This window comes from Brevibacillus sp. FSL K6-0770 (assembly GCF_038000275.1).
In the GTDB taxonomy this organism is placed as follows: Bacteria; Bacillota; Bacilli; order Brevibacillales; family Brevibacillaceae; genus Brevibacillus; species Brevibacillus parabrevis.
The window spans coordinates 277,501-334,484 of the sequence record NZ_JBBOBQ010000001.1; the positions used below are offsets into that span (position 1 = coordinate 277,501).

Here is a 56,984-nt window from a genome sequence, read left to right on the forward strand (position 1 = left end):
CTCGCGTGATGGATGAAGCGATTGCCCATGTGTCCAAAAACACAGATGGCGTACACTTGAGTCTGGATTTGGATGGACTCGATCCGCATGATGCACCAGGGGTAGGAACGCCGGTGATTGGCGGCATTTCCTATCGTGAAGGCCATGTGTCCCTTGAGATGCTGGCTGATGCCGACATTCTGTGTTCCGCCGAGTTTGTGGAAGTAAATCCGATCCTTGATCGCGAAAACATGACGGCACGGGTTGCCGTTGCGTTGATGAGCTCTGTATTCGGAGATAAATTGCTGTAAAATGAAGGGGTAAAAAGCAAGAAGAGAGGCTGCAATCGCCTCTCTTTTTGCTTTTTACGCATCTTTACATTGGTGGAAGAAAGAAGTACATTCTAAGGATGGAGATGTAGTTCGTTTAATAGGTGATCAAGTTGCACGCTTAGGGCGACTAATTCAGGAGTGATGGATGCCTGCTTCTTGTACTGATCATTCAGTTCTTTGCGCAACTGCTCGATCTGGAGGAGAACGTCTTGTTTTGACATACGTCCCACTCTCCTTTCCATCGGAGGGATGAAAGAGTTATCATCACTAATATATAGAGGTAGGCAGTAGCCTTATTCCTCTAATTCCCAACAAATTACCTGCACAAACGCGTATTTGGAACGAAACCATTTGCAGTATCATCCGTATATAGGATTACGGTATTGTGGGGAGGATCGCATGGATTTTGTAGAGAAACGGTTGACTCAGCGGGCGAAGCGTGGAGACCGCGAAGCATTTGCGGAGTTGATCGAGATTTATAAAGACAAGATTTTTCAGCTTGCATATCGTATGGTAGGGAACCGTCAGGATGCGGAGGACATCGCGCAAGAAACCTTTTTGCGCGTGTATGCCAACCTGCATTCGTACGATGACAGCTACAAGTTCTCCACATGGATCTACCGGATCGCAACCAATCTATGTATCGACCGCGGCCGTAAAAAACGACCTGACTTTTCATTGGATGAAGAAACCGAACCAGGACAGGGAATGGACTGGTATTCGCGCCTGTCTTCTAGTGAAAAAACACCAGAAGACAAAGTCGTGACGCAGGAGTTGCAGGAGACAGTACAGGATGCCCTGTCTCATTTGCAGCCCAAATATCGCTCGATTATGATCTTGCGCTACATCGAGGACTTGTCGTTGCAAGAGATCAGCGATATCGTAAAACTTCCCATTACGACGATTAAAACGCGCATTCACCGAGGACGGGAAGCGTTGCGAAGCAAGTTGCGATTGATGTGAGAAAGGAGAAAATCACGATGGAATGCCGGGAAATGATAATTCTCATTCACGAATATTTGGATGGGGACACTGATGAATTAGCCAATCAGCATTTGCAAGCACATATAAGGTCATGTGCGAGCTGCCGCCAGCATATGCACGAGCTGCAGCGGGCCATCGCTTTTGTACAGAGCGCTTCACATATTCATGTTTCTCCTGATTTTACTGCACGCGTACTCGCGCAATTACCTGCGCCGACCAAAGCCAACCTTTTTTCCAGCTGGCTGCGCAATCACCCGTTTTTGACCGCGGCAGCAGTATTTCTGTTCCTCATGACGGGCAGCTTGTGCGCGAACTGGTTCGATCGGGACAACACGCTACAGGTATCCTCCGCGAACATGGATAAGTTGAAAATAGATCGGCAACGCAACGTCGTCGTGGTGCCGGCTGGAACGAGCATCGACGGTGATTTGGTCGTGCGCAACGGCAATGTAGACGTTCAAGGACACGTCAAAGGAAATGTCGTAGCCATCGAAGGCAAAGTGTTCGTGGCATCTACCGCTCAGGTGGTGGGAAACACTGAATCTATAGAAGCTATTTTCGATTGGATTTGGTATGAGGTGAAAAATATTGGAAATGACTTGCTTCCGATCTTGCCATAAGAGAAAATAGAGAGTACAGCTATCAACAGCACGGCAGTGGAGCCGTGCTTTTTCCGCAGGAGACAGGCTGACCTTATTTAGATGGAGCGAGATATGGGGGCTTCGTTATGATATCGATGGATTATGGGGATTTACTGCGGTATGGAACGGATATTTTACTCGTTACATACGTGATCTATAAAATCATTATGCTCATCCGCGGAACACGCGCGGTACAATTGCTGAAGGGGATCATGGTCATCGTCATCACCTGGCTTCTCAGCAAATACTTCCAGCTGACGACGCTTCACTGGCTGATGTCCCAGGCGTTTACTTTCGGGGTATTGGCTGTGGTCATTATCTTTCAGCCGGAACTGCGGCGTGCGCTGGAGCAGCTCGGGCGAGGCAAGCTCTTTTCGCGTTCGAGCAGCCTGCAAGATGACGACATGGTAAACCGCGTGGTGCAGGAAGTGTGCAAATCGGTTACCTACATGGCAAAACGGCGGATTGGGGCATTGATCGTCATTGAACGCGAGACAGGTCTGAACGACTATGTAGAGACGGGCATCGCCATCAACGGGCGGGTGAGCTCGGAGCTTTTGATCAATATTTTTATTCCGAATACGCCTTTGCATGACGGAGCCGTGATCATGCGCAAGGACGTCATTTTGGCTGCTGCCTGTTACCTTCCGTTGTCCGAGAACAACTCCATCTCCAAGGAGCTGGGGACTCGTCACCGCGCCGCAATCGGCGTGAGCGAGGTTTCGGATGGCATGTCCATTATCGTTTCGGAAGAGACGGGACAAGTGTCTTTTGCCGCGCATGGCGCGATGAACCGAAATCTGACGGAGGCGCAACTGGCAGAGATGCTGACCGAACAGCTCCAGCCTCTGTCAAAGGGCAAGTCCATTGGCAGTCGTTGGCAATGGAGGCGAAAACATGGATAAATGGTTGAACAGTCATTGGTTTGCACGGGCCGTAGCGCTGCTTTTGGCTGTCATGATGTGGATGGTCGTCAATCTGGAAACAGAGCAGACCCCGACTCCGGAAGCGAGCCAGCCCGTCTTTATTGACGGCGTGACCTTGCACGTCAAGTACGATACGGATCGTTTCCAGGTCGTCAAGCAGCAGCGAACGGTAAAAGTCGCTTTGGAAAGCAACAACCCGTTTTACCGCCATAACTTTTTCCCGGCTGATTCGATGGAAGTATACGTCGATGCGACCAATTTGGGAAAAGGGACTCACAGGGTTCCTGTCCAGTACAAAGGGTTTCCGGATGAAGTGAAAGTGGGCATCATTCCGAACATCGTGGAAATTACGCTGGAAGAGAAGAAGACAGTGGAACGGGAAGTTACCGTGGAAAAACTGGGACAAGTAGCTCCCGGCTATACCGCGGGTGAACCGATCGTCAAGCCGTTCAGGGCGCTTGTCAGAGTTCCGGAAAGCCAGGTAGACAAAGTGGCGGCAGTCAAGGCGTCCGTCGATCTGGAAGGGGCCACTTCCGCGATTAAGACTACAGTCCCACTGAAAGTCGTGGACAAGTCAGGAAATGTGATTCAAGGGGCGGATGTCATTCCGCTGACGGTTGAGGTAAACATCCCGGTCACCAGTCCTTTTGTGAAAGTGCCGATCAAATTAAACTTGACGAATGAAATGCCGAATGGCTATAGTTTGGCTAGTATGGATATGAATGTGGATGAAGTGACCGTTTTTGGTCCGAAAGAGGTCATCGACGCCATGAAGGCGAACACCTACTCAGGACCGGAAATCGATCTTAGCAACATTACATCAGATCGTCTTTTGGAGCTAAAGATACCGTTAGCGGATAACATCGTGAAGGTAGAGCCGGAGTATCTCAAGGTATCGTTGAAAGTAGTTCCGTCCACAACCAAGCGTTTGGAGAAAATCCCGATTCGCATCAGCGGGTTGTCAGAGACTATGCAAGCCAGGGTGTTGTCCACCGATGGTCAGGAGCTGTCTACAATTGACTTTGATGTAATAGGTGCAGCCCAAGTGCTGGATCAATTGAGACACGAAGACTTGCAGGTCGTGGCAGACGTCAGCAATATGCCGGCTGGTGTGTACGAGGTGCCTCTGAATTATATTTTCAATCAGCCGGATTATATCAAGACTTCTGCGAGCGCACCTAAAAAGGTCACAATCGAAATCACGAACAAACAAAGGTAGACATAAGCTGTTGTGTGCACAAGGAAGGAAATGAGGGACAAACATGGGGAAGTATTTCGGAACAGACGGTGTGCGTGGTGTAGCCAATACACAATTGACACCCGAACTGGCATTTAAAATCGGTCGCGTTGGCGGCTACGTTCTCACCAGACACAAGCAGGAAGGCAAACCAAAAGTGGTGATTGGGCGCGACACGCGCATTTCCGGACAAATGCTGGAAAACGCGCTTTTGGCTGGCTTGCTTTCGGTTGGAGCAGAAGTGGTCAGATTGGGTGTCATCTCCACCTCGGGTGTTGCGTATCTCACGCGTGCATTGGGTGCGGATGCGGGTGTCATGATTTCCGCCTCCCACAATCCGTTTCCGGATAACGGAATCAAGTTCTTCGGCAGCAACGGTTTCAAACTGTCCGACGACGTAGAAGCCGAAGTGGAACAGTATCTGGACGCCGCAGAGGACACTTTGCCAAGACCAGTAGGAGAACAGATCGGCACGGTATTGGAATTTCTTGAAGGTGGACAAAAGTATCTCTCTCACCTGAAAAGTACCGTATCCGAGCGTTTCGACGGTTTGAAGGTTGTTTTGGACTGTGCCAATGGAGCGGTGTCGTCGCTGGCAGCCCGTTTGTTTGCAGACGTGGACGCAGAAGTGATCACCATCGGGGCCAACCCGAACGGAGTCAATATCAACGAACAATGCGGCTCTACCCATCCTGAGCGACTTCAGGAGGAAGTGCTGAAGCATAAAGCTGACCTGGGACTTTCTTTTGACGGCGATGCGGACCGCTGTATCGCGGTCGACGAGACAGGCGAAATCATCGATGGCGATTACATCATGGCGGTTTGCGCACGTGCGTTGAAAGCAAAAGGAAAGCTCAATAACAATACCGTTGTAACAACCGTTATGGCCAACATGGGCTTTTTCAAAGGGATGGAGGAGTGCTCCATTCATACAACCAAAACGGCTGTAGGCGACCGCTACGTGGTGGAAGAGATGCTGCGCGGCGGCTACAACCTCGGTGGAGAACAGTCCGGCCACATCGTCTTCCTGGATTACAATACGACAGGTGACGGCCTTTTGACAGGCTTGCAGCTGTTGAACATCATCAAGGAATCGGGCAAGCCTTTGTCCGAGCTGAAACAGGTGATGGTCAAGTATCCGCAGCTTTTGATCAATGTCCGTGTAGAGGACAAGTCGAAGTTGAACGGCAACGTAGCGATCGAGCAGGCGATCCGCGAGGTGGAAGAAGAGCTGGCAGGCAACGGCCGTGTGCTGGTTCGTCCGTCCGGTACAGAGCCGATTGTACGCGTGATGGCAGAAGGCCCGGATGCTGCTCAGCTGGAAGGGCTTGTACATCGGATCGTAGACGTGGTCAAACAGGAACTGGTATAAAAAATGTTCGGAGGGAGTGGTGCGATGCCACTCCCTTTTGCATACATGTAAATGACGAAGATATTGTCGCTTCGTTCGATCTGTGGTACAGTGTTCATGTGCACCGGAGCACCAATTGCAAAAATTGGGAGGAGATTGAACAGACACATTTTTGAGGGAAAGCAAGAAACCAACAGTCGTAAAGCGCCAGCACTGTGGCTGCCCGACATGGAGCCCAGTGGACGAGGTGGAGGTTTATCGAAGATTTCGGCGGGTACCTCCCGGCAGCAGTATCACTGCCGCAGAACGCAAGGACAAAGCATCAGGGTGATCTGATGGACAAAACTTTGCGTGTGATACGTTTCAAGCCACGGATTAGTACAAAAATATAGATCATAAAACATGGAATGGCGGGGGCACTCCCCCGTACCATTGGTTTTGGGTTGTGTCCCCGTCAATTTTGGAAGGGGATCATACACTTATGTGCGGAATCGTAGGATATATTGGAGATAAACAAGCGCAAGAGATCGTTATCGGAGGTCTGCGCAAGCTGGAGTATCGCGGTTATGACTCTGCTGGCATCGCGGTAGTGAATGACAACGGCCTGGAATTGGAAAAGGCGCAGGGACGCCTTGCAGTGCTGGAAGATCGTTTGGAGTCGAAGCCGCTTTCCGGCTGCATGGGAATCGGGCATACACGTTGGGCGACGCACGGAAAACCGTCTGACGAAAACTCCCATCCGCATACTGACGCAAAAACGTCTTTTGCTGTCGTTCACAACGGGATCATCGAGAACTTCCTGCCGTTGAAGGAAGAGCTGCTTGCAAAAGGCTACACGTTCACTTCCGAGACAGATACCGAGGTCATCGCTCACTTGCTGGCTGACATGTACGACGGAGATATCGTGTCTACAGCGCGTCGAGCTGTGCAGCGTATGCGTGGTGCCTATGCGTTGGGAATCATGACCGAGCATGAGCCAGATAAGCTGGTAGCGATTCGTTTGGCTAGCCCGCTTGTGGTCGGCGTAGGTCAAGGCGAGAGCTTCATCGGCTCGGATATCCCGGCTATTTTGGAGCATACACGTGACGTATACATTTTGAACGAAGGCGAAATGGCTGTTTTGACTCGCGACGGCGTGGAACTGATGGACGCAGAGAGCGGAGAAAAAATCGAGCGGGATCTGTTCCATGTCGAGTGGGATTTGGTGCAAGCGGAAAAAGGCGGCTATGATTCTTTCATGCTGAAAGAAATTCACGAGCAGCCTCAAGCAGTCCGCGACACGATGGGCGCACGCATTGACCACGAGAACAAACGCGTCATTTTGCCTGAGCTGAAAATGAGCGATGCCGAGCTGGCAATGTACGACCGAATCTACATTGTCGCTTGCGGTACTTCCATGCACGCAGGTCTGGTCGGCAAAGACGTCATCGAAAAATGGACCCGTGTACCGGTAGAGGTAGCTGTAGCTTCCGAGTTCCGTTACCGCGCCCCGATCTATACGGACAAAACATTGATGATCGTCATCAGCCAATCCGGTGAGACAGCAGACACGCTGGCTGCGCTCCGCGAAGCGAAGAAGAGCAACGTGAAGGTCATGGCCATCACGAACGTAGTAGGCAGCTCTGTCGCGCGGGAGGCGGACGAAGTGATCTTCACCTGGGCTGGTCCTGAAGTAGCCGTAGCTTCTACCAAAGCGTACACTTCCCAAGTGGTAGCCCTGTACCTGTTCAGCCTGTATCTGGCGCAGGTAAAAGGCACGCTGGAAGCGGCCGAGGTAGCAAGCGTAGTGGAGCATCTGGAAACCATTCCTGGCAAAATCGCATCGATGCTCGAAGACGCTGAGCAAGTGCGCCATTTTGCAGAGAGCACAAAAGGGGTAAACAGCCTGTTCTTCATCGGCCGCAGCCTGGACTACGCGGTATCGCTGGAAGGCTCCCTGAAGCTCAAGGAAATCTCCTACATCCACTCCGAGGCGTACCCGGCTGGCGAACTGAAGCACGGTACTCTTGCGCTGATTGAAGATAACGTACCAGTCGTCGCATTGGCTACACAACCAGACATCTACGAAAAAATGGTGAGCAACATCGTGGAAGTCAAGGCGCGCGGCGCCCATGTCCTGGGCTTCGCAACCGAAGGCGACCAAGACCTGGCAAAGAGTGTGGACGAAGTCATCTACCTGCCAGCCACGCTGCCAATGCTCGCACCGATTCTGACCGTCATTCCATTGCAATTGCTCGCTTACTACGCTTCGATCTCTCGCGGCCTGGACGTGGATAAACCACGGAATTTGGCGAAGAGTGTTACGGTGGAGTAGGGGAGATAGGGCTAATATAGCAAGTGTTTGGTTATAAAAAAGTATGAAACTCCAAGAAAAGTCCCGATGATGCTTTGTTAGGTCATCGGGATTTTTATTTATAAAAAGGGCTGTTGTGCTTGTGCAGTGACAATCCAGTTTTAGACAGATGAATAAAGGAATAGACTGGATGATAAAGTTGTAACACTAAGCTCGCAATGCAAGCTTGCAGACTTTGGGACTGGCAGAATTTTTGGCAAAGGTGCGGAGCAGGTTGGATATATCTTTTGTACTTCCTGAATAACTGGACGTTCTGCGAAATTGCAAGGAAGCATATTCGCAGGGGGAGTTGGTAAGAAACGATTAAAAGAAAACTTTATCTGAAAAATATAAATAGCACAAAAGGCGGTAATGTATGAACACGCTAACCAAAGAAACGGTAGATGAATTGTTGGCAGCAATGGACGCTTATAAAGAAATTGCGCAAGAACTCATGGATAAATTAATATTGGAAACAAACCAGCCTGAAAAATCAGAGATAATAAAAGGAAGTTACTACTTAATTTCAAATGCGGAATTACTAAACGGTGAAGAACATTTAAGCGGTAATTGGTACTTTGATGTTCATGGAGAGCATTGCATGTTTGAAAACTTAGATACCGGACAAAAATTGGAAGTTTCCCTCGGGAATAAAGACGATATTGGAAATATTGATCCTTACTTTTTTTATGACTTCTTGAAAACAACTGAGGATTTTAAACACTTAATTCAATATTTTGCAAACCCGTTTGGTGATATGTTGAATTTTTTTGAGGCATTAGAAAAGCGAAAAATACTTGTACATATTCACGGTGTTGAATACAGAAAGATTCTTCAGAATGAAAAATAATTTTGTTCGTTGATGAGCGCTTCTACGGAGAGGCAAAAGAAATTCGGCGGGGGACGAAAAGGTTTTCACCGAACACGAAGGTATATTGTTTCCCGACGCAATGGGGGATGGGTGCAACCGGAGAAGCCATGAGAATGCTGCAGCAGTCACTAATTTATTAACCATGATGTAAGATTGTTCTCTATTTGGACTATGTAGAGGGGCTAGTCATCCGGTGAGTTGAATACCAGGAAGAAATCCGGCGAAGACTGATTATTCATCACATGAAAAAGAAGGATAAAAATCACAACGATTTTCATCCTTCTTTTTGCTATTTTAATGATTTTTAACGACTTCCTGCCCCCGCACATTCCACGTCAGCGCAAAAACAAGCGCAGCCACTACGCACGAAGCTGTCAGCAACATAAACCCTGCATCCCAGCCGGAGGCGTCAACGATAACCCCCATCAATGCATTTGCGGAGACCGTACCGCCAAGGTAACCAAACAGACCTGTCAGCCCTGCCGCGGTTCCGGCGGCCTTTTTCGGAACAAAATCAAGGGCTTGCAAACCAATCAGCATGACTGGACCGTAAATCAGGAACCCGATCGCGATCAGGCAAATCATATCGACTAAGGAATTTCCAGCTGGGTTGAACCAGTAGACCAGAACAGCGATCAATACGCCGAGCATAAAGACAAACCCCGCGGGTCCACGGCGGCCCTTGAACAATTTATCGGACAGCCAGCCGCACAGGAGCGTTCCCGGAATGCCTGCCCATTCGTATAGGAAGTAAGCAACGCTCGACTTGTTCATATCAAAGCCTTTTTCCTCGCTCAAATAGGTTGGCGCCCAGTCCAGAACGCCGTAACGGACGAAATAGACGAAGATGTTGGCAACTGCGATGGCCCAAACCCATTTGTTGTTCAACACATATTTGAAAAGGATTTCTTTTGTGGAAAATTCTGTTTCAAACGTTTTCTTCGTCTTGGTTGGATAGTCATTGCGATATTCTTCGATAGGCGGCAGGCCGACTGACTGCGGAGTATCGCGAATTAAGAAATACGTAATGAATGCAAAGACAATGGCAACCAGAGCAGGCAGGATAAATACGCCTTCATACCCGGAACCGATAGTACCCGAAAGTCCGGTGAACATCGCTGCACCTGCAACAGCAAGAGGGGCCATCAAGCCTCCGCCAACGTTATGGGCAACATTCCAAATCGCTGTTTTGCCTCCTCTTTCCCTTACACTAAACCAGTGTACGAGGACACGTCCAGATGGAGGCCAGCCCATTCCCTGGAACCAACCGTTCAGGAATAGCATTACAAACATAATCGTGACGGATGAGGTGAAGTAAGGGACAACGCCCATCAGCAAACTGATAAGTGCAGAAAGAATCAAACCGGCGGGTAAGAACATTCGCGGGTTGCTTCGGTCTGAAAAAATGGCCATTACAAACTTGCTGATCCCGTAGGAAATCGAAATGGCAGATAAGGCAAAACCAAGCTCTGATTTTGTAAATCCTTCTTCAATCAAATAAGGCATGGCGAGCGAGAAGTTTTTGCGGATGAGATAGTACGCCGCATAACCAATGAAGATTCCTAAAAACACCTGAAGCCTGAGCTTTTTATACTCAGAATCAATTTGTTCGTCAGGCAATCTGTCAATAGGCGGTGCAGGCCTAAACAGTTTGAGCATCGTATTCCTCCCCTAAAGTAATTTCTAACAAAGATGACGATACACGCAAAAAAACCCATACTTTAATGGCGCTTTCAAAAATGAAAGTGCCAGAAAGTATGAGTCTCCGAGTCTCCATCAAAGTTAACTTGTCATTAAATATATTCTATTATTCAGTGAAAACGTTGTCAATGAAGTTATTTTGGCGGGATTAGCTGTGCCGATTCCTAACCCGAAGAAGAGAGCGGGTAATCCTTCGCGGCGAAATCCCGTCTCCCTTGAATCTGCCATCAGGCTGCGTTTTTCAAACCAGATGTCCGTTTGTGAAGGCAGCTTGCAAAGAGCTGACTCCCGTTAAACAAGAAGCAGCTCCCAACCATTGTGTAGCCTGCCATTTATACGAAAGCGGAGAGCGTTAGCCTCGTTAGCCTACACAGCTAACGCTTTTCCGACTTTCTACGCGAAAATAAACCGAGCTGGCAGCAGAAGGGGGTGGCTCTCTCGATAACAAAAAAGTTGCCACTCCCCCTCAAAATTGATATTTTATATATGCATGCGCACGCAAATAAAATCAAACACGGATTCTATAAGGAGCCACCCCATGAACTACTTTCTCAATCAGCAAAAAATCAAACAAATATGCGGCGATATCTCGTTTAAAAAAGGGAAGAGGTACTTTGCAGAAAAGCGGGTAAAGCTCATCCATTACCATCCCGGCCAGTCGATTTTCCGGGCGACTGTAAATAGCGGAGCGCTGTTCGACGTCACGATTAAAAAGGACAATAACGGATACATCTACGCGGAGTGCACCTGCCCGAGACTCTCTTCTTACCACAAAAGCTGCCAGCACGTTGCGGCTGTTCTCCTCTGCTTGCACGATATACAGGTCAATGGCTTACCTACCCAGCAAGTTTCTCCGCGCCAGACTCCTTCGCCATTATCAGCTGCAAAAAGGATCGAGCACCCGGAACCTACGCCGGCACGCAGCTTGGCAGGGGATTTAGGCATCGACGACCTGGCAAAAGGAAAAGCAACGGCTCGTTTCAAAGGCAAGCTGTTTCTGGACAGAATCAAAAACAGGCTGCTGGCGGGTTTGGAGTTTCACTATGATGCGATCGTCATGAATCCATTGGAAGCCATGCATGACGACATCTCAACCGAAGCACGCCTCAGCCAACTGGGAGAGAAGGAGCAGGAAATTCTTCGGCTAATGAAAGAGAGCCTCGGTACGCGAACGGAGAGCGGCTATTATTGGAGCAACGATGAAGAGGAGTACCATTTTTTGGTCCACATGGTTCCGCAGCTGCAATCGCATGTAGAAATCCATGCCACAACAGCGGTGCGTGACCGCATATGTAAAGCAGATACGCGGCCAACGGTCAGGGTGGAGGTTGACGAGCGCACCGATTGGCTCATCTTTCAGTTTGATATGCGGGGAGTTCCGGAAGTAGAGATTCGCGAAGTATTGCTGAGCTTGAGTGAAAAAAGGAAGTTTTACCGACTGCGGGATGGCCGCTTGCTGTCTTTGGAGGCAAAGCAGTTTGCAGATGTGGGCATGTTGCTTGAACAGCTGAACAGGGGCAAAGCGCAGGTCGTGGAGGGCAAAATTCGTGTCCCGTTTGTTTTTGGTCTACAGCAAATGGCACAGACACCAGAGAGTATCCTGACGAAAGGAAGCTCTTTTCAACAGTGGGTGGAGGAACTGAAAAAACCGGGGAAGTCCGACTTTCCCCTTCCCCCGCAGCTTGCGCCCATTTTGAAAAGCTATCAACAAGAGGGGTTCCAATGGCTGAAGCGTTTAGCCCAAAATAACTGCGGGGGGATTCTTGCTGATGATATGGGGCTAGGGAAAACGCTGCAAAGCTTGGCCTTCATCGCCGCAGAGCTATCGGAGATCAGGGCGCAGGGCAAACCAGTTCTGGTCGTAGCGCCTTCCTCGCTTATGTACAATTGGCTGCACGAGTTTGCCAGGTTCACACCGGAAGTACGTGTTACGGTTGTGGATGGTCTTCATCAAGAAAGAAAAGCGGCGCTGGAGCGGGCCAGTGAGACAGACGTTTTCATCACGTCGTATCCGTTATTGCGAATGGACAGTCATTTCTATCAAAAAAGGGTGTTTCATACGCTGTTTCTCGATGAGGCACAAGCTTTTAAAAACGCCGATTCGCTGACGGCAAAGGCGCTCCAAAAACTCCAGGCTGCCAATCGCTTTGCGCTGACAGGCACGCCGATTGAAAATAACATCGAGGATGTCTGGGCGATTTTCCACGTTGTTTTTCCGGGGTTAATGCCGGATCGCCAAGTTTTTCATGAGCTTTCGCGCGAAAAAATAGCACAGCTGATCGCGCCGTTCATGCTTCGCCGGATGAAGGCAGAAGTGCTCAGAGAGCTGCCAAGCAAAATGGAAACCATACTGACCTCCGACTTGCTGCCTGAACAAAAAAAGCTGTACGCCGCTTACTTGGCGAGGCTCAAGCATGTTTCACTGAAGCATGTCGGCAAGGATACTTTTCAGGAAAATCAGATGAAAATCCTGGCTGGCTTGACGAGGTTGCGCCAGCTTTGCTGTCATCCGGGTTTGTTTTTGGAAGGGTATGCAGGAGGCTCGGCGAAGCTTGCGCAGCTCGGCAAACTGGTGGTGGAGTATCGGCAGCAAGGCAAGAGAATGCTCATCTTTTCGCAATTCACGGAGATGCTTGCGATCATCAGCAAGGAATTGAGTCAAAAGGAATGCAGCCACTTCTACCTGGACGGTAATACAGCCGCCAAGGAGCGGGTACAGCTTTGCGATCGGTTTAACAAGGGAGAGAGGGAAGTGTTTCTCATTTCGCTAAAAGCGGGAGGGACAGGCTTGAATCTCACAGGGGCAGACACGGTTATCCTGTACGACCTCTGGTGGAATCCGGCTGTGGAACAGCAGGCAGCCGATCGCGCGTATCGCTTGGGGCAAAAGAAAGACGTTCAAGTCATCAAGCTGATCGCGCAAGGAACGATTGAAGAGAGAATACATGAGTTGCAAACCAGTAAACAGAAGCTTTTTCAAGAAGTTATTCAACCGGGGGAAAATCAATCGTGGAAGCTTACGGAGGAGGGGATTCGAGACATTTTGGAGATAAGATAGAGGGAGCTGGCTTTTTGGAAGGCGGGGTAGACACGTCAAAAAACCTGTAACAGCGTTTTTTTGCTGTTGCAGGTTCTTGAGGTTTGACGGTCTATTTTCAAGCACGAGCGTGGAGGCGGAGGTTATTGAAAATAAGCTGCGCGCAAATCTTCGGCGACCAGCGCTGGCTCCTCCCATTCCAGGAAATGCCCTCCGCAATCAAGCTGGACCCAGCGTGCGATATTCGTGCTGCGGGCCGCCCATTCGCGTGGCATTAAAAACATGTCGGAGCCGGCCATCAGCATGCACGTAGGGACTTTTACATCCAGATGGAAGCTGTTGCTGCGCGTACACTCTGCATACAACCGGATCGAGGAAGCGATCGTCTGGGTCACCCAATACACTGTCAAATTCGTCAAAAGCCAATCCCGTCCATAGCGGTTGACGAAATCATCGGGGCGGTCTGTCCAGGCATGGAATTTTTCCAAAACCCAGGAAGCCAGACCTGCCGGAGAGTCGTTCAAGGACACGGCAACCGTTTGCGGCTTCGTCGCTTGCAGCAATGCGTACGCCCACTCTGATTTCATCCAGGCGGCGGAGTTGGCGATAAATTCTGCCTCGGCTGGCGTGATATCGTCAGGAACCTCCGCGACGAGGAGATTCGTACCCGAGAAGTGCAGGCCGATAAGCTGCTCTGGATATTTGTGAGCGAGGTGCATGAGCACACCTTGTCCCATGTCGCTACCTCTCCCGATATAGCGCTCGTAGCCCAACACTTTCGTCATCAGAGTGGAGAAAATGTCAGCCATGTAGGCGATATCCATGCCGGATTCACTTGGCCGACCAGAGAAGCCATAGCCAGGCAAGGAAGGGATGATGACATCAAAATCTTGATCTGCCTGTCCGCCATAAGCGGCCGGATCAGCCAGGAGCGGGGCAATCTCCATCATTTGCACAAACGAGCTGGGCCAGCCGTGGAGCATCAGGAGCGGCTTGGCCGAAGGACTTTTTCCGCGGAGGTGGATGAAGTGGATCTCGATACCGTCAATCGTTGTCGTATAGTGCGGCAGCTCATTCAAGGCTTGCTCCTGTTTGCGCCAGTCAAAGCCATCGCTCCAATAGGCGACGAGATCGCGCAAGACGACATCGTCAGTGCCGTAGCTCCATCCTGTATGTTCGATTCGGTCGGGCCAGCGTGTCTGTTTGAGCCGATCGGACAAATCATCGAGGATTTGCTGATCGACCGAGATTTGGAAAGGACGGGGAGCGGTAAAGGATAGAGGGCGACTGTTCATTGGTTTATTCTCCTTGTAGAAAAGCAAGATACAAGCTGCTCTTTTATTTGCGTGCGCACGCACATATAATATAACAAGTTGCTTTTTGTTCGTCAACGCTCATGAAAAAGCAGCATGTTCATGAAATCGTGATCGAGATGTTTTTCTTGTTCATTCCATTACGGATAATAGCGGTGATGTCCGGCAAGATTCCTTGATAATCGGCTCTTCCCTGGTCGGAGAGGCGAACCAATGAGCTGCGGCGATCGGTTTCATTTAAACGGCGTTCCACAGTATGGCAAGTTTCCAGGCGACTGACAAGACGGGAAACCGCGCTGTGGCTCAGATTGACCATTTTGCTCAGTTGGTCGATGGTAAGTCCCGCGCCAGTGTCGTCGTTGAGCACAGTGATGACCATAAACTCACTGACGGTTAAATCGTAGTTGGATTTAAGGAATTTTTCCAATTGCTGATTGAGGGTTACGTACAACTGATCGAGAGCCATCCACGTTTGCAAAGCATCTTCCATGTTCCAAAACCACCTTTTGCAGCCTAAAGATATATTGATTTTACTGTATCTCTCCTGCGCGTTCAAATTGTAAAAATATCTGCACTCGCTATGAACGAAAAAAGGATAGGTTTTTACATTTCTTTGACAAGAAAATACGAAGCTGCTGCCATAATGAATGAAGGAAAAAATGGGGGAGGAACGTATGGCTTATTCCATTTTGCTTGCAGAGGATGATCCGTCTATCGCCGAGCTGCTTCAGTTGGCGTTAACCGCTTCCGGCTATCACTGCAAAATCGCAGGGGATGGACACATCGCGAAGCAGTTGTTGGGAGATGGCGGCTACGATTTGGCATTGCTGGATATCATGCTGCCGGGACTGGATGGATACCAGTTGTTGGACATTTGCAAAGAGAAGCACGTACCCGTTATTTTTGTGACTGCCAAAGCGAGTGTGCTGGACAAGGTGCATGGATTGCGGTTGGGGACTGAGGATTATATTGCAAAGCCGTTTGAACTGTTGGAAGTATTGGCAAGAGTGGAAGTTGCGCTGAGAAGGCGGGTTCAAGAGACAGAAGAGATGCTGCTGATTGGCGACGTGAAAGTAGATTGTATTGGGCGCAAAGTGTACAAAGCGAACGAGCTTATTACTTTGACGCCGAAAGAGTATGAACTGCTGGCGTTTTTGCTGCAAAACCCGAACATTGCCTTTTCCCGTGAAAGCCTGCTCAGCCAGGTGTGGGGTTTTGACTTTTATGGAAGTACGCGAACGGTGGATACGCATATTTTGAACCTGCGGACAAAGCTCGGGCTGTCCAGCTACATTCAGACGGTGCACAAAGTTGGTTACCGATTGGAGCTGGCGTGATGTTGCGGACAGACGGACAAATGCCTCTTTGGATACGGATTTATTTGCTGGCATTTGGCTTGAGTGCGGTGATTATTTTGTTCTTTTGCTATCAAATCACGGCTGTCTCAAGTGAGCATAGCATGCAGAGAGAATATAGCCGCTCGCTGGACAGGCATGTGATGTTTGCGAGTGCGATGAAAATGTATGCAGCTTCCATCGAGAAAATGGCGTTCAATCCGGGGTTGCGGCAAGAGCTGTTGACGAGAGCGGCACAAAATTACGGGCGGTACTATACAGATGGCAAAAGCTATATCGCGATGACGAGTCTGGATGGAGAAAAGCTGTACAGCAGTTTTTCCCCAGCGGATGAAAAGATCATGGAACTGGACCCGCCAAAAGACGGCAGGCGGAGCTTCGTGATTCGTCAATCGGGTGAGCACAGCGTCCTGTTTGTATCAGGCTGGATGAGCATAGCAGGCCAGCTCTATCGTCTCGACTATGAAAACGATGTGACCGACATGGTAGCTGGTCAGCAGACTCTCGCTACACAAATCGCCCTGTGGTTTTCAGCGGGAATGATTTTGCTTGCGATCGGTTTGTATGTCCTCATCCGTCATGCGTTAAGGCCGCTCGCCCAGCTGGGTACGCAAGCAAAAGCACTCGCCAGGGGAAACTACGATCCGCGCATTGCAGTGGCTCGCCGGGACGAAATCGGGCAATTGGCGCTAGAGTTCAATCATATGGCCGATGCCGTTCAATCCCACATGGAGCTTCTGCGCAGAGAGGTAAAAGAGCGGGAAACCTTGATTGCCAGCCTTGCCCATGAATTGAAAACGCCGCTCACGTCGATTATGGGCTACGCCAGTTTGCTGGAAAACTATGAACTGGAGCAAGCCGAGAAACAAAAAGCGCTTCGCCTGATTCACTCGGAAAGCAAGCGGCTGGATGACATGTCCAAAAAACTGCTGAATCTGTTCCGGCTGGGCAATGGGCGAGTGGTGCGAAAAGAACAGGTCAGGGTCGCTCAGCTTTTGGAGCACCTCGACATGATCTCGAAGCTGTCGCTTGCGGGCAAAGGGCAGTCATTGGTGATGAAATCTGTCGTGGAGACTGCCTTGGTGGATGAGGAGCTGCTGTACGTTTTGCTGAATAATTTGGTGGAAAATGCCTCGAAAGCGTCGGGTTATCACGAGACGATTTTCCTCAGTGTTTATGCGGAAGGGGAGTTTGTTGTCTTCTGTGTAAGCGATAAGGGCTGCGGCATTCCGGCGGAACATGTAAGCGATGTGTTTCAGCCGTTTTTTGTGTTGGATACTGCCCGGAATCGAAAGTACAGCGGCCACGGATTAGGCTTGTCCCTTTGCAAGGCGATTGCGGAAGCGCACGGGGGGAGTATTTCCATCGTCAGCAGTTTGGGAAAAGGGACGAGTGTCTATATACGAGTGCCGAACGGACAAGTTTTGCAAAACGATGACAGAACGCAGATGGAAGGATGACATGCCGGTGATACGCTAACGGTGTCGAACATCCGGAGGTTCGGCCTCATTTCTTGCAGGGAGGGAATCGTATGGAAACCAGTAAAAAAACAACCAGGAAGTCTCGATTGCTGCTCGGCCTTGCCGCAATCGGCACGCTCGCTGTCGCATCCAGTTTTTCCGTGGCGACGTATGCGCAATCTGTGCTGGATGGCAAGATGAATGTGGTCATGACGGAAGCTGCACCACCGAAAGAGCTTGAGGGGAAAGAGACGGTTGCGGATGCTTCCAAACAGCCAAACGAACAAGCCGAGTCCCAAATGGTTTTTCCAACCGCCATGTCCAAAGAGCAAGCCGAGCCGTTTATCAAAGCGGCAACGGAAGCTTTCAAAGCGAGGAAGATCGAGCTGCCCCAGCATGGCTACTGGATTAGCAGCAAATATATCGACAACGAATCAAAAGACGTGCAAATTGACTGGTACCCAAACAGCTTTGACGGTATCGGGCCGATGAACGACATCGAGGGCAAGGTGTATTTCGTCTACTTTACAAAAGCCGATTTGCAAAAAGGGACGGGTGAAATCCAGACTGTGCGCGTGATTGAGCAAGGCGGGATGCCAACTGCCGCCAGTTCCGCAAATTAGCTTATGACAGTGAAGGAAAAGAGTCGCGTATGCGGCTCTTTTTCAGGTGACGCCTGCTCTGTGGAAAAAAGCGGCGTATGCTATACTGGCTGATACGAAAAAACTATTCGGGAGACAGGGTGAGCGCAATGGATGGAGCGATCAAGGAGTTTTTATCTAGCGGTGCAAAGCCGATTTTGTCCAGCGATGATCTGGGGTGGTCGAACATCATGCTTTCCCGGTGGGAGAACATACCGCCTGCCCACCTGTACGACGCTTCCCTCGCCAAAAGGCATGTCATGGCCATACATGGCACACAGGAGCCGCTGAACTTGCAGTTTTTTCAGCACGGCAATCGAACGGAAAAAAAGCTGGCGCCAGGCGATATTCAGTTGTTAGCAGCGGGCGAGAAGTGGTCCTGCCGCTGGACAAGAGCGATCTCTTTTGTGAAGCTTGCGATCGATCCGCTTTTTCTCGACCAGGTTGCCGAAGAGTCGGGGTTTGGGCATACAGACAAATGGCAGCTGGAACAAAAGCCCTTGGTCAGGGACGAAAAGCTGATCGTGCTCACCCGCTGGATGATGGAGGAAGTGCTCAACGGCGGGGCCAACGGAAAGTTGTACAGCCAATCGCTTGCGACGACGATGGCAATCCATTTGCTTCGGAACTATACCGCAAACGCCAGAAGTAGTGTGGCATCGTCTACAGCGACAAACGAGCAGGTGACGGCCGCAATCGAGTACATGCGCATGAATGTGGAACAGGACATTTCCTTGAAGGAGCTTGCGGTGGTTGCCAATATCAGCCTGTCACAGTTGGTGAGGTTGTTCAAACAGCATACGGGAGTGACACCGCATCAATATTTGATCCGGTTGAGAATGGAACGGGCCAAGCAGCTCATTCGCTGCGGCCACAAGAGTTTAAAGGAGGTTGCTGCCCAGAGCGGCTTCGCGGATCAGGCCCATTTTACCAGGCAGTTTAAAAAAGCGACGGGCTTGACCCCGTTGAAATACGCGTCCTCCCGTTGAAAGGAGCGCGATTTTTCACAAAAACTTGCGCATTCTGTTCAATATTTTGCGGCAAAGCTGGCGCTATACTTTGGGGGCAGGTTTGCCAAGAAATGAAAAGGAGTGGAGCAGGAATGAAAGCAGCGGAAATCGTGAGCGAGTTTTTTCAACGGGAGGCTAACCAGGATATACAGGGAATGGGGAGCTTGATGAGCAGCGACATCGTCTATGAGATGCCGTTCGGTCTGCAAGCGGGCCAGATTCAGGGCAAGGAAAAGCTGCTGCAATTGCTTGATCAGTTCATTGGAAAAGAGAACGGAATGTACGCGGCGTGGGAAATCAGCAACATCCGGGTGTACCCGGTTGGCGATGGGAAGACCGAGCTTGTTTTCGCAGAAATGGAGAGCAAAGGGACTGTGAAGCAAAGCGGGTTTGCGTATGCCCAATCGTACGTCAGTCTCGTGCAGGTAAGCGATGGACAAATTTGTTTGTGGAGAGAATATTTTAATCCGATTCCGTTGCAGCATGCCCTTGCCTCGATTGACGATCACAAGTAGTCGTCTAAACCCGCTGGCAGGAGCTTGGAGCGCGTTCCACTTTACCGTGATAGCAGCAGATGCTGGAACGGGAGTTGGGAGTTGACTTCTTCGCAAAACGATAGTAGTATTTAAAAACACCACTAAAAACAAACGGATAAGAAAGGAGGTAGAGCCATGATTGATGAGCTGCGAAAAATCGGATTATCCGATCTGGAAGCAAGATGCTATTTGGCGCTTCATGAGGACCCGAAGATTTCCGGTTATGAGGTTGCCAAAAAAGTATCCGTATCCCGCACGAATGTGTATGCGGCCCTGCGCTCTTTAACGGAAAAGGGCATATGCCGGGTGATCGAAAGCGAGCCTGTGCTCTATGATGCCGTCCCGATTGCACAGCTTGTTCGTCTGCTGAAAACGGAATTTGAACAAACAACGCGTGTGCTACAGGAGCAATTGAATGCTGTCCCCACCACGCCGCCGTCTTTTTACAGTTGGCAAGGTGACAAAACGATCGAGACGGTCATTCATCGCCTGATTGCGAATGCGGACAAAAGCATTGTCGTAGATATTTGGTCCGAAGATGTGAGCTGGGTGGAAGAGCCGCTTCTGGAAGCGGAAAAGCGCGGGGTTGCTGTTACGCTGATCTCGATCGGGGAATGCAACACGAGCGTAAAAAATGTGATCATTCACCAAAGAAGCGAAGAGTGGAGCTCGGTTCGCACGCGAAAATTTTCGATTTTGTGTGATGTTCATTCCGCTTTGCTTGGCAGCTTTGGGAAAGGCATCAAGCCCACCGCTCTGGAAACAAATCATCCTTCGCTCATTGAGCTGTTGCAAAACACGTTTTACCATGACCTCATCATGGAGCAAGTGGAGCGCGATTTTGGCAAAGAGCTGGAAGCGAAGTACGGGAAGCATTATGAGCGGATCATTGATGCGTACAAGGAATACTTGTAAAACAGTATTCCTCTATTTTTGACCCGCTAATAGTAGTATTTGAAAATACTCCTAAAATAACAGAAAAGGAAGTGCGACTCTGCATGAACACGGCTAATCCGGAGACCGCAAAGGCGATCGATCCAAAGCGCTGGTGGGCGCTGGCTGTTTTATTGCTTGGGACTTTTATGGTGTTGTTGGATTCGTTTATTGTAAACGTAGCGATTCCAACGATTGAAGAACAATTACACGCGAGTACCACACAAATTCAATTCATTGTGGCTGCCTATGTGCTTTCTTATGCTGTGTTGCTGATTACTAGCGCTCGTCTGGGGGATTGGCTGGGACGCAAAAAGCTGTTCATTGTCGGTATGATTATATTTACCGTGGCTTCTGCCTTATGTGGATTTTCGACAAGCGCAGGATTTCTGATTTTTTCACGTGTCATTCAAGGGGTTGGCGCCGCGCTTTTGATCCCCCAAGTGCTGGCTATTATTCAGGTGATCTTTCCGCCCGAGGAAAAAGGGAAGGCGATTGGTTTTTACGGTGCAGTCAGCGGGCTTGGCTTGATCGCGGGACAAATGATCGGTGGCGCACTGCTCCATTTTGATATCGGAGGACTCGGATGGAGTTCCGTGTTTTTTATTAACATTCCTTTTGGTATTTTGGCTGTTTTGCTCATCATTCCATTGATCAAGGAAACAAAATCGGCAGGAAAGCAAAAAATTGACGCGCTCGGCATCTTCATTTTGACGGGCAGCTTGCTGCTGTTGATCTATCCGCTGGTTGTCGGAAGAGAGGCAGGTTGGCCGCTGTGGGTATTCGCAAGCTTTGCGGGAGCGCTCGTTGCTTTCTTCCTGTTTCGCATACACGAAAAGAGAATGGTTGAGCGCGGGGAGAAGCCGTTGATTCCTGCAGCGATTTTTCACGAGCGTTCTTTTACTCTGGGTGTCCTTACCATTTTGGCTTATCAAATCGGCAATAGCGGGTTTTTTCTCGTTGTATCCATAACGCTACAGGACGCTTTGTCCCTTTCTGCCATGGATTCGGCGCTGGCGTTCACTCCGATCGGGCTTGGCTTTTTTATCGCATCGTTGCTTGGGCCGAAGTGGGCAAAGAAAAATGCCCATGTGCTGAAAGTGGGGGCAACGGTCTTGATCGCGGGCTATGCGGCAGTCATAGCGGCGTGTTATGCCTTTGCCGCTGAGCTGTACTGGCAGCAGCTCATTTTGCCATTCTTCCTGATCGGCTTGGGACAAGGTTTGGTTGGCGCCCCGCTGATGGGAACGATTATGTCAGGTGTCGGAAGGGAATATGTAGGAGCGGCGTCAGGCATATTGAGCACTTTCATGCAGACAGCCAATGCGCTTGGAGTCGCCGTAATCGGGACCGTATTTTTTGCAGCTCTCTCAGGGCAAGCAGCAGCTGATATACACCTGCAGCTAAACGCCTTCACCTTGGCGTTAGGATGCAGTATTTTCCTGGCTGTTGTAACGCTGATTCTGATTATTGGCTTGCAATGGAAAAAGTCCGTTCCGCAGCAAGGCGCTATGGCTAAAGCGGGAAAAGGGACGTAAATCTATACGCTGACAAAAACGCTGCATCCCTGTACTCATAGGGGTGCAGCGTCTTTTATTGTTCAGGCATGTGATGCATGCGTTTCCAGACCAAGCCTGGGATTACTTGCTGTTCATTTTTGCATTGCTCAATTTCTCTTGGATGAGTGCCATTGCCTTGCAAATCTCGTTCACGTCACGATCAGTCAGTCCATCCAACAATTGCTCGATTTGTTCGTCTGACTGGCTGTGAATGTTATCCAATATCTCTCTCCCTTTTTGTGTTAAAGAAAGGAACGTTTTTCTGCTATCGGTCAGTGGAGTTTTTTTCTCTATGAGTTCTTCTCTCTCAAATTTGCGTAAAATTCGACTCATGTAGCTTCTATCGATCCGAAGCTCTTGCACGAGGTTGTTGGCGATGCATTCCGTTCTCTCGCTGATCTCAAACAATACCCGCGCTTCCGTTAATGTATAATTGGTCTCTAAAATTTGATCATTAAATAAGCCCAGTATCTTCGTATAAAACCGATTGAATTGCCGAATGTCAGAGATGCTTTGCTTATTCATATAGGCTCCTTTTTTAGTTGACTTAGTCCACATTTAAGATTAGTATAATTGTACTTTTAAAATGTGGACTGAGTCAACTTTTGAAGGAGAGAAAGCATATGGTTATCCGCGAAATAAGCAAAGAAGACAATGCGCAAATCAAAAAGATCATTCAAGATTCATTAAAATCGCTTGGGCTAGACATCCCAGGGACAGCTTACTTTGATCCGCAGCTTGACGATCTTCACCAATATTACACTCGCTTGAAAAACAGCCAGTATTGGGTGGTTGAAATCAATGGCGAGGTTGCTGGCGGGATTGGCATAGCGCCGTTTGACGAGCGCGAGAAAATTTGCGAATTGCAAAAGCTATATTTAAGTCCCAAAACGCAAGGTCTGGGGTTTGGGAAACAGTTGATGGAAACAGCTTTGGCATTTGCCGCCGAGCATTATGAAAAATGCTACCTGGAAACACAGCACGAGCTGAAAGCTGCGTGCAGATTGTATGAGAAGTTTGGCTTTACCCTTTTACCTGAGCCGCTACCTGGCTCTGAGCATTCCGCAATGGATGCATGGTATATAAAAGATCTGAAACAAAGTTGAAGAAGCAAAGCTTGTCACCTAATGGGGGAAGCGAGCAAGGAACCGCCGCACGATGAAAAATCGATCGCGGTGGTTCTTTTTTTTCGCGCGTCTTCTGTGCCATCATTGTAGATGGGGGCGATGAAGGATGTTCCAGGATTTCAAGCTCGTCGATGACCGGCCGGTCGTGATCCAAGTAAAAGAATACCTTAAACGTTTGATGATAAAAGGGGCGCTGCAAGTGGATCAGAAGCTGCCGTCCACGCGAGAGATGAGCGGTCTTTTGAAAGTGAGCCGCAATACAGTGATCGCCGCCTATGAAGGCTTGGCGGATGACGGCTTTGCGTATGCAATCCCCGGCAAGGGCAGCTACGTGGCTGCTATAGTGGACCAGTCAGCCACAGATAGTGGAGGAACGGAAGGCCCCGCCAGCTGGCAAGTCGATTGGAAGGCGAAAATGAACGAGTATGCGGTAGCAGCTGTAGAGCTGGACATGATGAAGCAGGGCATACGCGCCCAAAAAGGGACGATCTCGTTTACGAGCATTGCGCCGGATGAGCATTTGTTCGATCTGGGGGATGTAAAGCGGGCGTTTATGGATCGCATGGCGATCGAGGGGCAGGTGCTGCTCAACTACGGCTATGCCAAAGGCTACAAGCCGCTGATGGAATACTTGATGCGCTATATGGAAAACAAAGGCGTGGATATAAGCGGCAAGGACATGTTGATCACAAGCGGGTTTACAGAAGGCTTTGACATGGTGCTGTCCGCTTTGCGGCCTTCCGGGCGTCGCGGTGCGGCCATTTGTGAAAATCCGACCCATCATACGGCGATCAAAAACTTGAAGCTGCACGGATTCGAGATAACTGGCATTCCGCTGGAACGTGACGGCATCGATGTGGAGCGGCTGGAGGCAGTGCTAAAAGCCAATCATTTCGATTTGGCCTACCTGATTCCTTCCTATCACAATCCGACTGGCATCGTCATGTCGCCAGCCAAGCGCAGCGCCGTCATGAATGTCATGAGCCGCTATCAAGTTCCGGTGATCGAGGATGGGTTCAATGAGGAGCTGCGCTACTCGGGAGCGCATGTGTCGCCTTTGATTGCCACAGTGGGAAAAGGGAACGGGGTCATCTACATCGGCAGCTTTTCCAAGGTGCTGTTCCCTGGCCTGCGAGTAGGCTGGGTGCTTGGAGACAGAGCGCTGATCGACACGCTGGAAAGCATCAAGCGCGCACGCACGATTCATACATCCACCATCGATCAAGCGATCTTGTACCAATATTTGCTGAACGGAAATTTTGATAAGTACGTCAAAAAAGCGCGGACGGAATACAAGCGCAAATACGAGCTGACAAAAGCATGCTGTGAAGCGCACCTTCCGGAAGCGCAGCTGTCTGGAGACGGGGGCCTGCACTTGTTTCTTGCTTTCCCGCCAGGCGTTAATACCCGTCAACTGCTGGCAGCTTGCACGGAGCAAGGCGTTATTTTTACGCCGGGAGACAAGTTTTTCATTGCTGAAGGCGAAGGCGTGCATACATTGCGGTTAGGCTTTTCACGGGTAACGGATGAAAATATCGAACGGGGCATTCGCATAATCGGCGAGCAGACGCGCAAATTTTTGCAAGGATAACGATAAAGGAGAGGTGTCACGATGAAAATTGGTGTCATTATGGGCGGGGTTTCCTCGGAGCGTCAGGTTTCTCTGCAAACAGGCCAAGAGATGATCAAACAGTTGGATCGCAGTCGCTACGAGGTCGTTCCCATCGTGATCGATCAGCGGCTGGATTTAATCAGGCAAGTTCAGCAGGCAGGAATTGATGTCGCTCTGTTGGCGCTGCACGGCGAGTATGGGGAGGACGGCACGGTGCAGGGCGCGTTGGAGACGCTGGGCATTCCCTATACAGGCAGCGGGGTCTTGGCTAGCAGTCTGTGCATGAATAAACAACTGAGCAAAATGCTGCTCAAAGCAGCGGGCGTGCACACGCCTGCGGGTCTTTGCTGGCAAGGAATGAACGATTATGACCCGCAGATGGTGGCGCAGCTAGGTTACCCGGTTATTGTGAAGCCGAATACGGGCGGATCGAGCATCGGTGTCCAGCTTGTGCAAAACGAGCAGGAGCTGTTGGCGGCTGTCCAGGGAGCTTGCAGCTTGGGCGAGACGATTTTGATTGAGCCGTATATAAAAGGGACAGAGCTGACCGTTGCGATCTTGGATGGCGAGGTTTTGCCGATTATCGGGATTCGCTCCGCCCATTCGGAGTGGTTCGACTACCAGGCAAAATACGAGGTCGGCGGCGCGGAGGAAAAGGTGATTCAGCTTCCCGCTGTTGTGGAGCAGCGCGTACATCATGCGGCACTGACCAGCTATCAGTTGATGCAATGCAAAGTGTACGCCAGGATCGACATGATTTTGTATCAGGATACACCGTATGTGCTGGAAGTGAATACGCTGCCGGGCATGACCGCCAACAGTCTGTTTCCAAAAAGCGCAGCGGCAGCAGGCATGACCTATACGCAGCTGCTGGATCGAATGATTGCCAGCTCCGTGCATGAGCGGAAACAGGAGTGGGGAAGGTAAGGTGGCAGTCGTACCGGGACGTGTGTTCGGAGCAGGCGGAGAGGGCTTTATTCGCTGCTCCCATGCAAGCTCGCGTGACGATTTGCAGCGGGCGCTGGAGCGAATGGGCAAGTTTAGGCAAGCGGCAGCCTGGCAGCCGCAGCAATCGCCCGGAACAGTCGGAGCATTGTGAAAAAAGGGCGTCTCGCAGTCGGAAAATCGACTTGGGAGACAGCCCTTTTTTGCGTCGAGTGTCCTTACAACCGCGATCCGCCACTGGCGTCGACCAGTTGTCCGGTTACCCACCGACTGTCAGGCGAGGCGAGGAAGGAAGCGATATCCGCCACGTCTTCTGGCTCGCCCCATCTGTTGAAAATGGACAGGCTTGCGGCGTATTTTTGTCCGTCTGGATTGTTTTGCAGGGTGCCAGCATTCATTTCGGTATTGATGATGCCCGGTTGAATGGCGTTTACCGTGATGTGGCGGCTGCCAAGCTGTTTCGCCAGCGCGAGCGTGAGGGTATCCATCGCTCCTTTGGACACACTGTAGGCAAAAACCGTTGGCGAAGCTACGCGCGTCACAAACGACGACAGATTGATGATCCGCCCGCCATCTTTCAGGCGAGACAAGGCTTGCTGGATGACAAAAAACGGACCTTTTACATTGATGCTCATGACTTCATCGAACGATTCTTCTGTCGCTTCTTCCAGAGACAAAATCTGACCGATCCCCGCGTTGTTCACCAAAATATCAAACTGACGCTCTCCGGTGCGAGCGATCAAGGCATCATCCAAAGCGGCAAACAAGTCGTGAATACCCGCGAGCGTGCGCAAGTCGGCACCGACGGCAAAGGCAGCACCGCCGTTTTTCTCGATCTCCTGCACGACTTCCTCGGCTTCCTTTTGTCTGCGGCCATAATGTACGGCGACCAATGCGCCATCTTGTGCGAGACGCAGTGCGATGCCGCGGCCAATACCGCGACTTGCTCCCGTTACCAAAGCGATTTTTCCATTCAACTTGCTCATGTCCTCATCTCCCTGTTTGAAAAGTCATGTTAGTTATATCACAGGGGGACATTTGAAATATTGCTCTCTCATTCCTCCGTCTAGGGTACAGATTGATTTCTTGACCATTGTCTCGATATCGGTACTCCGGAGCATGGCGACAAAAAAATATATTTGGAACACATTGACAATCACCAGAATTGTACCATATAGTTATCGGTATTAAAACGTAATGATTACGTTTTTCATTTAAACAACCCAAGATGCTTACGTTAATCATATGTGTAAAGGGTGGGGATCATGAGGCAAGAAGTCGATTTTATCAAGTTCAATCCCACGCAAAACATGACGATTCTGGTGAAAACGAAGCATCTGACGGAGCAGTATTCGCGCATTGCGTCCAGGCTGATGTCCTACGACAGCGTACATGCAGAGCAAGTCGGCTTTATTGAACAGGCGCAGCAGGATGGAGCGCGTGCTCATTTGCAAATGGCGGGAGGTGAATTTTGCGGAAATGCGTGCATGGCTCTGGCTGCTTGGCTCGCCTGGGAGAACGGTCTTGGCCCCAATGAGCGGACAGAAGTCCGGTTAGGGGTATCTGGAGCGGAAGGGCTTGTGAATTGCCGGGTCAACCGCCTCGCGGATGAATACTACTGCCAGCTTGATATGCCAGTGCCGCAGCGTTTGGAGCAGCGCACGATTTCGTACGAGGGCAGCGAATGGAACCTGGCGATGGTCAGATACCCGGACTTTTTGCACGTCGTGATTGAAGCCGAAGTCATTTGCGAGGATTTGCGGAAAAGGGCAGAGTCGCTGGCGAAGCTTCTTGGCTCGGTGTCGGAGTGGAGTATGGTCGGGATTTTGTTGTATCAGCCTGTCAGAAACGAGCTTGCGCCGCTCATTTACGTTCCCGAGCTGGACAGCTTGGTTTGGGAGCGCGGCTGCGGATCGGGAACCGCTTCGGTCGGTGCCTATCTCGCCTGGAAGCAGCAAAAAGATACGTCTGTTGAGATCAGACAGCCGGGAGGGACCATCCATGTGGATGCCACTTGGCGAGGGCAGGAAGTCGTTCGTTTGCAAATTGGCGGGTCTGTCGGCATTGTCGCACAAGGCAAAGCGTATATCGAAATAGGGAGCAACAATTGAAGAGGGTGAAGGTGGGAGTGGAGTGATCAAACCAGAACTGTTTCAGGAGTGTGTCCGGGATTTTTGCCAAAGATTTTCCGAATTGGCGAAGGTGTATGACGGTACGATCCAGCACAGCTTCGAGCTTGCCGCTGTGATCGATGAATACTCTGCTTTTGTGACGGCAGAAAGCAACAAGGAAGCCTGGGAATGGCTGGTGCAAAACGAGCCGAAACCATTTCAAGGGCTGATAGCGGATGTGAGGCAGGTGGCGTCGCGTTGCGTGGCGATCATGGAAAAATACCGGGCGTTGAAGCTGCTTGGCGGGCAAGCAGAAGGAGCGGACTACTTCAAAAATATCGAATCGTGCATCGAGGAGGAATTTGGGAGCTTTCAGGTAGGGGCAAATTCCAAAGTGCTGCTGGTCGGCTCAGGTTCCTATCCGATGACGCCTTTATTGATTGCGAAGCGCACTGGAGCGCCCGTCGTCGGGATCGATATAGACGAGGAGGCTATCCAGCTCGGGCAAAAAGTAGTCGATAGGCTTGGACCGGGGCTGCCGATTCAACTGGAGAGATCGTATGTCGAGCAGCTTCCTGTGACGAAGGAGGCGACCCATATCATCTTCAGTTCGACTGTCTCGAATAAATACGAGATTCTCGATCAGCTACACGCGCTGACAAAGGAAGACGTGGTCGTTGCCATGCGGTATGGCGATCACTTGAAGTCGCTGTTCAACTATCCGATGGAAGCGGTCGACGAGCAAAAGTGGAGGCTGGTCGAAACCGTCTTGCGTCCTGAGCATGTTTTTGACATCGCTTTGTATCGCAAAGCAGCAGTCATCCAATAGGGAGGTTGTGTATGAACGTCTTGCAACGAGTGTTGCTGCTGGGAACGGGTCCGGTAGCGGTTCAATTGGCTGTTTTGCTGAAAAACGAGTGGAACTGCCAGGTGGGAATGGTCGGGCGAAAATCGGTGCGCTCTGCGTCGTTCTTTTCGGCAGTCAAAGAAAGCGGCCAGCGCCTGATTGTCCATGTACAAAATGAGCAGCACCGCAGACTGGCTGGGGAATGCGTCCTCGATCACTTGTTTTGCGGGTATCAGACGGTTTATGGCGAGTGGGACACGATTGTTTTGTCTGTCACGGCCGATGCGTACATAGAAGTGTTGCAGCAACTGGATGAGTCGGTATGGCAACAGGTGCGAAGAGTTGTCCTGATTTCGCCGACATTCGGCTCCGGCGGCCTGGTCCGGCAATATTTGCAGGAGCGGCAATCGGACGCGGAAGTGATCAGCTTTTCCACGTATCTCGGCGACACACGCTGGTTGAATGGCGATCCGTCGCATGAAGTCGTGACGACAGGAGTGAAGAAAAAAGTCTTCATCGGCTCTACCAATCTGCTCTCTGCTTCTGTCAAAAGGCTGCGCGAGCTGTACGAGCGCATGGGAATTGCACTGGAAGCCAAGGATTCCCCGCTTGAGGCCGAGACGCGAAATATATCGCTGTACGTGCACCCGCCTTTATTCATGAACGAGTTTTCGCTGCGCGTCATTTTCGGAGAGGAAAAGGTGCCGAAGTACGTGTACAAAATGTTTCCGGAAGGCCCGATCACGCAGCACGTCATTTTCGATATGCTCGGGCTGTGGCAGGAAATCACGAATGTGGTAGAAAAGCTCGGCATGAAAGGCGTCAACCTTTTGCAGTTTATGACCGACGACAATTACCCGGTGCGTCTGGAGAGCCTGTCGCGCCGTGACATTGAGAACTTCCCGTTTTTCGAACCGATCCGTCAAGCGTATTTGCTGTATATCCGCTATACGTCTTTGCTGGTCGATCCGTACTCCGAACCGGATCAAAACGGCAGGTATTTCGACTTTTCCGCCGTTCCGATACGCACGATGTTCGTCAACAGCGAAGGCAGCTGGGATATGCCGCGCATGCCGAAAGAGGATTACTACCGGATCAAAATGATTCGCGGAATTGCCGCGTATGTGGGCGCTCTTTGCCCGACGATGGACAAGCTTATCGCTACGTATGAAAAGAAACTGGAGGAAGCCGCTGCCGCGCTTGCAGGCGAGTCACTATCAGAGGCGTTTCGCGTGCAAAGCTTCGAGAGCGACGTGCAGCTGGTTTGCCGCGAGCTGGGAAAAGTGCATCACTAGACAGACAAAATGAACAGGAAACGCAGGAGGATCGAGCATGAAAAAAGCACAAGCAGGATGGCTATGGGGAGCAATCGTTTCGCTGCTGGTATTGGCGGGATGCGGAAATGAAAACGCAGCGCCGAGCGAACCGGAGAAGCAAGCCCGGGAACTTGTCATGGCTGTATCCAAAGATATAAAAGATATGAACCCTCATCTGTACACAGGCTCCATGTTCGCGCAGGGCATGCTGTATGAGTCGCTGGTGGAAAATACCGAAGCGGGAATCAAACCGCTGTTGGCTGAATCTTGGGAGATTTCTGGAGACGGCAAGGTTTACACGTTTCATCTGCGAAAAAATGTGACGTTTCACGACGGAGCGCCCTTCAACGCAGACGCTGTAAAGAAAAATATCGAGGCGGTCCAGCACAATGCCGCCAAGCATTCCTGGATCAAGCTGTCGACCAAGATCGCAAGCTGCAACGTGGTGGACGAGCATACTGTCGAGCTGGTGTTGACCGAGCCTTATTATCCGACTCTAGTGGAGTTGTCGATGACGCGCCCGTATGTGTTTGTCTCCCCGAAAAATTTTATCGAGGGTGAAACGAAAGACGGGCTGAACGGTTACAGCGGTACCGGGCCATACAGGCTGGTCGAGCATAAAGCGGAACAGTCCGCCGTCTTCGAAGCGAATGAACAATACTGGGGCGGTGCGCCAGCTGTCAAAAAAATTACAGCGAAGGTGCTTCCGGCGGGGGAAACAACGTATTTGGCGCTGCAAAAAGGCGAGGTCAATTTTGCCTTTACCGATGACCGGGGGGCGAACAATCTCGACGTAGAGGCGATGAACCAGTTGGAACAGTCGGGAAAATACCAGATTGTCCGCAGCCAGCCGATGAACACGAACTTTTTGGCAGCAAACAGCAGCAAGAAGGAGAGTCCCGTCCACGACCGCGCTGTCCGTGAAGCGCTCTGGTACGCGATGGACAGAGAGCTGATCAGCAAACAAATTTTTGCGGGAACGGAGCCGCCAGCCGACACTCTCTTTTCTTCCAACGTCAACTATGCCAATGTCGAGTTGAAGCAGCGCGAGTATGCTCCCGAAAAAGCCAAGCAACTGTTGGAGGAGGCAGGGTGGCTCGCGGAGCAGGCAGGCGGTGTGCGCAAGAAAAACGGAGCGGTGCTGGCGATGAAGCTCTACTACGATGTGAACTCCTCTGCGCAAAAAATGGAAGCGGAATGGATGCAGGATCAGTTGAAGGGGATCGGGATTCAGCTCGACTTGATCGGAGAGGAGTCCTCTTCCATTGCCAGCCGCAGATCCAGCGGCGACTACGATTTGCTTTTCAACCAAACATGGGGACTGGCTTACGATCCGCAAAGCACGATCGCGGCTTTTACTTCCAAGTCGTCCTACTACTATACGACAAGCGGCATTGCGCAGGCGGATGAGCTGTATAAAAAAATCAACGACGTCATGGTGTCGACAGAGGAGCAAGCACGCAAGTCTCTTTACCGCGACATTTTGAATATCGTGCATGAGGAAGCGGTGTTCATTCCACTGACGAACGGCAGCGTCACGATTGTCGCTCCCAAAGATTTGCAAGGCATTTCCTTTAAACAGACCCAATACGAGTTGCCGTTTGAACGCATGTCGTTTGCAACGAAGTGAGGATAGAGATGGGGCGTTATTTGCTAAAAAGGCTGCTGATTTCGATTCCGCTGCTTGTCTTGGTTTCGTTTTGCACCTTTTGCCTGATGCAATTCTCGCCGCTCGACCCGGCAGAGGTGGTGCTGCAAGCGCAAGGCGTACCGCAGATCACTCCGGAGCTGGTGGCGCAGACCAAAGCGGAGCTTGGCATGGACAAGCCGTTTATCGTGCGCTATCTGGATTGGCTCTTGAGCTGCTTGCAGCTTGATTTCGGCTATTCGTACGTCACGGGCAAATCGGTCTGGTCGCTGCTCGGTCCGGCTTTTGTCAATACGCTCAAGCTGACTTTGGTTTCAGTTGCCGCCATTCTCGTGCTGTCTGTCGCCCTCGGGGTTATATGCGCCCTGCAAGCAGGCAAGCGGACAGATCAAGCGGTCAGAGCTGTATCCTTTTTGCTGGCTTCGCTTCCACCCTACTTGCTGGCGGCGATATTGGTCTGGTACTTCGCAGTCAAGCTCGACTGGCTGCCGACGAGCGGCATGGATTCGTACAAAAGCTACTTGCTGCCTGTCGCTGTGACCACGGTTGGCTACGCAGGCATTTATTTTCGCATGGTCAGGAGCGCGGTGCTTGGCAACTTGCATGAAGAGTATGTACGTTACAGCCGGGCGTGCGGGCTGCCGGAGCGAAAAATCATGCTGCATGTCATAAGAAATTCGTTGCAGGTGACTACCGCCGTATTTTGCATGGCGATCCCTGTCATTTTAGGAGGCACCGTTGTGGTGGAAAACGTCTTTGCCTGGCCGGGGCTGGGAACGTTGAGCGTCAAAGCGATCATGAGCCGGGATTTTCCGCTCATTCAGGCGTACGTGCTTGTGCTGGCAGTCGCTTTTATTTTGTTCAACACGGTTTCAGATGTGCTTCAAGCGGCGTTGAATCCAAAGCTGAGGGAAGAGTTGTAGCATGAAATGGCTGAAAAATGCGCTTCACGACAAAGTCGCCATGGCATCGTTCACTTTTCTCGTGTTGATTGCGGCAGCCGGGATTTTTGCCCCGTTTCTGGCTCCCCATGATCCAAAAGCTGTGCATATGGATATGCGCTTTGCTCCGGCTTCGTGGGAGTATCCGCTTGGCAATGATCAGTTGGGGCGATGCGTCTTGTCCCGGCTGATCTACGGCATCCGTCCCAGCTTGCTGTGGGTGCTCGCAGCGCTCGTGTTGTCTGTGGGCATCGGGGGAATCGTCGGTTTTGTGGCCGGATATTTCCGCGGGCGGCTGGACGCCGTTTTGATGCGGTTGTGCGATGTCATGCTGTCTTTTCCCGGGTATGTGATGACTTTGGCCATCATCGGGATTATGGGAGTGGGCCTGGAAAATATTTTGATTGCGTTTGTCCTCTCCAAATGGCCCTGGTTTGCCAGGGTGATTCGCACCTCTGTGAGACAGTACGCAGAGGCGGATTATGTCCGGTTTGCCAAAGCGATCGGGATCAGCGACTGGCAAATCATGACGAGGCATATCGCTTTGGTGGCGACTCCCGACATCGCCGTGATTGCCAGCAGTTCCTTGGGGTCGATGATCTTGCAAATATCCGGATTCTCGTTTCTGGGGCTGGGAATCCAGGCTCCGAATGCCGAGTGGGGCATGATGCTGAGCGAAGCGCGGGAAGTCATGTTTTCCCGCCCGGAGCTGATGCTTGCCCCTGGTTTGGCGATCGTCCTGACGGTTTGCGCGGTCAACTTTTTGGCGGACGCGCTTCAGACAGCCCTGGACCCGAAGCTTGGGCGGAGCAGGCAAAAGCCGCAAGCGCTCGTTTCCGCCCTGGATACCGGAATCAGTGGAAAGAGCGGGAGGTGATTGCACATGGCTGTACTGGAAGTAGCGGATTTGCAAATTTGGGACAGCGGCACGAATCAATGCCTGGTCGCTGGCAGTTCTTTTCAGGTAAAAGCCGGGAGTTGTCTGGCGATTGTCGGGGAAAGCGGGAGCGGGAAGTCGCTGACCTGCAAGGCGATTATGCGCTTGAACGACAGCGGGCTTCGTCAGTCAGGAGAAATCCGGTTCAAAGGGGAGAACTTGCTGGCTCTCTCGGAAAAAGAGATGCGCCAAAAGCGCGGGAAACAGATTTGCCTGATTGTGCAAAATGGAATGCGTGCCTTTGACCCTTCATGCGTGGTCGGGGTGCATCTGCTTGAGACGATTGCTACTCACTTTGACTGGGGGCGTGACGAGATAACGACCAGGCTGACAGCGGCCATGGAGAGCGTCATGCTGAGAAATCCGCGGGAGATCATGAACAAGTATCCCCACCAGTTATCCGGAGGGATGCTGCAACGGATCATGATTGCTCTGGCGCTTGTGCTGGCGCCTGATCTCATCATCGCCGATGAGCCGACGACCGCTCTCGACGCCGTCTCGGCCTTTGAAGTGGTAGAGCAGCTCATGGCTTTGCGTCAGAACACGGGCTGCGCGATGATCTTCGTCTCGCACGACTTGGGTGTCGTCAAAAAGATCGCGGATGAGGTGCTGGTCATGAAGGAAGGGGCAGTGGTCGAGAGCGGAGCGGCGCACCAGATCTTTTCCAAGGCGCGGCATGAGTATACGCGTTATCTTGTGTCCAACAAGCTTGCGCTCAGCCAGCGATTCAGCCAGGTGATGGGAGGCGTGGACGTTGCTGAAGGTTGAAGGGGTAGCGAAAGCGTATAAAAAAGCAGGTCTTTTTTCCAGAGAAAGAGAGCAAGTGCTGGCGGATATCCATTTTGCCTGCGATTACGGAGAATGTCTGGGGATCATCGGGGAGAGCGGAAGCGGGAAGTCGACGCTGGGACGGCTCGTGCTGGGGATTGAGCAGCCGGATCGCGGAAGCATTTTGTTCGAGGGAGAGAGCGTGACGAAGCGCAGGGGCCGAGCCGGGAAAATCAGCGCTGTGTTCCAGGATTACACTTCTTCGATCAATCCGTTTTATACCGTCGAAGCGGCGATTATGGAGTCGTTGCGCCTGATCGGGATGGGAGGGCAGGAGGCAAGTGACAAGCTCGACTTTTTGCTGGATCAGGTCGGGCTTGATCGCTCCTATCGCCAAAAGCATCCGCATGAGCTGTCCGGGGGCGAAGTGCAGCGAGTGTGCATCGCAAGGGCTGTCGCGACAAATCCCACGTGCATCGTCTTGGACGAAGCGATCAGTTCGTTGGACGGTTCCGTGCAAATGCAGGTGCTGCAATTGTTGAAGCAGCTCGGGCAGACATACCGCATGAGTTACCTGTTTATTACGCACGATTTGCAGGCGGCGGCTTATTTATGCGACCGGGTGATGATCGTACATCGCGGACGAGTGGTAGAGACGGTCGCGGTCGAGCAACTGAAAGACGTACAGTCTGCCTATGCCAGAAAGCTGTTGCGCATGGTCATGCTGTAATGTAACGACGACAGACAAGGAGGGAGAGCTGTTGTGAAGGGAGCGTTGGCCTGGCCTTTTTTGCGGTTGTATCTTTTGACTTTGTTCTATTTTAGCGCCAACTCCATACTGAATGTGATCATTCCGCTGCAAGGCTCATCGCTGGGGGCTTCCAATACGACCATCGGGATAGTCATGGGGGCGTATTTGTTTACGACAATGCTGCTGCGCCCGTGGGCTGGTCACATTATTCAAAAGCGCGGGCCGATCAAGGTGCTCCGCACGATTTTGATCCTGAACGGGGCGGCGTTGATCCTGTACACGTTTACCGGACTGGAAGGGTATTTTGTCGCTCGCATGCTGCAAGGGGTGTGCACGGCCTTTTTCTCCATGGCTTTGCAGCTCGGCATTATTGATGCCCTGCCCGAAAAAGAACGCTCCCAAGGGATATCGATGTACTCGTTGTGCGCGTATTTGCCAGGGATCGTCGGGCCGCTTTTGGCTTTGGGCATCTGGCAGCCCGGGGAGATGGGCAGCTTTGCCATCACAATGATCGCGATTGCGATTTTGACGGGTGTGGTCGGGTTCACCGCCAAAATCGACGATCCAAGCGATGGGCAAGCCGGGGCTGGCGGGCAAGGACAGGCGAATGCGAATGGAAAAGCGGAAACCTTTTCGGCGTTCGGCCCATTTTTCAAAAATCCGCACTTGCTCGCATGCAGTGTGCTGATGCTGACATCCTCGCTTGTATTCGGGGCGGTGACTGCTTTTATTCCGTTGTACGCACTGCAAATTGCCGGCGGTCATGCGGGAGTTTTCCTGATGCTGCAGGCGGGAACGGTCGTTTTGGCGCGGTTTGTTTTGCGGAAAAAAATTCCTTCTGATGGCAAATGGCGCGCTTCTTTTATTATGGGAGTGATGCTTATACTCGCTGTCGCGGCACAGAGTGTGAGCTTGTCCGCTGCGGGCGGGTTTGTCTTCTTTTACGTCGGGGCTGTGTTGATGGGAATCGCGCAGGCGCTGCTCTATCCGACATTGACCACGTATTTGACCTTTGTTTTGCCGCAGGCAAGCCGCAATGTCCTGATCGGTTTGTTTATCGCCACAGCCGATCTCGGTGTTTCGCTCGGCGGGATTATCATGGGGCCAGTCGCGGATTTGTCTTCGTATTCGTTCATGTATATGCTGTGCGCTTTGCTGGGAGTGGCTATGACCTTGTTTGCCTATGAGCGGCGCAAAGCGCTGACAGAGGCGAAGGCGGCGTAGAAAAGAAAAAGGAGCGGAAGGCCGGAGTGTAGCCAGCCTGTCCGCTCTTTGTTTTGTGAGAGGGAATTATCATATTGGAATCGTTTTCGGTTACGCTTTTGGACTGACGAGGATTTTCACCTGATTCTTCTCTTTCAGGAGCGCTTCGAAGCCGTGATCGACGATTTCGTCCAGCTTGATGCGTTGGGTAACGAGCTTGTCCGCCGGGAAGAAGCCTTTTTCCATCAGGCTGATTACGGCCGGGAATACGTCGCGGTAGCCGATGATGCCAGTCATGGAGCGTTCTTTCATGACGATGTTGTTCGGCTTGATCGACGCTTCGCGTTCAAAGATGCTGACGATCATGATTTGTCCGGCGATTTTCGTAGACTCGATCGCTTGGGTGAGAACTGGTGGCACGCCTGTTACTTCGAAGGCAATGTCAGCCCCGCCGTTGGTGCGGTTGTGAATTTCCTGAACCACGTCGTATTCTTGTGGGTCGAGGACGATTGCGCCCAGCTCTGCTGCCTTGCTTTTGCGCTCAGGAGACAGCTCGACAGCGTAAATTTCTGCTGCGCCTGCCGCTTTCAACGCTTCGATCACGAGCAATCCGATTGGTCCGGCACCGAAGACGACTGCTTTGTCTCCTGCTTTCAGTTGGCTGGAACGCACAGCGTAAAGAGCTACAGCAGATGGCTCGACCAGTGCGCCTTGCTCATAGGAGAGGCTGTCCGGGATTTTGTGAACCATGTGTTCGTCGCAAGCAACGTATTCCGAGAAGCCGCCACCGCCGCCAGCGAGGCCGAGGAAGCCCATTTTGCTGCACAGGTTGTATTTGCCCTGGTTGCACGCCGCGCAAGTGCCGCACGCGAAAACAGGTTCAACAACGACGCGGTCGCCAACCTTGATATTTTGTACGCCTTCACCGATCTCGACAACTTGTCCGGAAAATTCATGTCCCATGACAATTGGCGCTTTTTCGCCAGTGAGCGGGTGAGCGGTTCCTTCCGGGATGAAGATTGGTCCAGCTACGTATTCATGCAGGTCGCTTCCGCAAATGCCGCACCATTCCACTCTGATTTTTACCTGTCCTTTGCGAGGTTCAGGTTGTTCGATTGTTTCCAGACGGAGGTCCTTTAAACCATGCCAGCGTAACGCTTTCATAAATGGTCAGCTCCTTGTAGGTGGATAAAATATATGATGATCGGAATCAGTAATTAAAACAGGAAACGTTTCCGAAAAATAATATGTCATAACTTTGACATATTGTCAAACTGTAATATCGAGTGGAAATCGTGCGACTGATTGTTGAGTGGGAAATCGAGCGAATGTTTTTGGTTTGGCTGAAAATATCCGTTGTTGCATGCGTGAAGCGCTCTGACCGGGCGTGGCGTTTGCATTACCGCCAGAGCCGCGTGTGATATAATAACGATAATAAAAGCGGCAGATTCGTAAGAAAGCAGAAAACGATTCCAAGCAGGAAAGGAAAGCATTGCATTGGATACCAATCATAAAGTGACGATTGAAGACGTGGCGAAAAAAGCAGGGGTAGGAATTGCTACTGTGTCGCGAGCGATCAATGACAGCGAAGGGATCAGCCCGAAGACGAAAGCGCTGGTTCTGCAGGTGATTGAGGAACTCGGATTTACCCCGAACACTTCTGCGCAGAGCCTGAAAGTACGCCAGACGTATCAGATCGCGCTGGCTGTGCCGGACATTCGCAACGCGATTATCCCGGACATTGCCTGGTCTGTGGAGCAAGCGGCGAAGCAGCACGGCTATCGCGTCGTGCAAATCAACACGTCAGGCAATGCGCGGACCGAGCTGGAGACTGTCCGTGAGGTGAAAAAGCTGCACGTGGACGGGCTGATCATCATGCCGCTCGCCTACCCGAAAACGCTTGTTCCGCTGATCAACAAGGCGAGCGTCCCGGTTTCGATTATCAACTACGGGAAAAGGCTTGAAGAAAACGTGAAGGCCGACGTCGTCAGCATGGCTCGCCAGGAGGGGCGGCTTGTCATGGAGCATCTGATCAAAATCGGGCGGACGCGGATTGCTTACGCCGGGGCGCCTAAAGACAAGATCGAGGAACGCTACTTTGCGTACGAAGGATCGCTCAGTCACGTCGATCCTTCGCTGGTGTATTTCGGCGAGGACTTCTCCTTTGAGACTGGCCGCCGGGCCGCTGACTATTTTTTCAGCCTGAAAAACATGCCGGACGCCATCTACGCGGTCAACGACATGGTGGCGATTGGGATCGTGAATCGCTTCAAAGAGCTGGGCGTTCGCGTTCCGGAAGATGTGGCGATCGTGGGGATCGACAACAACGTCTGGACGACGATCACGACTCCGCAGATCAGTTCTGTGTCCATCATGGGGGAGGAAGTGGCACGGCTGGCTACCGAGCTGCTTTTGAAACGGATTCGCGAAAACGGTTCCGGTGCATATGAGCGGGTACAGTTTGAACCGAGGCTCATTGTCAGGGAATCAAGCGTGGCGATGATTCGCAAGTCGCCGATGGATAACGAGCTGCCAAGATGAAGGAAGCCGAGAGATGGACAGGAAGGAATTGCTCCTGCGATCTCTCGGCTTTTTTTATTGGGGAAAAGCCGATTTATTTCAGCGGCTCTCTCGTCAGCAACAGACCGTTCAATAAAGCGGTGAGGCTTTGCAACGCTTTGGACAAATCCGCTTCCGGCGCGTCGGAGTTGGCGAGCCAAAAGGCCGTATCAGCCAGGCCGCCGTTCAACAGCCGGGCAAGCGCTTCGTGGTCTGTTTTGACAATCATGCCATCTTCCATCAACTGGCGGAGCGTTTCCGCCATCGTCGCCAGGCATTGGGACTGGGAGGATTGCCAGTAGGCATTGCCCAGGATGGAAGGTGCGTCCCGCAGGACAATGCGCTGAATCTCCGGCTCAAGCGCCATGGCGAGATAAGCGCGGCAACGGCAGACAAAGCCTTCCCATGCATTTTCCGCTTCTGTGGAGATGGTGGCGAGCTTTTCGTCCATTTCTGCGTCGATTTGCTTGACCACTTCTGCGAGCAGACCTTTTTTGTCTCCGAAATGATGGTAAAGCGCTCCGCGGGTAAGTCCGACAGAGGCTGTGAGATCGTCCATGGATGTGTCCGCATATCCGATTGTGCCAAAGGCTTGTCTGGCTGCACTTACCAGCTTGGCGCGGGTTTCTGTTAGCATTTCTTGGCGTGTCTTGCGGGTCATGGGACTCCTCCTGTTTGATTGGTATGGATTGACATACGTCGCGTATGTTTTTATGATATTGGCATACGGGACGTATGTCAACTTGAAAGGACGGTCGTGACAAGTCATCCTACATTTACGGAGGTGCACCATGTTTCGCTCATACGGTGAGATATTTCAAACTCCTGGAACGAAGGGGTTTTCTGCGGCTGGCTTTATTGCCAGAATGCCGATTTCCATGATGGGGATCGGAATCGTTACCATGCTGTCTCAACTGCGAGGCGAGTATTGGCTGGCAGGTGCTGTGGCAGCGACGTTTGCCTTGGCATCTGCGCTCTTGGCTCCCCATATCTCGCGGCTGGCTGACAGGCTGGGGCAATCCCGCGTGCTGCTGCCTGCTGCGGGGATCAGCGTAACCGCTGCTGCTATTTTGCTTTTATGCACAAGGCTCGGGGCGCCGGACTGGACGCTGTTTTTGGCAGCGCTGTTCGCCGGGGGAATGCCGAACATGGCAGCGATGGTGCGCGCTCGCTGGGCTGCGATTTTGGGCGGCTCCCCCAAGCTGCACACCGCGTTTTCTTTTGAATCGGTGGTGGATGAGATTTGCTTTATTGTCGGACCGATCGTTTCCGTAAGCTTGAGTGTGGCAGTCTTTCCCGAAGCGGGGCCGCTGTTGTCTTGCCTTTTCCTGCTGACAGGAGTGGTGCTGTTTACGCTGCAAAAGGGTACAGAGCCAAAAGTGCGCCCTATTGATCCTGAGGAAAAAGGGAGCGTCATCAAGCTCGGCTCCTTGCAGGCACTGGTGTTTACGCTCGCAGCCATGGGTGTCATTTTTGGCGCGGTGGATGTCGTCACGGTAGCTTTTGCCGAGGAACAGGGCAACAAAGTCGCTGCGAGCATCGTGCTATCGATATACGCAGTCGGCTCGTGCCTGGCTGGGCTTGTGTACGGTACGCTCAGTCTGAAAGCGCCTTTGCACCGACAATTTTTACAGGCAGTCGCGCTGTGCATGGTCATGATGCTGCCGCTGTTTTTGGTGAGCAACCTCTTCTCCCTCGCCATCGTCGTGTTCTTCGCTGGCCTGTCAGTGGCGCCAACGATGATTGTGACGATGGGGCTGGTGGAAAAAATTGTCCCGCGATCGATGGTGACAGAAGGCATGACATGGGCTATTACAGGCTTGGGGATTGGCGTGGCGTTCGGTTCTGCGGCAGCGGGCTGGGTGATCGACGGGTTCGGTTCCCACGCAGGCTTCATGGTGGCGATTGTGGCGGGAGTTTTGGCCATGCTGATCGCGGGATTGGGTTATCGTTCGTTGCGCTCGGCGCATATTCGCGCCATCTCGCGCGCGGAGGAAGCAGCTGTGAAGCATGGGTAAAGGCGTGTTTGGTAGGAATGTTGCCGTTGGATGCGACTATGAGAAAATTGGAGCTGGGATGAGAGTGTGTAGAACGACACTTTTTCTTAGAGTTTTTATAATGCTCATTCGCAAAATAAAGATAAGAGCGGAAATGAAACCTGTTAAATCAATGATGCACTGAGAACTGGTCTGCCAACTGCTTACATGAATTAAGGAAACCAACGGATGGACAAAAGTAGTTTAGCTTAGCATGCACATTGAACTGTAATACGATATTGTATTTGCTCTGAAATACGGAAGACAGGTGATTTACGGCAAATGAAATCGAAAGCAGGAAAACTCTTGTGGGAGCTGTACGAGCGAAAAGGGGAGAAGTAGTTGTAGAGGAAGCTTGCGCAAATCATATTAATACTGGTCAGCATTCTTTCCCAACTAAGTGTGTCCGAATTCATGGGGGACTTAAAGAGAGAAGCTCACTGATGATTTTTGAAAGTTTGAAAATATAAAGTAACTATAGGGAAGTCGACAGTCCTGTTGAAGAATATATATGTGGAGACGATAGGATGAAGCAGGAAAGTGATTGAAGAATACAAACGAAGCCATCTGTGGGGGAATTTTGAAGGTTAGCGTTCAGGTGAGAGATAGAGGAAGTGAAGTAGAGACAGCGTTCACGTTTAAGGTTTGTAACAGCAGTTGGGAGCAAAAAAGGAAGGAGCCACAACTTTCAACATCACGACAGGTTGTGGCTCATAACTGAATGAAGTATATATGTTGCCCAATATAGAGCATGCTCTTGGTTCAACAAACTGCCAAGTAACGAAGAAAATAGCAGCCCCATTACGTAATTTTTTGACACGTTAATCTGGAAGAGCATTGTATAGGCTCAATAGTAAATTACGTATGTTGATCTCCTCAGTCCTCCCTGAAATTATGAATTAATTTTCTAAGCAAGCTCGCGATTCCCATTCCAATAGATGCAGTAAGCAAATTAATAAATAGAAATGAAATTGACCAAGTCAATGCAAAATATTTTAGGAACAGAATCCCTAGCATCGCATTAGTGAATAAAAGGACAAGAAAATGAATCTTTGGTAAAAAAAAACGTAAACACCCAGTGATAATTATAGAAAGTATATGAAATGCAATTAAATAAGAACCAATAAATATTAAAAATTCCATAATTCCACTTCCTTTGAAGCGAATTGTTAAACAACAAATTACTTTTTTGAACTATCTAATTATTGGTTATATCGAAGTCAACTAATCTTAGATTATCTAGTTTCTCAAGATAAAAATTAGCTAATACAGAGCCATCATCGATGCTATATTGCCGAATAAGTCCTTCATATTTATAGGATTTTCCGTAATATGCTTTATCAAATGTATATAGAACGTGTAATACTTTGCCTTTAATTTTGGATTGGATACTAATTAAATGCTCATTTGATTCATTTTGCAATTTCAAGACACTATTGACCTTATTTTGTTTTATCTGAATAAAAACTCCATTATAGAACAGCACATGTATTCCTTGGTAAGCAGGAAATATTTTAAATACTTTACCAGTTCCGTTTGTAAGGGGTATCTCTTGAAGATTATCTGCTGTATCTATAAATAGCAATTTTCCATCATTAGAATACATATATATCAAATCGTTACTTGTGGTAATGGATCTGAACTCAAATCGGGGAGATCTGCCAAGTACAAATTTTTTTACTATTTCACCATTGAAATTTACTTTTAATATTTGCTCTTCTTTAACTGTTGGGTCAAATGTTAATACATATATATGATTATTAAAAAAGGTTCCGCTTGTGAAAAATCCATTATTTAGAACAAATTCGACAGGTTCACTTTTAGCGTTAAGTAAATATATTCCACTCGTGTAAGAAATAATTCCCTTCTCTTTTTTTTGCCCCCAGTTGGTGATAAATGTAATTTTATCATTGTTATAGAATGTATTTGTAATTCCTTTTCCTGACTCAATTCTTTTCTTAATTAACCGCCCATTTTTAGAAAGAATATAGTAATCGCCTTTATATCTAGAAGAAATATAAAAATCATTCTTATGCTTAATAAGACTATTTAATGCTCCTTGGTCAATACTCTCTTCATTTATTTTTTTGTCTTCAGAATATATCTCTAATTTACTTTTGTTCTCTATAAATGAAGTGCGAAGTATTATGTAATTTTCTGCATTTTTATTAATCTTATATGAAAGTTGTCCGGTGCTTAACATTATTATACTTAAAACACCTGTAACTCCAAAAACTAACAGAAAAAATTTAAAACGTAAATATTTACTTCTCATAGACTCTCCTTTTTAATATAGACAGAAAGGTAGGAAAATACGGGATTTTCCTACCTTTCTTGTGCTTTTAGATACCAGCACTGTAGAATGGGATAACCTTCGAAGAATTAGCAATATCTTCTGGCCATACTTCATCTCCGCCATCAGAATCTAGGTTAAAGCCTTGGTTATACCATGCACGCCAGACTATTTGTGAGCAGTAGAAAGATGTAGTGTCCCATTTGTCGAAGTAATTAAAGTTGTAAGGTTTGTACAAGTTGTCCTCAGCGTATAGTGCAGCGTCAGTGTAGTCGGATAAAGAAGCTTTTTTTACGTGATATCCTGCCACAGTATCGTATCGATTTGCCCAGTCATTTATGTGCCAATAAACGCCGTCAATTTTCGGCGCTTGCGGACTCCACCCTTTTGCGAACGACTCTATAGTCCAGGAGTTGCTATCCTCAGATACAATAGCAGCATGACCTCCGTAAAACGTACCTGAACTTTCTGATCCAGAATCAAGTGTAATCAGTATATCGCCATAAGTGCCAATCTGCCCGGTTCCAGATGTCGTTTCCAACTGAAGTTCCCCAGATTCTTCATTGTAAGAGAAGTTCTGTTTCTCAAATTTAGGATCGATTGACGTAATAATACGGATCATCTCAACCTTTTCATTCTTTTTCCCTAGGTTGGCTTTCTGTTTGTCTACTTCGTCCTTAAATTCTTCACGTTGTTTTTGGATGATTTTCGACCAGTTCTCCCTTGTCTGTTTGAGTCGTTCTTGTCTCTGGTTCAGCAATTTGATTACCTCTTGTTCGCTTTTCCCACTTGCTAAGGCAACTTTTTGAATTTCCTCATTGTTGTACTCTGATTCAGCATTCACGATACTTAATGGGCTGGATATTAATGCAAAGATAGCAAAAGCGCTCAGTAACTTTTTCATAAAGTCCTCCTAAATTAAAATTGTAATGATATAAACAGGATGGAAATTGCGAAAAACTTACCTTTTTGTCCCGAAGTGTAAGTAGATAACTTTTTATGAAAAATTTTACATTTTTTATTTTGTATGTCAATGCTATTTGCTAAATTAATTCTATTAATTTGACTACGCTTATGCTCACTCATTTTTTCCTGTTTTTAGTGCTAAAATTTCATTAGCTTTTTGCTACTTACAATCCACATGATCACCTTTTGACTGATCATCTTTTATTTTGCTGTATGACGATGATCGTGGTGACGCACGAGATGGGCTTTGCCCGCGAAGTGGCAGACCGAGTCGTCGTCATGCACGATGGCAGGATCATTGAAGAAGGCCCGCCAGCTCGGCTTTTTTCTGCGCCAAGTCATGAACGAACCAAACGATTTTTAAGCCAGCTGTCGTCAGAGCGTCTCACCGGCCAGTTATAAAGGGCCGAGAGACGTTTTTTTGTGCAAAGGGAACGCGGGCCAGGCAGGCTTGAACAGATTTATCCGGCGCGCCTAAGGCACTTTTTTGTGCCTATGCTACTAAAAAGTACGTACTTCCGCTAAAAGCTCGCATGCTCGATAATGGCAATCAGCAACACAACATATTCGCCAATCATGATGCGCAAGGGCCCTGCCGAATGACTGGCAAGTAAAATAACAGGAGGATGTTTTCATCATGAGCACAGCTATCAACCGAGAGCAGCATGAAAAAGGTGCGAAAAACTCCACGCTCGCTTTACTTGCTCTCGCAATCAGTGCATTTGGCATTGGAACGACGGAGTTTGTCATTGTCGGTCTGTTGTCTACTGTCGCGCAAGATTTGCATGTAACGATCACGCTCGCCGGACTTTTGATTTCCGGCTACGCGCTGGGCGTGGCTGTGGGAGCGCCGATCATTACCGCGCTGACCAGCCGAATCCCGCGCAAGACGCTGCTGCTTTTGCTAATGGTGGTCTTCATCGTCGGAAACAGCGTCGCTGCGCTGTCATCAAGCTTTGCTTTGCTGCTCATTGCCCGTTTCATCACGGCCTTTTCCCATGGTGTCTTCTTTTCCATTGGCTCGACCATTGCGGCAGACCTGGTGCCTGAAAATAAACGGGCAAGTGCGATCGCGACGATGTTTACCGGATTGACGGTCGCCACGGTTACAGGTGTGCCTTTGGGAACGTTTATTGGTCAAATGTTTGGCTGGAGAGCGACGTTTTGGGGCGTAGCCATCCTTGGCCTGATTGCTTTGGTGGCGACCGCGATACTCGTTCCCAGCCAGTTGAAAACAGGCAAGCTTGCCTCGCTGAAAGACCAAGTGAAAATTATCACAAATAGCCGATTGTTGCTGGCCTTCGCCATTACGGCACTCGGTTACGGCGGAACGTTTGTCACCTTTACGTTTTTGACGCCGCTTTTGGAAGAGATCACAGGCTATCATGCCAATGTCGTCAGTCTGATTTTGCTTGTGTACGGCATCGCTATTGCCATCGGTAACACAGTCGGAGGGAGGGCAGCCGACAAAAATCCGCTGCGAGCGTTGTTCTTCATGTTTGTGGTTCAGGCAGTCATTTTGCTCATTCTTACGTTTACCGCGCCGTTCAAGGTGGCAGGCACGATTACGATTATGTTGATGGGCTTGCTGGCGTTCATGAATGTGCCAGGGCTGCAAGTATACGTGGTGCAGCTCGCGGAAAAATACGTTCCCGGCGCGGTGGATGTGGCGTCTGCGATCAATATTGCCGCGTTTAATCTCGGAATCGCCATCGGAGCTTTTGTAGGGGGAATCGTCGTAGATTCGCTGGGCTTGATTCATACGCCGTGGATCGGCGGAGTGATGGTGTTGGGGGCGGCGATTCTCACCGCAGTCAGCGGAAAACGGGAAAAGGCGCGACGTTGATTGGCTGCGTTCTTGAAAAAACGAAGCAGGCTGTGATCTACTCGCGGATCACAGTCTGCTTTTTGTGTGGAGGAGGACGCGTATTTGCCTGCCAGTTCGTCCAACACTTCGATGAGCGGCAACGTCTTTTTCAGACCAGACTCGCGAAAGTTCGCCGACCATTTCCCGCATTTCACTGGCAACCGAGGAAAAGGAGTAGACCATGCCATTGCCGTTGCTGAACTGCCAGCAGCCAAGCCCCAGCGGCGACAGCAGCAGGTCAGAGTTGCCCAGCTGGCGTAAAACAGGAGATGCAGTTGCTTCCAAGGTGAACCTATCCTTTTCTCAATCACATGAATGGGGGTGCCGCGGTTGTTATTTATTGAGAATGCTGTCTTCCAATACAGCATATTTGTCCCCGTACTCCTTGATAATATGCTGTTCACCCCAGGCGCATAACGCGTCCAAAATGCTTTTCAGGCTCCAGCCGTACTCGCTCAGCTCGTACTCGACCTTTGGCGGAACCTGATTGTAAGTGATCCGGTTGATAATCCCGTCGTCTTCCAGCTCGCGCAGTTGTTGGGTGAGCATTTTTTGCGTGATGCCGGGCATGAGCCGCTTCAACTCGCTCGTGCGTTTTTTTCCGTGCGTCAGATGGCAAAGAATGACGCACTTCCATTTGCCGCCGATAACTTCGAGTGTGGCTTCGACTGAAATGTTGTACTTCTTTTTCAAGAACGGTTCCCTCCTGCATGCATAGGCACTTTTTAGTACCTATCGCACAAAAAAGTACGTACTTTCTCTTTTGGCTATTGTCTCTCATAATAGCACTTGTCAAACCGTACCCCGCATATTTGACTACTGTAGACTGTCTTTCATAAATAGACAATAGGGATGGAGGAAATTAATCATGGCAAAGCATTTGCAAGAGACTACCACACTGTACAACGGCGTGAAAATGCCTTGGCTGGGCCTTGGCGTATTTAAAGTCGCGGAAGGACCGGAGCTGGAAAACGCCGTAAAAGCTGCGATCCGGCACGGCTACCGGAGCATCGACACGGCGGCGATTTACGAGAACGAAGAAGGTGTCGGACGCGGCATTGTCGCTGGCCTGAAAGAAGCGGGCTTGGCGAGAGAAGACCTTTTTGTGACGTCAAAAGTGTGGAACGCCGACCTTGGCTACGAATCCGCCTTGGCTGCCTACGAAACGAGCCTGAACAAGCTGGGGCTGGATTACCTCGATCTGTACTTGATTCACTGGCCGGTGGAAGGCAAATTCAAAGAAGCGTGGAGAGCGCTGGAAACTTTGCACAAAGCAGGGCGCGTCAAGGCGATCGGGGTGAGCAACTTCCACATTCATCATCTCGAAGAGCTGCTCAAGGACGCCGAAATCAAGCCGATGGTCAACCAGGTGGAGTTCCATCCGCGACTGTCCCAAACAGAGCTGCGCGCCTACTGCCGGGAGCAGGGCATCCAGTTTGAAGCTTGGTCGCCGCTGATGCAGGGCCAATTGCTGGACAATCCTGTCCTGAAAGGGATCGCTGAGAAGTACCAAAAATCGATTGCCCAAATCATCTTGCGCTGGGACTTGCAGCATGGCGTTGTGACGATTCCGAAATCGACAAAAGAACAGCGCATTGTCGAGAATGCCTCGGTGTTTGATTTTGAGTTGACAAAAGAAGATATGGAGCTGATCGACGGCTTGAATGAAAATCATCGCGTCGGTCCGGATCCGGACAACTTTGATTTTTAATCGATACAGAAAAAGGGTATAGAGCCGCCTCTATATCCTTTTCTTTTTGGGAAGCGGGAACTGAAACTTGTCAATCTTCCGACACATATTCATGCCCAAAATAGCCAGGTTGAGTCATGTAGCGAAACGGGCAATCGTCATATACTCAATTTCGTAAAATCATCAGTACGAGGGGGAACGCGGGTATATGGCGATGCCGCAAACGTATCAGCAAGAAGCAACAGAGGAGCCACAAAAGGAAAAACGCTTGTATGTGGCGATCTGGCGGTGGCATTTTTACGCAGGAATTATTTTTGCTCCTTTTCTTATTTTGTTAGCGATTACTGGCGGAATTTATTTGTACAAGCCGCAGATTGAAGCGTGGATGTACAAGGACCTTTACTATGTCGCGGCGGGACATACGGCTATATCGCCGACGATGCAAGTTGAGGCAGTAAGACAGGCTTATCCGGAAGCCGTCATCACACGCTACCGTCCGTCTGATGAGCCGACACGAACAGCCGAGGTCGGCATTGTCGAACACAAGGTCAGCAAAACTGTCTTCGTCAGCCCGTTTGACGGCAAAATCGTCGGCGAGCTGGATGATCAGAACAAGCTCATGCAAGTCATGAAAAAGCTTCACGGCGAGCTGATGGCAGGGAAAACAGGCGACCGGATTATCGAGCTGTCAGCCTGTTGGGGAATGATTTTACTCGTAACCGGAGTCTATCTGTGGTGGCCGCGCAACACAAAATCGCTGTACGGAACACTGATCCCGAGATTCACGAAAGGAAAACGCATTTTCTGGCGGGATTTGCATGCTGTGCCCGCTTTCTGGCTCTCTTTGTTTACCGCTGTACTGATCATGACAGGCTTGCCGTGGTCTGGCGTCTGGGGCGATTACGTCAACAAGGCAGCCACTTCCGCACAATCCGGCTACCCCGACCAACTGTGGGGTAGCGTACCAGAGTCAGTGATCCCGACAAAGGCTGTTGCCGAAGTATCGTGGGCTGCCGAAAACATGCCCGTGCCGGAATCCGCTCAAAAAGGCGGAGTACAAACATTGCCGTTGGAACAAGTAGTCAACATTGCTACTGAGCGCAAAGTCCCTGCCGGATATACGATCAATCTGCCCGAAGGAGAAAAAGGCGTCTATACCGTGTCGGTTTTCCCGAAATCTCCGGTAGATAACGCGACGCTGCACATCGATCAATACAGCGGCAAGGTGCTCGCTGACTTGCGTTTTGCCGATTACGGGACAATGGCAAAAGCAATCGAAATCGGCATCGCTTTGCATGAGGGGCGCTTTTTCGGCTGGCCGAACCAGCTTTTGGCGGCATTGACTTGCCTCGGCTTGGTAGGCATCTCGCTTACCGGGCTGATCATGTGGTGGAAACGCAAGCCGGCTGGCAAGCTGGGAGCGCCAGCTTTGCCGAAAAACTACAAGCTGATGAAAGGCGTCGCAGCCATCATCATTGCGTTTGGACTGTTTTTCCCGCTGGTGGGCATTTCCCTGGTTGCCGTGCTGCTTGTCGATTTGCTTGTCATCAGGCGCATTCCTGCGGCCAAGCGATTTTTGGGAGCGTAGGGAGCAGTTGCAAAAGCGAGGAGGGAGCGGCGTCATGGGAGATCATCCTGCTACAATCTTGATCGTGGACGACGAGGAACGAATCAGGCGTATTTTGCGCATGTATCTGGAAAATGCGGGATATGTCGTGGATGAGGCAGAGGACGGATTTGCAGCGTTGAAACTGGTCAAACAGATCGATTATGACCTCATCATACTCGATCTCATGATGCCCGGTATGGACGGGATCGAGCTGTGCTTGCGTCTGCGCGAAACAGATCCGGTGCCGATTGTCATCGTATCGGCCAGAGGGGAGCAGGCTGACCGCTTGCGAGGTTTTGAGGCGGGAGCGGATGATTATGTCGTCAAGCCGTTCAGCCCGCACGAGCTTGTATACAGAATCAAGGCCATCCTGCATCGGACTGCCAGTCTGCAAGAAACAGGCAAAAAAAGCAGCGGCTCTCCTGTGGCGATCTCCTATCCCGACCTTTTGATCGAACCGCTGGCTCATCGGGTCACGGTCAGCGGAAAAACAGTGGGACTGGCTCCCAAAGAGTTTGAGCTGCTGTATTTTCTAGCGCTGCATCCCAATGAGACGTTTTCGCGGGAAGATTTGCTGCAAAACGTCTGGAATGACGAAACCGAGCGGGATTCCCGCACGGTTGACGCCCACGTGCGGAAAATCAGAAAAAAGCTGTCCCAGCGCTCCCCGGAAGCGGCGGGGATGATTACGACCGTCTGGGGCTGGGGCTATCAGTTGTGCGCTGAGAATCGCAAGTAACGCCCGGATCGTGTCTGCTGCTGACGAGCTGAGCGAGGATAGCATCGAGCGGGAAGACGCCAGAGGGCTGTTGGCTATGCCGACCTTGCTGGAAAAGCACGTCCACCTGGACAAGACTTTGTTGGGCGAGGAATGGCGGGCAGTGATCCCGGCCGCAAACGTGATCGAGCGCTGCGAGATCGAAAAGCGGATTTTGCCGGGGATTGCGACGTCCACCAAGGAACGAGCGGAAAACTTCCTTGCTGTCCTGCTGTCATACGGCTCCACCCATGTGCGTACTCATGTAGACATTTATCCGGAAGTAGGAATCTCCAATCTGGAGCAGGTTCAGGCCGCGCTTGCGACGTATGCGGATCGGCTGACGCACGAAATCGTCGCGTTCCCGCAGCACGGGCTGTTGCGCACCAAGGCGAAAGGACTCGTCAGGGAAGCGCTGCGGCAAGGCGCGACACACGTCGGCGGCGTGGACCCGGCGACAGTCGATCAGGACATTGAAGAGTCGCTCTATCAGATGGTCGATTTGGCTGTCGAAGCGGGGGCGGGTATCGATTTGCATTTGCACGACCACGGTCATCTCGGCACGTTCACCATGAAGCGGCTGGCAGCCATGACCACGGAGGCTGGTTTGCAGGGGCGAGTTGCGATCAGTCATGCTTTTGCCTTGGGCGACATCCCGGCGCAGGAAGCGGAAGAGATGGCAGCCGTGTTGCGGGAAGCGGGTATCTCCATCGTCACGAGCGTCCCGTATTTCCGAGTCATTCCGCCTGTTCCCCTTTTGCACAAAAATGGCGTGTCTGGCAGCGTGAACGAGTAAAGCAGCGAAGAAAGCAAAAAGCCCAAAAGCTGGCTTCCGTCATCGGCACGGGCCAGCTTTTTGGCGTGTAGGATTTACTGTAGCTGTAGGAAATGCATGAATACACAGCGGTCGCATGTCGCTTCCAGCAGTTTATAGGGAGCGGTCCGCTTTCCACAAGGCGTATTTGTCAGGCAGGCAAACTGCACAGGGCCGATAGCCCGCAGCGACAGCGGTCTTTTCGTCAGCGAAAAATACGCGATGGGCTACATATCCTCCCCGTGCGATGGCACGCAGAGCGGAGGGGCAGTCCAGCCGTCCGTATATTTTTTTCCGCCGATAGCCACCGATTGTACCCGGAGTTTGGCTTCGATACAACCGACCGTCACTTCCGAGAAGCAAGTACGTTTTTTCTTTGGCTGCACCGCTGTTCAGGTCGAATCTGCCAGAGAGATTCATGCGGCCTGGCTTACGAGAATTTCGGGATGGCAAACCAGGCGGTCAGGCGTTGATTCAGCTCTTCCTCGGAAAGCTCCGGGAACAAGCGTGCTTCGTGCGCCATGTCGTACAGTCGTTCCATCGGCTCGCGACCGTCCGCTTTTTTGGCTTTCGCGTCGTTTTTCAACAGATCCCAGATGCCGACGACATATTCGCGTCTGGTCACATCTTGCTTGCGGAAGAAATAGTCCAGCCGCTCCACGTGATCCATAAATTCGTCGCCGAAGCGCTGTTCGATCTCGCCGCGCAGCAGGGCGATCTCGGCTTTGTACATCGGGCGCTCCTTGCCTTTTTCTTTTCCGATCCACGGTGTTTCCAGAACGAGCGGCAGGTGGCGGATTTTGTCGTGATTGACGATGTAGTTCATCGCGTCAAAGCCGATCAGCCCGGCACCGATTGGCGCATGGCGGTCTTTTCCGGCGCCGCGGAAGTTTTTGCTGTCGTTCAGGTGAACGACACTCAGGCGGTCCAGGCCGATGGTGCGGTCAAACTGCTCCAGCACACCGTCAAAATCGTTGACGATATCGTAGCCCGCATCGTGAATGTGGCACGTATCCATGCAGACGGCGAGCTTGCTGTTGTCTTCGACTTTTTCGATGATCGCGGCGAGTTCTTCGAAGCTGCGTCCGATCTCGGTTCCTTTTCCGGCCATGGTTTCCAGCGCGATCTTGACGTCAGTGTCTTTCACGCCGGCGAGAACTTCATTCAAGCCCTCGGCGATTCTGGCAATGCCGTACTCCGCGTCCTTGTCGGTATAGGCGCCGGGATGGAGCACGATGTTTTTGACGCCGATGTAGTCAGTCCGGCGAATTTCTTCTTGCAAAAAGCGGACAGCCAGTTCAAACGTGTCTTCTTTATAGGAGCCGAGATTGATAATGTAAGGGGCGTGCACGACAATTTCCTCGACGCCCTCTTTGGCCATGACAGCTTTGCCTTCTTCAATGTATTGGTCTTCGATCGGTTTGCGTCTTGTATTTTGCGGCGCTCCCGTATAAATCATGAACGTGCTAGAGCCGTAGGTGGCGGCTTCTTCTGCGGCATTGAGCAGACCTTTGCCGGAGAAGGAAACGTGCGAGCCTATTTTCAGCATGCGAGTGAAACCTCCTTTGGTTAGTAGAGAAAACGCCATAAGTAAAAGGTGGCGTAAGACTCCCAGCCTGTCCAACTGCTGGACAGCGCCAGAATTTCGGCTTTGGTCGGTTTTGTCTCCGTACCCTGAACATATTTGATGGCATTGTGCAGGCCGACATCGTCGATCGGAAAAGCAGACGGCATCCTCAGACAGCGCATGAGGACATAGTTGGCTGTCCACGGACCAATCCCGCGAATGCTGATCAGCTTTTTCTCCGCCTTTTTACAATCTCCTCCGTCCCATAATAGCTCTTTCGATAGTTTCCCTTCAACGATGAGTTGTGCAACACCGATCAAATACTCGCACTTTTTCGTGGTCATCCGCAGCGCTTCCAGGTCTTGCACGGTAAGTTCGGCGATCACTTGCGGCGCAGGATGCACCCAAAAAGTTCGCCCTGCGTGCTCGACCCGTTGCCCGAAGCTTTCCACGAGACGTCTTTTCAACGTATAGGCATACGTCAGGTTGATTTGCTGTCCGATAATCCCCCAGCTCATCGCTTCAAACAGGTCGGGGATGCCCATATTTTTCAGCCCGTAGTAAGAAGCGACAGCGTTTTTTAACAAGGCATCGTTTTGGGCCAGGTCGTAAAACTTTGTCAGATTGGTTCCCAGATCAAACCAGTCGTAAACGTACTGCGCTACTTGGGCGCGTACATTTGGCGGCGGAGCGTCTCCGAGAAAACGAACAGACAGCTGCCCGTCATCGTCGGCGCGAATTTCTACGACAGGGATGTCGCCGTCAACAGGAATCGCTTTGTACAGCCGATCTCCTTCAATCTGGTACAGGCACTCGTTGTTGCTGCGCGACAAGTAATGGAGGTTTTGGGAAAATGAAAAAGGTTGTTCGGTATGCAGGATCAGTTCCTTCTTATTATCGACCCAAGCGTTGGCAGGTAGACATTGGCGTGGCAATTCCGTATATATTCGTTTGTTTGTATTCATCATCAAACAGCCTCCTTTTGGCACTCTCTTAGTTGTATCGCAAGAAAAGCTGGACTGTCATTTCGTTATCTTGCTATTTTATTTACAACAGAGCACGAAGCGGTTCGCTTGGGGGTATACTGACGGTGGAGGTGGGCAACATGGAGCTTGGGATTACTGAGGAGCGATGGCAAGCCATCATCAATAACGATGCGACCTATGATCAGCAGTTTTTTTACGCGGTGAAGACGACGGGCATTTTTTGTCGCCCATCGTGCAAGTCGAAGCCGCCGAGATGGGGAAATGTGCGGATATTTGAACAGGCGAGCGAGGCGATTCGCGAGGAGTTTCGCCCGTGCAAAAGGTGCAAGCCGACGGGTCAGCGCCTGCCGGATCGCGAGTGGGTCGCACAAATGACGCAATATATCGACTCTCACTACACCGAAAAGCTGAGCTTGGCCCATCTGGCAGACATGTGCCACGGCAGCCCCTACCATTTGCATCGCACGTTCAAGCGAATCAAGGAAATGACGCCTGTGGAATACATTCAGCAGAAACGGCTGGACAAGGCAAAAGAGCTTTTGGCTCAATCAAACAAGTCAATCGCCGCGATTTCCACGGAGGTCGGCATGCCAAACACGCCGTACTTCATTACGCTGTTCAAAAAGACGACAGGGAGCACCCCCAGCGAATACCGTCAATTGCACTTGAAGCAATAATTTTGAGAAGGCTGCGAAAAAGATATGGTATCTTGGATAAAGGGGCATGGCAAAGCCGCATGCAAACAATCGCAGCCTACTCAGCTGGAAAAAGGGGACCTGTCGACATGGAAGATCAGAAAACGTTGCTGCAAGCATTCAATCAGACGACCTATCAGTTAGCTGGGCACAGCAAGAGAGATATCCGCCAATTGCAGCTTGTTTTTCAGGAGCTGGATGGCGACCTCCAGGCGGATGTGTACGGAACGGGAGCGGTCATCGAGAATTTTCAGCATAAAATGGCAAAATATTTGGGAAAAGAATCCGCCGTCTTTTTCCCGAGCGGTACGATGGCACAGCAAATCGCCATGCGCATCTGGTCCGAGGAAAAAGGCATCAACCGGGTGGCGTACCATCCGCTTTGCCATCTGGAGATTCATGAAGAGGAAGGGCTGCGCAAGCTCCACGGCATCGACGCGGTGCTGCTTGCGGACAAACACCGGGTAATTACGCTGGACGATGTCCTCGGCATGACGGAGGAGATTTCCTGCCTGCTATTGGAACTCCCGCAGCGTGAAATCGGCGGACAACTGCCGTCCTACGAGGAGCTGCAAGCAATCTCGCGCCACTGCAAGGAAAAAGGCATCCGCTTGCATCTGGATGGAGCAAGGCTTCTGGAAATTTTGCCATACTATCAGAAAACGGCCGAGGAAGTATGCGCGTTGTTCGATAGTGTCTATATCTCGATGTACAAAGGAGTCGGCGGCATCGCCGGAGCGATTTTGGCCGGAGACGAGACTTTCACGAAAGAGGCCGTGATCTGGAAAAGGCGCCATGGCGGCGATCTGATCAGCTTGTATCCGTACATTTTGACTGCCGAAGCCAACTTTGAAGCGAGAAAGGGCAAGTTCGGCGAGTATTACGAGCAGGCCAAAGACCTCGCCAGCAGATACAACCAATGCCACGGTGTCACCACCATCCCTGCCGTACCTGTATCAAACATGTTCCATGTGCATGTCCGTTTGCCCAAAGAGCGTTTCGAGCAAATTCTTCTTTCCATTTGCGAGGAGACAGGCGTAGGAATCTCCCATTATGCGCGGAAGGTAGACGAGCATTCCAGCTACTACGAAGTGAGCATAGGCGATCGCTATGCGAACGTTCCCGCAGAAAAGCTGGCAAGCGTCTTTCAGGTGCTCGATCAGAAGCTGAGAGAGGCGTGCCAGGAATAGAAGGGAGCTTCCATGACTGTAGCGAATGGATTTTGGATCAGACCGTATGAGCAAGACGACTTTCCTGCTATCGCCGCTTATTGCTTGCCGGAAGAGCAGGCTATTTATACTTCGCTGCCAGTTGACGTCGTTGCGGTCTCGCAAGCGAATGCCGAGCAGCGAGCTTTTGTCGTGTATGGCGAGGAATGGATTTTTCATCTTGCCTTGCCCAAAGACAGGTAGGTAGGAAAGCAGCCCATCGGGGGTACACTAGCGAAATAGGCTGAAAAGTAATCAGGAGGTTCCTTATGCGAATCAGTTTGGCGAGTGTTTTTGTAGACGATCAGGAAAAGGCGCAAAAGTTTTATACGGAGATACTCGGTTTCGTGACCAAAATGGACATTCCGATGGGAGGGGCCAAGTGGCTGACAGTGGTGTCTCCGGAAGAGCCGGACGGTGTACAGTTGCTTCTGGAGCCGAACGGAAATCCGGCTGCATCGACCTACCAAAAAGCGATTTTTGAGCAAAACATCCCTGCGACGGCGTTTGAAGTGAGTGACGTCAACAAAGAGTACGAGCGCTTGACTCAGCTCGGCGTAGTTTTCAAGACGCCTCCGACCGAGGCTGGAAACGTGATCCTCGCCGTTTTGAACGATACGTGCGGGAACCTGATCCAGATTTATCAGATGACATGATCGCAACAACAAAGCAGCCTGATTGCACCGGAATAGTGGTGCGACCAGGCTGCTTTTCATTTCCCTTCGCTTGCCTCCACGCCGAATCTCGAAAACAGCTGCCAGATCAACTCGCGTCTGCTGGATACGCCTGTTTTCACAAAAATCGACTTCAAATGATCCTGCACCGTGTAGGCAGAGATGTGCAGCCTGTGCGCAAGCTCTTTGGTAGAGAAGCCGCGCACGATCAGAGCGAGCAGCTGTTTTTCACGCTCGGACAATCCGTAAGCCTCGCACACAATCGGAAGAATATCGGCTGGCTTGGCCGGGCTGAACAAAACCGCCAGATGGACAGCTCCGTCCTGGCCGTGCAGCGGACTTGCCTGAATCGCGACATAAGGGCCATCAGGCATGCGGATGCACACTTTTGCCATGGACGCTTTCGGGTCAGACTCGTTCAATTGCGCCAACGCCCGGGAGCAGACAGCGCGCACTGGTCGCGGCAAGGTGCGGCGATCGATCGACTCCCACTTGCGCAAAAGCGAAAGCCATCTGTCTGCGGTCGTGTTGGCCGATTGGATCGCCAATTGATCAGACATGAGCAAAATCCCCGTCTCTTCCTCCATCCAGGAAGTCTCCTCGGCAGGCAGGGACAGGCTCGTTTTTCGCAGCTGGTAGGCGATCAACGGTGCCAGCTCCGCCATCCACTCGCGCTCTTCCTCGCTAAAAAAAGGCCGCCCCTGAAAGCGAAACAACGTTAAAAATCCCCAGCAAGCTCCATCGTACTTGAGCGCCGCACGCAGTTCATCGGCAAATCCGGCAGGGAACAGGACATGGCGGTAACGCGCGCTGCGCACAAGCTCGCCTCCGGTTGCCTGATGAAGCGTGGCGACCGCTT

Annotated in this window: 54 protein-coding genes and 4 pseudogenes (2 of these 58 only partly in view); 43 read left to right on the forward strand and 15 right to left on the reverse strand. The window is 50.8% G+C overall.

Annotated features, from left to right (window positions below; all coding sequences use genetic code 11):
* Positions 1-290: the 3' end of an arginase gene (gene rocF, locus NST23_RS01690; protein ID WP_063229045.1), read on the forward strand. It extends 607 nt beyond the left edge of the window; only the last 290 of its 897 coding nucleotides appear in the window; its start codon lies beyond the left edge, outside the window; the stop codon is at positions 288-290.
* 92 nt (positions 291-382) lie between these two features.
* Here rocF and NST23_RS01695 read toward each other — a convergent pair whose 3' ends face one another.
* On the reverse strand, positions 383-532 hold the full coding sequence (locus NST23_RS01695; protein WP_063229046.1) for an aspartyl-phosphate phosphatase Spo0E family protein: 150 nt from the start codon (positions 530-532) through the stop codon (positions 383-385).
* Positions 533-710: 178 nt separating this feature from the next.
* Between NST23_RS01695 and sigW the strand changes: the two genes are divergently transcribed.
* The 7 genes from sigW to NST23_RS01730 all read left to right on the forward strand — a co-directional run bounded on the left by sigW (position 711) and on the right by NST23_RS01730 (position 8,632).
* A complete protein-coding gene (gene sigW, locus NST23_RS01700; protein ID WP_063229047.1) occupies positions 711-1,274 on the forward strand; it encodes an RNA polymerase sigma factor SigW in 564 nt (187 codons plus the stop codon).
* 17 nt (positions 1,275-1,291) lie between these two features.
* Complete coding sequence (locus NST23_RS01705; RefSeq protein ID WP_122962140.1) at positions 1,292-1,915, forward strand: zf-HC2 domain-containing protein; 624 nt, start codon at positions 1,292-1,294, stop codon at positions 1,913-1,915.
* Between the two features lie 107 nt (positions 1,916-2,022).
* On the forward strand, positions 2,023-2,841 hold the full coding sequence (gene cdaA, locus NST23_RS01710) for a diadenylate cyclase CdaA (RefSeq protein WP_007780837.1): 819 nt from the start codon (positions 2,023-2,025) through the stop codon (positions 2,839-2,841).
* On the forward strand, positions 2,834-4,081 hold the full coding sequence (locus tag NST23_RS01715; RefSeq protein ID WP_173597875.1) for a CdaR family protein: 1,248 nt from the start codon (positions 2,834-2,836) through the stop codon (positions 4,079-4,081). Before cdaA ends, NST23_RS01715 begins: the two co-directional genes overlap by 8 nt.
* Before the next feature lie 43 nt (positions 4,082-4,124).
* Positions 4,125-5,471, forward strand: a complete 1,347-nt coding sequence (gene glmM / locus NST23_RS01720) for a phosphoglucosamine mutase (protein WP_122962142.1) — start codon at positions 4,125-4,127, stop codon at positions 5,469-5,471.
* Between the two features lie 460 nt (positions 5,472-5,931).
* Complete coding sequence (glmS, locus tag NST23_RS01725; RefSeq protein ID WP_173597876.1) at positions 5,932-7,764, forward strand: glutamine--fructose-6-phosphate transaminase (isomerizing); 1,833 nt, start codon at positions 5,932-5,934, stop codon at positions 7,762-7,764.
* Positions 7,765-8,158: 394 nt separating this feature from the next.
* Positions 8,159-8,632 carry a DUF6896 domain-containing protein gene (locus NST23_RS01730; RefSeq protein ID WP_122962144.1) on the forward strand — a complete coding sequence of 158 codons (474 nt, stop codon included), beginning with the start codon at positions 8,159-8,161 and terminating at the stop codon, positions 8,630-8,632.
* Positions 8,633-8,947: 315 nt separating this feature from the next.
* On the opposite strand, the gene glpT is transcribed toward NST23_RS01730, so the two are convergent.
* A complete protein-coding gene (gene glpT, locus NST23_RS01735) occupies positions 8,948-10,312 on the reverse strand; it encodes a glycerol-3-phosphate transporter (RefSeq protein ID WP_122962145.1) in 1,365 nt (454 codons plus the stop codon).
* 215 nt (positions 10,313-10,527) lie between these two features.
* Here glpT and NST23_RS01740 point away from each other — a divergent pair.
* Positions 10,528-10,710: pseudogene (locus tag NST23_RS01740) on the forward strand (oligopeptide/dipeptide ABC transporter ATP-binding protein); the annotation flags it as partial.
* 182 nt (positions 10,711-10,892) lie between these two features.
* Positions 10,893-13,412, forward strand: a complete 2,520-nt coding sequence (locus tag NST23_RS01745; protein WP_340962978.1) for a DEAD/DEAH box helicase — start codon at positions 10,893-10,895, stop codon at positions 13,410-13,412.
* A 122-nt stretch (positions 13,413-13,534) separates the two neighbouring features.
* Here the strand turns inward: NST23_RS01745 and NST23_RS01750 are convergent, their stop codons facing one another.
* Together NST23_RS01750 and NST23_RS01755 are read right to left on the reverse strand one after the other, a co-directional pair.
* Positions 13,535-14,686, reverse strand: coding sequence for an epoxide hydrolase family protein (locus NST23_RS01750; protein ID WP_280649280.1), 1,152 nt, complete (start codon positions 14,684-14,686; stop codon positions 13,535-13,537).
* A 118-nt stretch (positions 14,687-14,804) separates the two neighbouring features.
* A complete protein-coding gene (locus tag NST23_RS01755; protein ID WP_122962149.1) occupies positions 14,805-15,194 on the reverse strand; it encodes a MarR family winged helix-turn-helix transcriptional regulator in 390 nt (129 codons plus the stop codon).
* A 184-nt stretch (positions 15,195-15,378) separates the two neighbouring features.
* On the opposite strand from NST23_RS01755, the gene NST23_RS01760 reads away from it, so the two are divergent.
* From NST23_RS01760 to NST23_RS01790, 7 genes are all read left to right on the forward strand, one after another.
* A complete protein-coding gene (locus NST23_RS01760) occupies positions 15,379-16,041 on the forward strand; it encodes a response regulator transcription factor (protein ID WP_280649281.1) in 663 nt (220 codons plus the stop codon).
* On the forward strand, positions 16,041-17,519 hold the full coding sequence (locus tag NST23_RS01765) for a sensor histidine kinase (RefSeq protein ID WP_340962979.1): 1,479 nt from the start codon (positions 16,041-16,043) through the stop codon (positions 17,517-17,519). Before NST23_RS01760 ends, NST23_RS01765 begins: the two co-directional genes overlap by 1 nt.
* Positions 17,520-17,590: 71 nt before the next feature.
* Complete coding sequence (locus tag NST23_RS01770) at positions 17,591-18,142, forward strand: hypothetical protein (RefSeq protein WP_340962982.1); 552 nt, start codon at positions 17,591-17,593, stop codon at positions 18,140-18,142.
* Between the two features lie 128 nt (positions 18,143-18,270).
* Positions 18,271-19,149: a helix-turn-helix domain-containing protein gene (locus tag NST23_RS01775; RefSeq protein ID WP_281868870.1), complete on the forward strand. Its 879-nt coding sequence runs from the start codon at positions 18,271-18,273 to the stop codon at positions 19,147-19,149.
* Between the two features lie 113 nt (positions 19,150-19,262).
* The gene (locus NST23_RS01780; RefSeq protein ID WP_173597896.1) at positions 19,263-19,685 is read left to right on the forward strand and encodes a nuclear transport factor 2 family protein; all 423 of its coding nucleotides are present in this window, start codon (positions 19,263-19,265) and stop codon (positions 19,683-19,685) included.
* Between the two features lie 156 nt (positions 19,686-19,841).
* On the forward strand, positions 19,842-20,621 hold the full coding sequence (locus NST23_RS01785) for a TrmB family transcriptional regulator (protein WP_122962155.1): 780 nt from the start codon (positions 19,842-19,844) through the stop codon (positions 20,619-20,621).
* An 83-nt stretch (positions 20,622-20,704) separates the two neighbouring features.
* On the forward strand, positions 20,705-22,177 hold the full coding sequence (locus NST23_RS01790; RefSeq protein WP_340962984.1) for an MFS transporter: 1,473 nt from the start codon (positions 20,705-20,707) through the stop codon (positions 22,175-22,177).
* 102 nt (positions 22,178-22,279) lie between these two features.
* On the opposite strand, the gene NST23_RS01795 is transcribed toward NST23_RS01790, so the two are convergent.
* Positions 22,280-22,723, reverse strand: coding sequence for a MarR family winged helix-turn-helix transcriptional regulator (locus NST23_RS01795; protein WP_340962987.1), 444 nt, complete (start codon positions 22,721-22,723; stop codon positions 22,280-22,282).
* Positions 22,724-22,821: 98 nt separating this feature from the next.
* Between NST23_RS01795 and NST23_RS01800 the strand changes: the two genes are divergently transcribed.
* The 4 genes and pseudogenes from NST23_RS01800 to NST23_RS01815 form a co-directional block, all read left to right on the forward strand.
* Positions 22,822-23,304: a GNAT family N-acetyltransferase gene (locus NST23_RS01800; protein WP_122962158.1), complete on the forward strand. Its 483-nt coding sequence runs from the start codon at positions 22,822-22,824 to the stop codon at positions 23,302-23,304.
* A gap of 127 nt (positions 23,305-23,431) precedes the next feature.
* Positions 23,432-24,916 carry an aminotransferase-like domain-containing protein gene (locus NST23_RS01805; RefSeq protein WP_280649286.1) on the forward strand — a complete coding sequence of 495 codons (1,485 nt, stop codon included), beginning with the start codon at positions 23,432-23,434 and terminating at the stop codon, positions 24,914-24,916.
* A 21-nt stretch (positions 24,917-24,937) separates the two neighbouring features.
* Complete coding sequence (locus NST23_RS01810; RefSeq protein WP_217023360.1) at positions 24,938-25,864, forward strand: D-alanine--D-alanine ligase; 927 nt, start codon at positions 24,938-24,940, stop codon at positions 25,862-25,864.
* A pseudogene (locus NST23_RS01815) lies at positions 25,857-26,036 on the forward strand (hypothetical protein); the annotation flags it as partial. The gene NST23_RS01810 and the pseudogene NST23_RS01815, both read left to right, overlap by 8 nt.
* A 64-nt stretch (positions 26,037-26,100) precedes the next feature.
* On the opposite strand, the gene NST23_RS01820 reads toward NST23_RS01815, so the two are convergent.
* Positions 26,101-26,868: an SDR family oxidoreductase gene (locus NST23_RS01820; RefSeq protein ID WP_217023362.1), complete on the reverse strand. Its 768-nt coding sequence runs from the start codon at positions 26,866-26,868 to the stop codon at positions 26,101-26,103.
* 279 nt (positions 26,869-27,147) lie between these two features.
* On the opposite strand from NST23_RS01820, the gene NST23_RS01825 reads away from it, so the two are divergent.
* From NST23_RS01825 to cntE, 9 genes are read left to right on the forward strand one after another with little or no spacing between them, the layout of a single operon-like run.
* Complete coding sequence (locus NST23_RS01825; RefSeq protein WP_173597901.1) at positions 27,148-27,993, forward strand: diaminopimelate epimerase; 846 nt, start codon at positions 27,148-27,150, stop codon at positions 27,991-27,993.
* A gap of 22 nt (positions 27,994-28,015) precedes the next feature.
* Positions 28,016-28,822 carry a methyltransferase domain-containing protein gene (locus tag NST23_RS01830; RefSeq protein ID WP_340962990.1) on the forward strand — a complete coding sequence of 269 codons (807 nt, stop codon included), beginning with the start codon at positions 28,016-28,018 and terminating at the stop codon, positions 28,820-28,822.
* Between the two features lie 11 nt (positions 28,823-28,833).
* Positions 28,834-30,135 carry an opine metallophore biosynthesis dehydrogenase gene (locus NST23_RS01835; protein WP_173599700.1) on the forward strand — a complete coding sequence of 434 codons (1,302 nt, stop codon included), beginning with the start codon at positions 28,834-28,836 and terminating at the stop codon, positions 30,133-30,135.
* 37 nt (positions 30,136-30,172) lie between these two features.
* Positions 30,173-31,786 carry a staphylopine-dependent metal ABC transporter substrate-binding lipoprotein gene (gene cntA, locus NST23_RS01840; RefSeq protein WP_340962993.1) on the forward strand — a complete coding sequence of 538 codons (1,614 nt, stop codon included), beginning with the start codon at positions 30,173-30,175 and terminating at the stop codon, positions 31,784-31,786.
* Between the two features lie 8 nt (positions 31,787-31,794).
* Positions 31,795-32,727 (forward strand): nickel/cobalt ABC transporter permease, encoded by a 933-nt coding sequence (gene opp1B, locus NST23_RS01845; RefSeq protein ID WP_340962995.1) that lies wholly within the window; start codon positions 31,795-31,797, stop codon positions 32,725-32,727.
* A gap of 1 nt (position 32,728) precedes the next feature.
* Positions 32,729-33,622, forward strand: a complete 894-nt coding sequence (cntC, locus tag NST23_RS01850; protein ID WP_122962167.1) for a staphylopine uptake ABC transporter permease subunit CntC — start codon at positions 32,729-32,731, stop codon at positions 33,620-33,622.
* Between the two features lie 6 nt (positions 33,623-33,628).
* Positions 33,629-34,450, forward strand: a complete 822-nt coding sequence (cntD, locus tag NST23_RS01855; protein ID WP_122962168.1) for a staphylopine uptake ABC transporter ATP-binding protein CntD — start codon at positions 33,629-33,631, stop codon at positions 34,448-34,450.
* Positions 34,437-35,180: an ABC transporter ATP-binding protein gene (locus NST23_RS01860; RefSeq protein ID WP_173599703.1), complete on the forward strand. Its 744-nt coding sequence runs from the start codon at positions 34,437-34,439 to the stop codon at positions 35,178-35,180. The genes cntD and NST23_RS01860 overlap by 14 nt, the downstream gene beginning before the upstream one ends.
* A gap of 33 nt (positions 35,181-35,213) precedes the next feature.
* Positions 35,214-36,425, forward strand: a complete 1,212-nt coding sequence (cntE, locus tag NST23_RS01865; RefSeq protein WP_340962999.1) for a staphylopine family metallophore export MFS transporter CntE — start codon at positions 35,214-35,216, stop codon at positions 36,423-36,425.
* A 90-nt stretch (positions 36,426-36,515) separates the two neighbouring features.
* Here the strand turns inward: cntE and NST23_RS01870 are convergent, their stop codons facing one another.
* Entirely contained in the window at positions 36,516-37,568 is a 1,053-nt protein-coding gene (locus tag NST23_RS01870) for a 2,3-butanediol dehydrogenase (RefSeq protein ID WP_063229073.1), read from the reverse strand.
* Between the two features lie 333 nt (positions 37,569-37,901).
* On the opposite strand from NST23_RS01870, the gene NST23_RS01875 reads away from it, so the two are divergent.
* A complete protein-coding gene (locus NST23_RS01875) occupies positions 37,902-38,945 on the forward strand; it encodes a LacI family DNA-binding transcriptional regulator (protein ID WP_122962171.1) in 1,044 nt (347 codons plus the stop codon).
* 73 nt (positions 38,946-39,018) lie between these two features.
* Here NST23_RS01875 and NST23_RS01880 read toward each other — a convergent pair whose 3' ends face one another.
* Entirely contained in the window at positions 39,019-39,624 is a 606-nt protein-coding gene (locus NST23_RS01880) for a TetR/AcrR family transcriptional regulator (RefSeq protein WP_173597907.1), read from the reverse strand.
* Between the two features lie 130 nt (positions 39,625-39,754).
* On the opposite strand from NST23_RS01880, the gene NST23_RS01885 reads away from it, so the two are divergent.
* Complete coding sequence (locus tag NST23_RS01885) at positions 39,755-40,981, forward strand: MFS transporter (RefSeq protein WP_340963002.1); 1,227 nt, start codon at positions 39,755-39,757, stop codon at positions 40,979-40,981.
* Positions 40,982-42,197: 1,216 nt separating this feature from the next.
* Here the strand turns inward: NST23_RS01885 and NST23_RS01890 are convergent.
* Entirely contained in the window at positions 42,198-43,274 is a 1,077-nt protein-coding gene (locus tag NST23_RS01890) for a hypothetical protein (protein WP_122962175.1), read from the reverse strand.
* A gap of 67 nt (positions 43,275-43,341) precedes the next feature.
* On the reverse strand, positions 43,342-44,196 hold the full coding sequence (locus NST23_RS01895; protein WP_122962176.1) for a YiiX/YebB-like N1pC/P60 family cysteine hydrolase: 855 nt from the start codon (positions 44,194-44,196) through the stop codon (positions 43,342-43,344).
* Between the two features lie 275 nt (positions 44,197-44,471).
* On the opposite strand from NST23_RS01895, the pseudogene NST23_RS01900 reads away from it, so the two are divergent.
* The 3 genes and pseudogenes from NST23_RS01900 to NST23_RS01910 all read left to right on the forward strand — a co-directional run.
* Positions 44,472-44,660: pseudogene (locus NST23_RS01900) on the forward strand (hypothetical protein); the annotation flags it as partial.
* Between the two features lie 235 nt (positions 44,661-44,895).
* On the forward strand, positions 44,896-46,104 hold the full coding sequence (locus NST23_RS01905; protein ID WP_340963004.1) for an MFS transporter: 1,209 nt from the start codon (positions 44,896-44,898) through the stop codon (positions 46,102-46,104).
* Positions 46,105-46,188: 84 nt separating this feature from the next.
* The gene (locus NST23_RS01910; protein WP_340963005.1) at positions 46,189-46,386 is read left to right on the forward strand and encodes a hypothetical protein; all 198 of its coding nucleotides are present in this window, start codon (positions 46,189-46,191) and stop codon (positions 46,384-46,386) included.
* A 72-nt stretch (positions 46,387-46,458) separates the two neighbouring features.
* On the opposite strand, the gene NST23_RS01915 is transcribed toward NST23_RS01910, so the two are convergent.
* Entirely contained in the window at positions 46,459-46,818 is a 360-nt protein-coding gene (locus NST23_RS01915) for a winged helix-turn-helix transcriptional regulator (protein WP_122962178.1), read from the reverse strand.
* A gap of 175 nt (positions 46,819-46,993) precedes the next feature.
* On the opposite strand from NST23_RS01915, the gene NST23_RS01920 reads away from it, so the two are divergent.
* From NST23_RS01920 to NST23_RS01935, 4 genes and pseudogenes are all read left to right on the forward strand, one after another.
* On the forward strand, positions 46,994-47,836 hold the full coding sequence (locus NST23_RS01920; RefSeq protein WP_340963007.1) for an aldo/keto reductase: 843 nt from the start codon (positions 46,994-46,996) through the stop codon (positions 47,834-47,836).
* A 187-nt stretch (positions 47,837-48,023) separates the two neighbouring features.
* On the forward strand, positions 48,024-49,403 hold the full coding sequence (locus tag NST23_RS01925; RefSeq protein ID WP_340963009.1) for a PepSY-associated TM helix domain-containing protein: 1,380 nt from the start codon (positions 48,024-48,026) through the stop codon (positions 49,401-49,403).
* A 34-nt stretch (positions 49,404-49,437) separates the two neighbouring features.
* On the forward strand, positions 49,438-50,163 hold the full coding sequence (locus NST23_RS01930; protein WP_122962181.1) for a response regulator transcription factor: 726 nt from the start codon (positions 49,438-49,440) through the stop codon (positions 50,161-50,163).
* A gap of 43 nt (positions 50,164-50,206) precedes the next feature.
* Positions 50,207-50,968 (forward strand): annotated as a pseudogene (locus NST23_RS01935) (amidohydrolase family protein); the annotation flags it as partial.
* Positions 50,969-51,109: 141 nt separating this feature from the next.
* Here the strand turns inward: NST23_RS01935 and NST23_RS01940 are convergent.
* The 3 genes from NST23_RS01940 to NST23_RS01950 are packed head-to-tail and all read right to left on the reverse strand — an operon-like array spanning position 51,110 to position 53,530.
* A complete protein-coding gene (locus NST23_RS01940; RefSeq protein ID WP_122962182.1) occupies positions 51,110-51,415 on the reverse strand; it encodes an Ada metal-binding domain-containing protein in 306 nt (101 codons plus the stop codon).
* 10 nt (positions 51,416-51,425) lie between these two features.
* Positions 51,426-52,544: a deoxyribonuclease IV gene (locus tag NST23_RS01945; RefSeq protein ID WP_173597912.1), complete on the reverse strand. Its 1,119-nt coding sequence runs from the start codon at positions 52,542-52,544 to the stop codon at positions 51,426-51,428.
* Between the two features lie 20 nt (positions 52,545-52,564).
* Positions 52,565-53,530, reverse strand: a complete 966-nt coding sequence (locus NST23_RS01950) for a DNA-3-methyladenine glycosylase family protein (protein ID WP_122962184.1) — start codon at positions 53,528-53,530, stop codon at positions 52,565-52,567.
* 137 nt (positions 53,531-53,667) lie between these two features.
* Here NST23_RS01950 and NST23_RS01955 point away from each other — a divergent pair, with 137 nt between their 5' ends.
* From NST23_RS01955 to NST23_RS01970, 4 genes are all read left to right on the forward strand, one after another.
* Positions 53,668-54,225, forward strand: a complete 558-nt coding sequence (locus tag NST23_RS01955) for a bifunctional transcriptional activator/DNA repair enzyme AdaA (RefSeq protein WP_122962185.1) — start codon at positions 53,668-53,670, stop codon at positions 54,223-54,225.
* A gap of 107 nt (positions 54,226-54,332) precedes the next feature.
* Positions 54,333-55,433, forward strand: coding sequence for a threonine aldolase family protein (locus NST23_RS01960; RefSeq protein ID WP_340963011.1), 1,101 nt, complete (start codon positions 54,333-54,335; stop codon positions 55,431-55,433).
* 12 nt (positions 55,434-55,445) lie between these two features.
* Positions 55,446-55,655, forward strand: coding sequence for a hypothetical protein (locus tag NST23_RS01965; RefSeq protein WP_122962187.1), 210 nt, complete (start codon positions 55,446-55,448; stop codon positions 55,653-55,655).
* A 65-nt stretch (positions 55,656-55,720) separates the two neighbouring features.
* Positions 55,721-56,107, forward strand: a complete 387-nt coding sequence (locus tag NST23_RS01970; protein ID WP_173599708.1) for a VOC family protein — start codon at positions 55,721-55,723, stop codon at positions 56,105-56,107.
* Positions 56,108-56,163: 56 nt separating this feature from the next.
* Here the strand turns inward: NST23_RS01970 and NST23_RS01975 are convergent, their stop codons facing one another.
* Positions 56,164-56,984, reverse strand: the 3' portion of a protein-coding gene (locus tag NST23_RS01975; protein WP_122962189.1) for a helix-turn-helix transcriptional regulator. The gene runs 271 nt beyond the window's last position; only the last 821 of its 1,092 coding nucleotides appear in the window; its start codon lies beyond the right edge, outside the window; the stop codon is at positions 56,164-56,166.

Excerpts from the sequence above, each read along its gene's own strand:
- NST23_RS01695 (WP_063229046.1), bottom strand. The coding sequence starts at position 532 with ATGTCAAAACAAGACGTTCTCCTCCAGATCGAGCAGTTGCGCAAAGAA.
- sigW (WP_063229047.1), top strand. The coding sequence starts at position 711 with ATGGATTTTGTAGAGAAACGGTTGACTCAGCGGGCGAAGCGTGGAGAC.
- NST23_RS01705 (WP_122962140.1), top strand. The coding sequence starts at position 1,292 with ATGGAATGCCGGGAAATGATAATTCTCATTCACGAATATTTGGATGGG.
- cdaA (WP_007780837.1), top strand. The coding sequence starts at position 2,023 with ATGATATCGATGGATTATGGGGATTTACTGCGGTATGGAACGGATATT.
- NST23_RS01715 (WP_173597875.1), top strand. The coding sequence starts at position 2,834 with ATGGATAAATGGTTGAACAGTCATTGGTTTGCACGGGCCGTAGCGCTG.
- glmM (WP_122962142.1), top strand. The coding sequence starts at position 4,125 with ATGGGGAAGTATTTCGGAACAGACGGTGTGCGTGGTGTAGCCAATACA.
- glmS (WP_173597876.1), top strand. The coding sequence starts at position 5,932 with ATGTGCGGAATCGTAGGATATATTGGAGATAAACAAGCGCAAGAGATC.
- NST23_RS01730 (WP_122962144.1), top strand. The coding sequence starts at position 8,159 with ATGAACACGCTAACCAAAGAAACGGTAGATGAATTGTTGGCAGCAATG.
- glpT (WP_122962145.1), bottom strand. The coding sequence starts at position 10,312 with ATGCTCAAACTGTTTAGGCCTGCACCGCCTATTGACAGATTGCCTGAC.
- NST23_RS01745 (WP_340962978.1), top strand. The coding sequence starts at position 10,893 with ATGAACTACTTTCTCAATCAGCAAAAAATCAAACAAATATGCGGCGAT.
- NST23_RS01750 (WP_280649280.1), bottom strand. The coding sequence starts at position 14,686 with ATGAACAGTCGCCCTCTATCCTTTACCGCTCCCCGTCCTTTCCAAATC.
- NST23_RS01755 (WP_122962149.1), bottom strand. The coding sequence starts at position 15,194 with ATGGAAGATGCTTTGCAAACGTGGATGGCTCTCGATCAGTTGTACGTA.
- NST23_RS01760 (WP_280649281.1), top strand. The coding sequence starts at position 15,379 with ATGGCTTATTCCATTTTGCTTGCAGAGGATGATCCGTCTATCGCCGAG.
- NST23_RS01765 (WP_340962979.1), top strand. The coding sequence starts at position 16,041 with ATGTTGCGGACAGACGGACAAATGCCTCTTTGGATACGGATTTATTTG.
- NST23_RS01770 (WP_340962982.1), top strand. The coding sequence starts at position 17,591 with ATGGAAACCAGTAAAAAAACAACCAGGAAGTCTCGATTGCTGCTCGGC.
- NST23_RS01775 (WP_281868870.1), top strand. The coding sequence starts at position 18,271 with ATGGATGGAGCGATCAAGGAGTTTTTATCTAGCGGTGCAAAGCCGATT.
- NST23_RS01780 (WP_173597896.1), top strand. The coding sequence starts at position 19,263 with ATGAAAGCAGCGGAAATCGTGAGCGAGTTTTTTCAACGGGAGGCTAAC.
- NST23_RS01785 (WP_122962155.1), top strand. The coding sequence starts at position 19,842 with ATGATTGATGAGCTGCGAAAAATCGGATTATCCGATCTGGAAGCAAGA.
- NST23_RS01790 (WP_340962984.1), top strand. The coding sequence starts at position 20,705 with ATGAACACGGCTAATCCGGAGACCGCAAAGGCGATCGATCCAAAGCGC.
- NST23_RS01795 (WP_340962987.1), bottom strand. The coding sequence starts at position 22,723 with ATGAATAAGCAAAGCATCTCTGACATTCGGCAATTCAATCGGTTTTAT.
- NST23_RS01800 (WP_122962158.1), top strand. The coding sequence starts at position 22,822 with ATGGTTATCCGCGAAATAAGCAAAGAAGACAATGCGCAAATCAAAAAG.
- NST23_RS01805 (WP_280649286.1), top strand. The coding sequence starts at position 23,432 with ATGTTCCAGGATTTCAAGCTCGTCGATGACCGGCCGGTCGTGATCCAA.
- NST23_RS01810 (WP_217023360.1), top strand. The coding sequence starts at position 24,938 with ATGAAAATTGGTGTCATTATGGGCGGGGTTTCCTCGGAGCGTCAGGTT.
- NST23_RS01820 (WP_217023362.1), bottom strand. The coding sequence starts at position 26,868 with ATGAGCAAGTTGAATGGAAAAATCGCTTTGGTAACGGGAGCAAGTCGC.
- NST23_RS01825 (WP_173597901.1), top strand. The coding sequence starts at position 27,148 with ATGAGGCAAGAAGTCGATTTTATCAAGTTCAATCCCACGCAAAACATG.
- NST23_RS01835 (WP_173599700.1), top strand. The coding sequence starts at position 28,834 with ATGAACGTCTTGCAACGAGTGTTGCTGCTGGGAACGGGTCCGGTAGCG.
- cntA (WP_340962993.1), top strand. The coding sequence starts at position 30,173 with ATGAAAAAAGCACAAGCAGGATGGCTATGGGGAGCAATCGTTTCGCTG.
- opp1B (WP_340962995.1), top strand. The coding sequence starts at position 31,795 with ATGGGGCGTTATTTGCTAAAAAGGCTGCTGATTTCGATTCCGCTGCTT.
- cntC (WP_122962167.1), top strand. The coding sequence starts at position 32,729 with ATGAAATGGCTGAAAAATGCGCTTCACGACAAAGTCGCCATGGCATCG.
- cntD (WP_122962168.1), top strand. The coding sequence starts at position 33,629 with ATGGCTGTACTGGAAGTAGCGGATTTGCAAATTTGGGACAGCGGCACG.
- NST23_RS01870 (WP_063229073.1), bottom strand. The coding sequence starts at position 37,568 with ATGAAAGCGTTACGCTGGCATGGTTTAAAGGACCTCCGTCTGGAAACA.
- NST23_RS01880 (WP_173597907.1), bottom strand. The coding sequence starts at position 39,624 with ATGACCCGCAAGACACGCCAAGAAATGCTAACAGAAACCCGCGCCAAG.
- NST23_RS01885 (WP_340963002.1), top strand. The coding sequence starts at position 39,755 with ATGTTTCGCTCATACGGTGAGATATTTCAAACTCCTGGAACGAAGGGG.
- NST23_RS01890 (WP_122962175.1), bottom strand. The coding sequence starts at position 43,274 with ATGAGAAGTAAATATTTACGTTTTAAATTTTTTCTGTTAGTTTTTGGA.
- NST23_RS01895 (WP_122962176.1), bottom strand. The coding sequence starts at position 44,196 with ATGAAAAAGTTACTGAGCGCTTTTGCTATCTTTGCATTAATATCCAGC.
- NST23_RS01905 (WP_340963004.1), top strand. The coding sequence starts at position 44,896 with ATGAGCACAGCTATCAACCGAGAGCAGCATGAAAAAGGTGCGAAAAAC.
- NST23_RS01920 (WP_340963007.1), top strand. The coding sequence starts at position 46,994 with ATGGCAAAGCATTTGCAAGAGACTACCACACTGTACAACGGCGTGAAA.
- NST23_RS01925 (WP_340963009.1), top strand. The coding sequence starts at position 48,024 with ATGGCGATGCCGCAAACGTATCAGCAAGAAGCAACAGAGGAGCCACAA.
- NST23_RS01930 (WP_122962181.1), top strand. The coding sequence starts at position 49,438 with ATGGGAGATCATCCTGCTACAATCTTGATCGTGGACGACGAGGAACGA.
- NST23_RS01940 (WP_122962182.1), bottom strand. The coding sequence starts at position 51,415 with ATGAATCTCTCTGGCAGATTCGACCTGAACAGCGGTGCAGCCAAAGAA.
- NST23_RS01945 (WP_173597912.1), bottom strand. The coding sequence starts at position 52,544 with ATGCTGAAAATAGGCTCGCACGTTTCCTTCTCCGGCAAAGGTCTGCTC.
- NST23_RS01950 (WP_122962184.1), bottom strand. The coding sequence starts at position 53,530 with ATGATGAATACAAACAAACGAATATATACGGAATTGCCACGCCAATGT.
- NST23_RS01955 (WP_122962185.1), top strand. The coding sequence starts at position 53,668 with ATGGAGCTTGGGATTACTGAGGAGCGATGGCAAGCCATCATCAATAAC.
- NST23_RS01960 (WP_340963011.1), top strand. The coding sequence starts at position 54,333 with ATGGAAGATCAGAAAACGTTGCTGCAAGCATTCAATCAGACGACCTAT.
- NST23_RS01965 (WP_122962187.1), top strand. The coding sequence starts at position 55,446 with ATGACTGTAGCGAATGGATTTTGGATCAGACCGTATGAGCAAGACGAC.
- NST23_RS01970 (WP_173599708.1), top strand. The coding sequence starts at position 55,721 with ATGCGAATCAGTTTGGCGAGTGTTTTTGTAGACGATCAGGAAAAGGCG.